Source organism: Aeromonas sp. DNRA1, from assembly GCF_963888745.1.
Classification (GTDB): Bacteria; Pseudomonadota; Gammaproteobacteria; order Enterobacterales; family Aeromonadaceae; genus Aeromonas; species Aeromonas hydrophila.
Map to the genome: position 1 here is coordinate 1250015 of NZ_CAWPKQ010000001.1, position 56892 is coordinate 1306906.

50 protein-coding genes and 1 riboswitch (2 of these 51 only partly in view) are annotated in these 56892 nt (G+C 62.3%); of the genes, 21 read left to right on the plus strand and 29 right to left on the minus strand.

Features of this window, described 5'->3' with window-relative positions:
- The 7 genes from hflX to AACQ43_RS05745 all read right to left on the minus strand — a co-directional run.
- A protein-coding gene (gene hflX / locus AACQ43_RS05715) for a ribosome rescue GTPase HflX (RefSeq protein WP_168966400.1) crosses the window boundary here: on the minus strand, positions 1-1048 show its 5' portion. It extends 239 nt beyond the left edge of the window; 1048 of the gene's 1287 nt are visible here — the first part of the coding sequence; its start codon is at positions 1046-1048; the stop codon falls past the left edge of the window.
- A gap of 63 nt (positions 1049-1111) precedes the next feature.
- Positions 1112-1375, minus strand: coding sequence for an RNA chaperone Hfq (hfq, locus tag AACQ43_RS05720; RefSeq protein WP_011704864.1), 264 nt, complete (start codon positions 1373-1375; stop codon positions 1112-1114).
- Positions 1376-1445: 70 nt separating this feature from the next.
- Positions 1446-2363 (minus strand): tRNA (adenosine(37)-N6)-dimethylallyltransferase MiaA, encoded by a 918-nt coding sequence (gene miaA, locus AACQ43_RS05725; protein ID WP_139750366.1) that lies wholly within the window; start codon positions 2361-2363, stop codon positions 1446-1448.
- A gap of 93 nt (positions 2364-2456) precedes the next feature.
- Complete coding sequence (gene mutL / locus AACQ43_RS05730) at positions 2457-4325, minus strand: DNA mismatch repair endonuclease MutL (RefSeq protein ID WP_168966402.1); 1869 nt, start codon at positions 4323-4325, stop codon at positions 2457-2459.
- Positions 4326-4555: 230 nt separating this feature from the next.
- The gene (locus AACQ43_RS05735) at positions 4556-6121 is read right to left on the minus strand and encodes an N-acetylmuramoyl-L-alanine amidase (RefSeq protein ID WP_168966404.1); all 1566 of its coding nucleotides are present in this window, start codon (positions 6119-6121) and stop codon (positions 4556-4558) included.
- Positions 6112-6585: a tRNA (adenosine(37)-N6)-threonylcarbamoyltransferase complex ATPase subunit type 1 TsaE gene (tsaE, locus tag AACQ43_RS05740; RefSeq protein ID WP_011704860.1), complete on the minus strand. Its 474-nt coding sequence runs from the start codon at positions 6583-6585 to the stop codon at positions 6112-6114. Before tsaE ends, AACQ43_RS05735 begins: the two co-directional genes overlap by 10 nt.
- An 8-nt stretch (positions 6586-6593) precedes the next feature.
- Positions 6594-8105: an NAD(P)H-hydrate dehydratase gene (locus tag AACQ43_RS05745; protein WP_168966406.1), complete on the minus strand. Its 1512-nt coding sequence runs from the start codon at positions 8103-8105 to the stop codon at positions 6594-6596.
- Between the two features lie 174 nt (positions 8106-8279).
- Between AACQ43_RS05745 and queG the strand changes: the two genes are divergently transcribed.
- Together queG and ppgK are read left to right on the plus strand one after the other, a co-directional pair.
- Entirely contained in the window at positions 8280-9407 is a 1128-nt protein-coding gene (gene queG, locus AACQ43_RS05750) for a tRNA epoxyqueuosine(34) reductase QueG (RefSeq protein WP_168966408.1), read from the plus strand.
- 83 nt (positions 9408-9490) lie between these two features.
- Positions 9491-10249, plus strand: coding sequence for a polyphosphate--glucose phosphotransferase (ppgK, locus tag AACQ43_RS05755; RefSeq protein ID WP_168966411.1), 759 nt, complete (start codon positions 9491-9493; stop codon positions 10247-10249).
- 112 nt (positions 10250-10361) lie between these two features.
- On the opposite strand, the gene AACQ43_RS05760 is transcribed toward ppgK, so the two are convergent.
- On the minus strand, positions 10362-10817 hold the full coding sequence (locus tag AACQ43_RS05760; protein ID WP_016349602.1) for a hypothetical protein: 456 nt from the start codon (positions 10815-10817) through the stop codon (positions 10362-10364).
- 471 nt (positions 10818-11288) lie between these two features.
- On the opposite strand from AACQ43_RS05760, the gene metN reads away from it, so the two are divergent.
- The 4 genes from metN to rfaH all read left to right on the plus strand — a co-directional run bounded on the left by metN (position 11289) and on the right by rfaH (position 14389).
- Complete coding sequence (gene metN, locus AACQ43_RS05765) at positions 11289-12332, plus strand: methionine ABC transporter ATP-binding protein MetN (RefSeq protein ID WP_011704855.1); 1044 nt, start codon at positions 11289-11291, stop codon at positions 12330-12332.
- Entirely contained in the window at positions 12313-12966 is a 654-nt protein-coding gene (locus tag AACQ43_RS05770; protein WP_011704854.1) for a methionine ABC transporter permease, read from the plus strand. Before metN ends, AACQ43_RS05770 begins: the two co-directional genes overlap by 20 nt.
- A 25-nt stretch (positions 12967-12991) precedes the next feature.
- Complete coding sequence (metQ, locus tag AACQ43_RS05775) at positions 12992-13792, plus strand: methionine ABC transporter substrate-binding lipoprotein MetQ (protein ID WP_168966413.1); 801 nt, start codon at positions 12992-12994, stop codon at positions 13790-13792.
- A gap of 96 nt (positions 13793-13888) precedes the next feature.
- Positions 13889-14389 carry a transcription/translation regulatory transformer protein RfaH gene (gene rfaH / locus AACQ43_RS05780; RefSeq protein ID WP_168966415.1) on the plus strand — a complete coding sequence of 167 codons (501 nt, stop codon included), beginning with the start codon at positions 13889-13891 and terminating at the stop codon, positions 14387-14389.
- A 301-nt stretch (positions 14390-14690) separates the two neighbouring features.
- Here rfaH and AACQ43_RS05790 read toward each other — a convergent pair whose 3' ends face one another.
- From AACQ43_RS05790 to arcB, 6 genes are all read right to left on the minus strand, one after another.
- Positions 14691-16667 carry a HAMP domain-containing methyl-accepting chemotaxis protein gene (locus tag AACQ43_RS05790; protein WP_168966417.1) on the minus strand — a complete coding sequence of 659 codons (1977 nt, stop codon included), beginning with the start codon at positions 16665-16667 and terminating at the stop codon, positions 14691-14693.
- A 38-nt stretch (positions 16668-16705) separates the two neighbouring features.
- A complete protein-coding gene (locus AACQ43_RS05795) occupies positions 16706-17917 on the minus strand; it encodes an EAL domain-containing response regulator (RefSeq protein ID WP_168966419.1) in 1212 nt (403 codons plus the stop codon).
- Positions 17898-22175 carry a transporter substrate-binding domain-containing protein gene (locus tag AACQ43_RS05800; protein WP_168966421.1) on the minus strand — a complete coding sequence of 1426 codons (4278 nt, stop codon included), beginning with the start codon at positions 22173-22175 and terminating at the stop codon, positions 17898-17900. Before AACQ43_RS05800 ends, AACQ43_RS05795 begins: the two co-directional genes overlap by 20 nt.
- A gap of 148 nt (positions 22176-22323) precedes the next feature.
- Positions 22324-22527 carry a hypothetical protein gene (locus tag AACQ43_RS05805; RefSeq protein WP_011704847.1) on the minus strand — a complete coding sequence of 68 codons (204 nt, stop codon included), beginning with the start codon at positions 22525-22527 and terminating at the stop codon, positions 22324-22326.
- A gap of 322 nt (positions 22528-22849) precedes the next feature.
- A complete protein-coding gene (dgt, locus tag AACQ43_RS05810; protein WP_168966423.1) occupies positions 22850-24205 on the minus strand; it encodes a dGTPase in 1356 nt (451 codons plus the stop codon).
- A gap of 28 nt (positions 24206-24233) precedes the next feature.
- Positions 24234-26546 (minus strand): aerobic respiration two-component sensor histidine kinase ArcB, encoded by a 2313-nt coding sequence (arcB, locus tag AACQ43_RS05815; protein WP_076362475.1) that lies wholly within the window; start codon positions 26544-26546, stop codon positions 24234-24236.
- 207 nt (positions 26547-26753) lie between these two features.
- On the opposite strand from arcB, the gene AACQ43_RS05820 reads away from it, so the two are divergent.
- A complete protein-coding gene (locus tag AACQ43_RS05820; RefSeq protein ID WP_024944318.1) occupies positions 26754-27752 on the plus strand; it encodes a DUF2860 family protein in 999 nt (332 codons plus the stop codon).
- Between the two features lie 70 nt (positions 27753-27822).
- Here the strand turns inward: AACQ43_RS05820 and AACQ43_RS05825 are convergent, their stop codons facing one another.
- The 4 genes from AACQ43_RS05825 to AACQ43_RS05840 all read right to left on the minus strand — a co-directional run bounded on the left by AACQ43_RS05825 (position 27823) and on the right by AACQ43_RS05840 (position 30746).
- Positions 27823-28521, minus strand: coding sequence for a DUF3334 family protein (locus AACQ43_RS05825; protein ID WP_016349593.1), 699 nt, complete (start codon positions 28519-28521; stop codon positions 27823-27825).
- A 98-nt stretch (positions 28522-28619) separates the two neighbouring features.
- Positions 28620-29057, minus strand: a complete 438-nt coding sequence (locus AACQ43_RS05830) for an HIT domain-containing protein (RefSeq protein WP_168966425.1) — start codon at positions 29055-29057, stop codon at positions 28620-28622.
- A gap of 72 nt (positions 29058-29129) precedes the next feature.
- Positions 29130-29774 (minus strand): DUF2057 domain-containing protein, encoded by a 645-nt coding sequence (locus tag AACQ43_RS05835; RefSeq protein WP_168966427.1) that lies wholly within the window; start codon positions 29772-29774, stop codon positions 29130-29132.
- Between the two features lie 72 nt (positions 29775-29846).
- Positions 29847-30746, minus strand: a complete 900-nt coding sequence (locus AACQ43_RS05840) for a LysR family transcriptional regulator (RefSeq protein ID WP_101150951.1) — start codon at positions 30744-30746, stop codon at positions 29847-29849.
- A 98-nt stretch (positions 30747-30844) separates the two neighbouring features.
- Here AACQ43_RS05840 and AACQ43_RS05845 point away from each other — a divergent pair, with 98 nt between their 5' ends.
- Positions 30845-31447, plus strand: coding sequence for a short chain dehydrogenase (locus tag AACQ43_RS05845; protein ID WP_101150950.1), 603 nt, complete (start codon positions 30845-30847; stop codon positions 31445-31447).
- A gap of 141 nt (positions 31448-31588) precedes the next feature.
- Here AACQ43_RS05845 and AACQ43_RS05850 read toward each other — a convergent pair whose 3' ends face one another.
- The 3 genes from AACQ43_RS05850 to dapA form a co-directional block, all read right to left on the minus strand.
- A complete protein-coding gene (locus tag AACQ43_RS05850) occupies positions 31589-32692 on the minus strand; it encodes a phosphoribosylaminoimidazolesuccinocarboxamide synthase (RefSeq protein WP_029303855.1) in 1104 nt (367 codons plus the stop codon).
- 65 nt (positions 32693-32757) lie between these two features.
- On the minus strand, positions 32758-33882 hold the full coding sequence (gene bamC / locus AACQ43_RS05855) for an outer membrane protein assembly factor BamC (RefSeq protein ID WP_336753270.1): 1125 nt from the start codon (positions 33880-33882) through the stop codon (positions 32758-32760).
- Positions 33875-34762 (minus strand): 4-hydroxy-tetrahydrodipicolinate synthase, encoded by an 888-nt coding sequence (gene dapA / locus AACQ43_RS05860; protein WP_168966431.1) that lies wholly within the window; start codon positions 34760-34762, stop codon positions 33875-33877. Before dapA ends, bamC begins: the two co-directional genes overlap by 8 nt.
- A gap of 283 nt (positions 34763-35045) precedes the next feature.
- Between dapA and AACQ43_RS05865 the strand changes: the two genes are divergently transcribed.
- The 3 genes from AACQ43_RS05865 to AACQ43_RS05875 all read left to right on the plus strand — a co-directional run bounded on the left by AACQ43_RS05865 (position 35046) and on the right by AACQ43_RS05875 (position 36979).
- Positions 35046-35579, plus strand: coding sequence for a glycine cleavage system protein R (locus AACQ43_RS05865; protein WP_016349586.1), 534 nt, complete (start codon positions 35046-35048; stop codon positions 35577-35579).
- Positions 35580-35600: 21 nt separating this feature from the next.
- The gene (bcp, locus tag AACQ43_RS05870) at positions 35601-36065 is read left to right on the plus strand and encodes a thioredoxin-dependent thiol peroxidase (protein ID WP_076362480.1); all 465 of its coding nucleotides are present in this window, start codon (positions 35601-35603) and stop codon (positions 36063-36065) included.
- 413 nt (positions 36066-36478) lie between these two features.
- Entirely contained in the window at positions 36479-36979 is a 501-nt protein-coding gene (locus AACQ43_RS05875; RefSeq protein ID WP_010634968.1) for a YfbU family protein, read from the plus strand.
- A 55-nt stretch (positions 36980-37034) separates the two neighbouring features.
- On the opposite strand, the gene yfbV is transcribed toward AACQ43_RS05875, so the two are convergent.
- Positions 37035-37475 carry a terminus macrodomain insulation protein YfbV gene (gene yfbV / locus AACQ43_RS05880; RefSeq protein WP_011704832.1) on the minus strand — a complete coding sequence of 147 codons (441 nt, stop codon included), beginning with the start codon at positions 37473-37475 and terminating at the stop codon, positions 37035-37037.
- A gap of 302 nt (positions 37476-37777) precedes the next feature.
- On the opposite strand from yfbV, the gene AACQ43_RS05885 reads away from it, so the two are divergent.
- Together AACQ43_RS05885 and pta are read left to right on the plus strand one after the other, a co-directional pair.
- The gene (locus AACQ43_RS05885) at positions 37778-38980 is read left to right on the plus strand and encodes an acetate kinase (RefSeq protein ID WP_011704831.1); all 1203 of its coding nucleotides are present in this window, start codon (positions 37778-37780) and stop codon (positions 38978-38980) included.
- 51 nt (positions 38981-39031) lie between these two features.
- Positions 39032-41203, plus strand: coding sequence for a phosphate acetyltransferase (pta, locus tag AACQ43_RS05890; protein WP_017410280.1), 2172 nt, complete (start codon positions 39032-39034; stop codon positions 41201-41203).
- Positions 41204-41596: 393 nt separating this feature from the next.
- Here the strand turns inward: pta and ilvN are convergent, their stop codons facing one another.
- The 6 genes from ilvN to AACQ43_RS05920 form a co-directional block, all read right to left on the minus strand.
- Positions 41597-42091 carry an acetolactate synthase small subunit gene (gene ilvN, locus AACQ43_RS05895; RefSeq protein ID WP_076362481.1) on the minus strand — a complete coding sequence of 165 codons (495 nt, stop codon included), beginning with the start codon at positions 42089-42091 and terminating at the stop codon, positions 41597-41599.
- The gene (locus AACQ43_RS05900) at positions 42091-43809 is read right to left on the minus strand and encodes an acetolactate synthase 3 large subunit (protein ID WP_168966433.1); all 1719 of its coding nucleotides are present in this window, start codon (positions 43807-43809) and stop codon (positions 42091-42093) included. The genes ilvN and AACQ43_RS05900 overlap by 1 nt, the downstream gene beginning before the upstream one ends.
- A gap of 387 nt (positions 43810-44196) precedes the next feature.
- Positions 44197-44349, minus strand: coding sequence for a hypothetical protein (locus AACQ43_RS05905; RefSeq protein WP_011704826.1), 153 nt, complete (start codon positions 44347-44349; stop codon positions 44197-44199).
- Positions 44350-44385: 36 nt separating this feature from the next.
- Positions 44386-45495 carry an MJ1255/VC2487 family glycosyltransferase gene (locus tag AACQ43_RS05910; protein ID WP_168966435.1) on the minus strand — a complete coding sequence of 370 codons (1110 nt, stop codon included), beginning with the start codon at positions 45493-45495 and terminating at the stop codon, positions 44386-44388.
- Positions 45495-45995 carry a phosphatase PAP2 family protein gene (locus tag AACQ43_RS05915; protein WP_168966437.1) on the minus strand — a complete coding sequence of 167 codons (501 nt, stop codon included), beginning with the start codon at positions 45993-45995 and terminating at the stop codon, positions 45495-45497. Before AACQ43_RS05915 ends, AACQ43_RS05910 begins: the two co-directional genes overlap by 1 nt.
- Positions 45996-46120: 125 nt before the next feature.
- Positions 46121-46744: a TetR/AcrR family transcriptional regulator gene (locus tag AACQ43_RS05920; RefSeq protein ID WP_011704823.1), complete on the minus strand. Its 624-nt coding sequence runs from the start codon at positions 46742-46744 to the stop codon at positions 46121-46123.
- Between the two features lie 407 nt (positions 46745-47151).
- Here AACQ43_RS05920 and leuA point away from each other — a divergent pair, with 407 nt between their 5' ends.
- From leuA to AACQ43_RS05945, 5 genes are all read left to right on the plus strand, one after another.
- A complete protein-coding gene (gene leuA / locus AACQ43_RS05925) occupies positions 47152-48726 on the plus strand; it encodes a 2-isopropylmalate synthase (protein WP_011704822.1) in 1575 nt (524 codons plus the stop codon).
- Between the two features lie 2 nt (positions 48727-48728).
- Complete coding sequence (gene leuB / locus AACQ43_RS05930; protein ID WP_043125041.1) at positions 48729-49814, plus strand: 3-isopropylmalate dehydrogenase; 1086 nt, start codon at positions 48729-48731, stop codon at positions 49812-49814.
- Between the two features lie 32 nt (positions 49815-49846).
- Positions 49847-51244 (plus strand): 3-isopropylmalate dehydratase large subunit, encoded by a 1398-nt coding sequence (gene leuC, locus AACQ43_RS05935; RefSeq protein WP_168966439.1) that lies wholly within the window; start codon positions 49847-49849, stop codon positions 51242-51244.
- A 12-nt stretch (positions 51245-51256) separates the two neighbouring features.
- A complete protein-coding gene (gene leuD / locus AACQ43_RS05940) occupies positions 51257-51856 on the plus strand; it encodes a 3-isopropylmalate dehydratase small subunit (protein WP_049048483.1) in 600 nt (199 codons plus the stop codon).
- A gap of 116 nt (positions 51857-51972) precedes the next feature.
- Entirely contained in the window at positions 51973-52902 is a 930-nt protein-coding gene (locus tag AACQ43_RS05945; protein ID WP_168966441.1) for a transglutaminase domain-containing protein, read from the plus strand.
- A gap of 98 nt (positions 52903-53000) precedes the next feature.
- Here the strand turns inward: AACQ43_RS05945 and AACQ43_RS05950 are convergent, their stop codons facing one another.
- Complete coding sequence (locus tag AACQ43_RS05950; RefSeq protein ID WP_017410271.1) at positions 53001-53291, minus strand: PilZ domain-containing protein; 291 nt, start codon at positions 53289-53291, stop codon at positions 53001-53003.
- Between the two features lie 91 nt (positions 53292-53382).
- Positions 53383-53473: riboswitch (TPP riboswitch) on the plus strand.
- A 51-nt stretch (positions 53474-53524) separates the two neighbouring features.
- Here AACQ43_RS05950 and thiB point away from each other — a divergent pair.
- From thiB to thiQ, 3 genes are all read left to right on the plus strand, one after another.
- Positions 53525-54505, plus strand: coding sequence for a thiamine ABC transporter substrate binding subunit (thiB, locus tag AACQ43_RS05955; protein ID WP_168966443.1), 981 nt, complete (start codon positions 53525-53527; stop codon positions 54503-54505).
- Complete coding sequence (gene thiP, locus AACQ43_RS05960) at positions 54502-56124, plus strand: thiamine/thiamine pyrophosphate ABC transporter permease (protein ID WP_168966445.1); 1623 nt, start codon at positions 54502-54504, stop codon at positions 56122-56124. Before thiB ends, thiP begins: the two co-directional genes overlap by 4 nt.
- A gap of 64 nt (positions 56125-56188) precedes the next feature.
- A protein-coding gene (gene thiQ / locus AACQ43_RS05965; protein WP_045527994.1) for a thiamine ABC transporter ATP-binding protein crosses the window boundary here: on the plus strand, positions 56189-56892 show its 5' portion. It continues 4 nt past the right edge of the window; 704 of the gene's 708 nt are visible here — the first part of the coding sequence; it begins with the start codon at positions 56189-56191; the stop codon falls past the right edge of the window.

Here is a 56892-nt window from a genome sequence, read left to right on the forward strand (position 1 = left end):
ATCCTTCCCCGGTCTGGGCTGACAGCCAGACCCGCACCGGGCGCCCCTCTTCGTCACGTTCCAGCCCGACCGGATGTTCACCCAGCTTGTCGATCTTGTTGCAGATCATCAGCTGGGGTCGGTCATCGGCTTCGATCTCGGCCAGCACCTGCTGCACCGACTCGATATTTTCCTGCATCTGCTCATCGGCACAGTCCACCACGTGCAGCAGCAGGTCCGCTTCGCGGGTCTCCTGCAGCGTCGCCTTGAAGGCCGCGACCAGATCATGGGGCAAGTGTCGAATAAATCCAACTGTATCCGCCAGAATCACATCACCCACATCCTGGATCACCAATTTGCGCAGGGTCGGATCCAAGGTTGCGAACAATTGGTCGGCAGCATACGCGCTGGCAGCTGTAAGTTGGTTGAACAAAGTGGACTTTCCGGCGTTGGTGTAACCCACCAGAGAAACGGTCGGCACCTCGTTGCGGTTGCGGGCACGACGCCCCTGCTCCCGCTGCTTGGCCACCTTGTCGAGCCGACGCAAAATCGCCTTGATGCGCTCACGCAACAGGCGACGGTCGGTTTCCAGCTGAGTTTCACCCGGGCCGCGCAGGCCGATCCCGCCCTTCTGACGTTCAAGGTGGGTCCAGCCTCGCACCAGGCGAGTAGAAAGATGGCGTAACTGGGCCAGTTCGACCTGCAACTTGCCTTCGTGGGTACGGGCGCGCTGGGCAAAGATATCGAGGATCAGGCCGGTCCTGTCCACTACCCGGCACTGGAACAGACGCTCCAGGTTGCGCTCCTGGGCAGGGGTCAGGGCATGGTTGAAGATGACGACGTCGGCATCCAGCATCTGGACCTGGGACGCTATCTCTTCAGCCTTGCCGCTGCCGACAAAAAATTTGGCACTGGGCGCACTGCGGATGGTGGTGATCACCCCCAGCGCATTGACCCCGGCCGAGCTCACCAGCATCTTGAGCTCTTCCAGATCCTCCCGCTCACCCTCATCACTGAAGTTGACATGTACCAGAACGGCCTGTTCGCCGGCTTCATAACGGTCAAACAAGCGCTTGCTCCTTGACAGGAATCATGATGAATCTGGGTTGACGAGTCGCCTCGTCCCGGGATATCACGCCTCGGCTTCACCCTGCTCTTCGCCAGCCGCGCCCGGCGCATGCTGGTGGTGGTTGACGGCACGGGCCGGTACCACGGTAGAGATGGCGTGCTTGTAGACCATCTGGCTCACGGTGTTCTTCAGCAAAATGACAAACTGGTCAAACGATTCGATCTGACCCTGCAGTTTGATGCCGTTTACCAAATAGATAGAAACAGGAATCCGCTCACGGCGCAGCGCATTCAAAAACGGGTCTTGGAGAGATTGCCCCTTAGCCATCTTCTTTTCCTTATAGTTTGTTGTTTTTAAACACCGGATATCAATATAACAACCTGATTATACAGGAGTGTCAAGCCACTCCGGCACGGGCGACGACCCTTGCCAGATTGCCAGACTCACCAGATTCCAACCAGGTCACATCAGACCAACCGCGCAACCAGGTCATTTGACGCTTGGCCAACTGGCGGGTGGCAACAATTCCGCGATAGCGCATCTCATCATACTCCACTTCCCCCGCCAGGTAGTCCCACATTTGGCGGTATCCCACGCAGCGGATGGAGGGAAGATCCGGGGTGAGATCGCCCCGTTGGTAGAGTGCCCTGACTTCCTGTTCAAAGCCCCCCTGCAGCATCTTGTCAAAGCGCAGCTCGATGCGCTGGTGCAGCACTGCGCGATCGCTTGGTGCGATGGCAAACTGCAACACCCGATAGGGCAACCCCTCCCCCTGCACCTGGGTCAGCTCGGTGAGGGTCTTGCCGCTGATGCGGTAGACCTCGAGCGCCCGGCTGAGCCGCTGTGGATCATTGGGATGGATGCGGGCACCGGCCACCGGGTCGATGCGCACCAGTTCATCGTGCAGTGCCTGCCAGCCAAGACGGGCCGCCTCTTCCTCGATGCCGGCCCGAATGACGGGGTCGGCGGAAGGCAGCGGAGAGAGCCCCTCCAGCAGCGCCTTGAAATAGAGCATGGTGCCGCCCACCAGCAGCGGAATGCGGCCGCGATCGGCAATCTCTTTCATCTCCCGCAGCGCATCCTTGCAAAAGTCGGCCGCCGAATAGCTCATGGCGGGGTCCAGGATGTCGATCAGCCGGTGCGGCGCCAGCGCCAGCTCGGCGGCACTCGGTTTGGCGGTGCCGATATCCATGCCGCGATAGATGAGCGCAGAATCCACGCTGATGATGTCGCAGGGCAGCGCCTGGCACAGTTCGATGGCGAGATCCGTCTTGCCGGAGGCCGTCGGCCCCATCAGAAAAATTGCAGTCGGCAAGTCAGCCACGTGAAAAACTCCCCTTGCATGGTCGCCACCCGTGCGGCGCACCTGCAAAAAACTGGTTTATGGGTTCAAGAGGGGCATTCCCCCTCAATGGCCATCGGCGAACTCGGCCAGCACGCTCGTCAGCGCCAGCGGGCGCACCATGCGAACGTCTGCCAGTTGGTCACTGAAATCGGCAACAAGTTCCGTCAGCAGGCGGTTGGCCGTGGCAAAATCGTATACTTTTTCGCGACTTATCCCCTGCTCCACCAGCCATTGGCATAGTACTTCAGCCTGCTGGCCGGCATCACTGTCAGATCCGCTCTCGATCAGTTGCAGCAATTCGGGTAATAAGCGCACCAGATCGGTCTGGCGCAGCAACGCCGGCACCCGAGTCAGGATCATGGTGTCGCGTCCGCCGCTTTTCAACTCCAGCCCCATCCGTTTAAGCAAACGATCCTGCTGCTCGACCAGCGCGACCAGGTTTTTCGGCAGCTTGAAGGAGACCGGCAGCAGCAGTGGCTGGGCCGCCAGCCCCTGGCCCCAGGTTTCCAGCAGCCAGTGGCGCAGCAGCAGGCGCTCGGCCCGCACCAGCGACAGCAGGGCCAGCCGATTGTCTCGCTCCAGCAGCAGATAGGCCTGTTCCACCAGGGTCAATGCCCGCCACGTCCCCGCTTTGGCGGGCACGGCAGCGGCAACAGGCGCGGTTTCAGCCTCTGGCAGCGGCGTGCCCTGCACCGCCGGCAAGGTGGTGAGCAGCGATCCCATGCCGCGCATCGCCTCCCGGCTGGGGGGCTCGGGCGGCTGGTAGTTGCTGGCTCGCCCGGCACTGCCCCCTTCCCGCACTTCCCGGGCCGGCGCCCGGTAGTTGTGCTCGGCGCCATACCACTCGGCTCTGGGGGCCTGGCCCGGATACTCGATGGGGGCACTGACCGGCAACTCGACCAGGGTCTCGGCCAGGGGCTCGTCGCTAGCCGCTCCTTGCTGGCGCAGGGCAGTAAACAGCGCCTGGAAGATGAAGTCGTGAATGAGGCGTGCCTGATGAAAGCGCACCTCGTGCTTGGCCGGATGGACGTTGACGTCCACCTGACGCGGATCCAGCTCGATGTAGAGCACGTAGGCCGCGAACCGGTCGGCCGGCAGCAGCTCGTCATAGGCCTGGCGAATGGCGTGGTTGATCAGCTTGTCGCGCATCATGCGGCCGTTGACATAGGTGTATTGCAGATCGTTCTGCGGCCTGGCGCCCTCGGGGGTCGCCAGCCAGCCCCACAGCCGCACGTCGCTGTGCTCGCTCTCCACCGCCAGCGCGTGGTGCATGAAGGGAGAGCCGCACACCGCGGCGAGCCGGCGCTCCTGCTCCGCCACCGTGTTAGCGGCCTTGTACTGGCGCACCACCTTGCCGTTGTGACGCAGGATCAGGGTGACGTCGAAGCGGGAGAGTGCGATGCGGCGCACCAGCTCGTCGATGTGGGCGAATTCGGTCTTTTCGCTGCGCATGAACTTGCGCCGCGCCGGGGTGTTGAAGAAGAGATCCACCACCTCCACCGTGGTGCCCACCGGGTGGGCTGCCGGCTTGACGGTGACGCTCATCTCGCGCCCCTCGGCCTGCGCCTGCCAAGCCTCGCTCTGCTCCGCCGTGCGGGAGGTGAAGGTGAGCCGGGAGACCGAGCTGATGGAGGCGAGCGCCTCACCGCGAAAGCCCAGGCTGTTGATCCCTTCCAGATCGTCGAGAGTCGCCACCTTGGAGGTGGCGTGGCGCGACAGTGCCAGCACCAGTTCATCTTTGGCCACACCACCGCCATTGTCGCGAATACGAATGAGCTTGGCACCGCCCTTGTCGATGTCGATTTCGACCCGGTCGGCACCCGCATCCAGGCTGTTTTCCACCAGCTCCTTGACCACGGAGGAGGGCCGCTCCACCACCTCACCGGCAGCAATCTGGTTGGCCAGAATCGGCGGCAATATACGGATTGGCATCGCTTACTCCTGCTGGTTGAACGGGGTGGCTGTGGCAATCGCCCCGGATGAGAGCCACGCCGCCCTATCACAGCCCACGCTCGTCTGGCTGGCCAGAACATGGGACAAAGAACGGATCGGCATCGCTTACTCCTGATGGTTGAAGGCGCGAGTAATTGGCGGGGGTCGATGACGGCTCGCCGGACCCGCCCCTGCCACTGGCAGGGGCGGGTCCGGCGGCTCATCAAGCGCTATTTTTGCGGAATATAGAGCACCTGCCCTATCTGGATGTCCCGCGACTTGAGCTTGTTGATCTCCACCAGCCGCGCCTGGCTGACCCCGTATTTCTCGGCGAGCCGGGAGAGGCTCTGCCCTCGGGTGACCACATGACGGAGCATGTTGGCCTTGTCGTTGCTCTGCACGCTGGCGACCGGGGCACTCGGCTCCTTGGCCGCCACCACGTAGGGCTTGATCACGCCGGCGCCGGACGAGGATCCGCCGACGCTGCTGACCGGCGCCCCGCCATCGCTGCTGCGATTCGGCTCGGTGGCCGGCATCCGGTTGGTCACCACCTGCTGCACCGGTTGCGCCGCCGGCTTGCTGACGGCGACCGGCTTGCTGGCGGGGGCGGGTCGGCTGACCGCCGCCTGCTTGTTGCTGCCCTGCCCCTTGCCGGTGAGCATGGCTCCCTTGGTCGGATGGGCCCGGTAATAGTTGCGGATCCCCTCAAAGATGGCGCGGGCCAGCTGATCCTGATAGCTGGCGGTGGCCAGCAGCTGCTCTTCGGCGTGGTTGGAGATAAAGCCCGTCTCCACCAGCACGGAGGGGATATCGGGCGCCTTCAGCACCGCCAGACTGGCGTGCTCCGGTGCCTTCTTGTGCAACCTGGCTACCCGGCCCAGCGAGCGCAGGATCTGGCGGCTGACGTCATAACCCTCGGCACGGGACTTGTCCATGGAGAGGTCGAGGAAGGTCTGCGCCAGATAGGGGTTCGGGTCCGATTCGGCCAACACCTTGCCGACGCCCCCCAGCAGCTCGCCCTGCTTCTCCTGTTTCTCCAGCCAGCTACCCATCTCGCGGTTGGCGCGGTTGGTCGACAATACCCAGACGGAGGCGCCGCGCGGGGTCGAGTTGTGGAAGCTGTCGGCGTGCACCGACACCAGCAGGTCGGCCTTGGCCTTGCGGGCAATCTCGGAGCGCTTGTTCAGATCGACGAAGTAGTCACCGCGCCGGGTCAGCACGGCACGCATGCCGGGTTCGCGGTCGATAAGGGCGGCCAGCTTCTGGGAGACCGCCAGGGTCACCCGCTTCTCGTAAGTGCGACGCGGGCCGATGGAGCCCGGGTCTTCGCCGCCGTGGCCCGGGTCAATGGCGATCACCACCCCCTTGCCCTTGCCACCCACCGGCGTGGCTTGCACCGAGGCGGAGGCCTTCTCTTCGTACGGCAGGTCGATCACCAGGCGGTGACCGTAGGGCCCCGCCGGCGCCAGCGGGAACACCACCGGCTTGATGGTGGAGCTGAGATCCAGCACCAGCCGCAGACCGCCCTTCTCCAGCGGCGAGCTCTCGCGGATCTTGCGCACCAGCTCGCTCTTGTTCTCGATGCGGGCCAGATTGGTGACGTTGCTCGCCCCTTTCAGGTCGATCACCAGCCGGTCGGGGCCGGTCAGGGTGAAATAGTTATAATTGGGGGCGCTGCTCATATCGAGCACCACCCGGGTGTTGTCCGGCGACGGCCACACCCGCACGCTCTTGAGCTGATTCGCCCAGGAGGGTAAGGCCAGCAGGGAGAGGGCAATAACAAGGATCAAGCGCACGTAGATGACAACCGTTCCAGAATGGCTTCGCCAATAGCAGTGCGAGCCTCTATCAGGACCTCGCGCTGCTCGTTTGCATAACTCAGGGTAATGTCGAGATCGGGGGCGGGCAGCCAGCCTTCCCCTTTCTCCGGCCACTCCACCAGACAGAGGGTATTGGCGCCGAAGTAGTCACGGATCCCCATGAACTCCAGCTCCTCCGGGTCGGCCAATCGATAGAGATCGAAGTGGTAGAGCTGCCAGTCGGCCAGTTCATAGGGCTCGACCAGGGTATAGGTCGGGCTCTTGACCTTGCCCTCATGCCCCAGCCCCTGTACCCAGCCCCGGGTCAGGGTGGTTTTGCCGGCCCCGAGAGAGCCGTGCAAGAACACCGTGGTTGCCTGCTGGCAGGCGTGGGCCAGTCGGCCACCCAGTGCCACTGTTGCTGCCTCGTCCGGCAGTGTCATCATCAACTGTTTTGCCATGTTCTTCTTTAGCTTGTTATGGTGTCGGGATTTACCAGTCGACGGATAAAGGGCAGCAGGTCTGATGCCAGCATGCCCCGCTCTCCGTCTGCAGCGGCCAGATCGGCCGCTTCCCCGTGGATCACGGCGCCCAGTCGGGTTGCCTCGGCGGCAGACCAGCCCTGGGCCAAAAGGGCGGCGATTATACCAGATAACAGGTCGCCCATGCCGCCACTGGCCATGCCGGGATTGCCCTCGTCGCAAAGCGCCATCCCCTTGCCATCGTGGATCAGCGTCCCCGCCCCCTTGAGCAGCACCACACCGCCGAAACGCTGCTGCAGACGCTGCACCGCGGCAAAACGATCCGCGGCAATCTCGGCAATGGTGCAGCCCAGCAGGCGGGCTGCCTCGCCCGGATGGGGCGTGAGCACCCAATTATCCTGATGACGGGGACATTGCGCCAGCCAATTCAATCCATCGGCATCCAATACCAGTGGCACCTGCTCGTTAACAAAAGACTCAAAATGGCGCCGACCCCACTCATCCTGACCCAGGCCGGGTCCCACCACCCGCACCGAGGCCCAGCTTTCCTCATACCCGCCCTGACTGCCCATCAATTCGGCCTGGTAGAGGCTGGCGGGCAGCTGGTCAGGATGCTGGCACACCCGCACCAGACCGGCACCGGCCCGCAGGCAGGCGCGAGCGGCCAGCACGATGGCCCCCTGCATCCCCGCATTGCCCCCCACCAGCAGCACCTTGCCGTGGGAGCCCTTGTGGGACGAGCGCTGACGTGGCGTCAGCCGAGTGTGCCGGGAGGGATAATCAATGCGCTCGGCGGCCGCCAACCACCCGGGCGGGACGCTGACGCCGAGGGGGTCGCAGTCGAGGTGACCGACACAGTCCACTCCGTCGGCGGTGAGCATGCCCTGCTTGATGCCGATGAAGGTGAGGGTGCGGCTGGCGTGCACCACAGCCCCCATGGCGCAGCCGGTGTCAGCATTGAGGCCAGAGGGGAGATCCACCGATAGTACGGGCACCTGCAAGCCATTGATTGTTGCGACGATCTTTGTCATAAGCGGTGACAGCCGGGTATGGACACCGGTGCCGAGCAGTGCGTCGACCACCAGGTCCGGCGCCGGCAACCGGTCGAGTTCGCCCGCCTCGGCCAACACCACTGTGCCCCCCGTCGCCAGCCACTCGTCGGCAGCCCGCCTGGCATCCCCCGTCAGCTCGGCGGGATCCCTCAGCGCGATCACCTGGGGCTCCAGCCCCAACTGCCTTGCAAGGCGAGCCAATACATAGCCGTCGCCGCCGTTGTTGCCGGGGCCGGTGAAGATCCACCAGCATCGGCTGTGCGGCCAATGGTGGGTGGCGTAGGTGCGCAGTGCCGCCCCGGCACGCTCCATCAGGGTGTAGAGTGCCAGCCCCTCGCGCTCGGCCCACTCCCGCTCCAGGGCACGGATCTGTTCAGCCCGCCACAGTGATTGTGGTAAACTGCGCACCTCTTTCCCGCTGATAGTATCCCCGATGATCTGTACCATGACGGCTCCTGACTCTCATCCATTCATCCGGGCCAGCTGGCACCGGGCACATGATGCAGTATGACGGCAACCGCCATGCCCGTCGGTCAACCTTGGCAACAAGACCCCAGAGATGCGATACAGCATGACAGTACACCTCCATCCCGGTCAGCACCCGGGCAGGCAGACGGCCCCATGACCACCACCGAACTCCATCAACTGGCCCAAGATATCAAGCTCTGGGCGAGCGAGCTAGGATTCGACCAGGCCGGTATCACCGACACGGATCTCACCCTCGAGGAGCCCAGACTGCAGGCCTGGCTCGATGCGGGCCATCACGGCAGCATGGATTACATGGCGCGCCACGGCATGATGCGGGCCCGCCCCCACGAGCTGCTGCCGGGCACCTTGCGGGTGCTGTCGGTGCGGATGAACTATCTGCCGTTCGAGGCAGGCTTTGCAGCTACCCTGCGCGACCCCACCCTCGGCTACATCAGCCGCTATGCCCTGGGTCGCGACTACCACAAGCTGCTGCGCAACCGGCTCAAGCAGCTGGGGGAGCGCATCGAGCAGCGCTGCGAGGCGCTGGGCTGGCGCCCCTTTGTCGACTCGGCCCCCATTCTGGAGCGGCCGCTGGCGGCCAAGGCTGGCCTTGGCTGGGTAGGCAAACACTCGCTGCTGCTCAACGAGTCGGCGGGCTCCTTCTTCTTTCTGGGGGAGCTGCTGCTCAGCCTGCCGCTACCGCTGGATGCGCCGGTGGAGAAAGAGCAGTGCGGCAAGTGCGTGGCCTGCATCAACATCTGCCCCACCGGCGCCATCATAGCCCCCTACGTGGTGGACGGCCGTCGCTGCATCTCCTATCTCACCATCGAGAACGACGGCCCCATCCCTGAAGAGTTCCGGCCGCTGATGGGCAACCGCATCTATGGCTGTGACGACTGCCAGCTCATCTGCCCCTGGAACCGCTATGCCAACGCCAGCCCGGAGCCCGACTTCAGCCCGCGCCCCAATCTGCATCGCCCGCCGCTGTTGACCTTGTGGGGCTGGAGCGAGAGCGAGTTTCTCAAGCACACCGAAGGCAGCCCCATCCGCCGCATCGGCTATCAGCGCTGGCGCCGCAACCTGGCGGTGGCCCTTGGCAACGGCCCGGCCAGCCCGCAGGTCATGACGGCCCTGCAGCAGGCGCTGGCAGTAGCCGACCCCATGGTGGCCGAACATATCGAATGGGCGCTGGCCACCCTGGCCAAACGCCAGCAGGATGACAACAAAAAGACGCGCTTGCTGATCCGCTGCATCGAAAAAGGTCTGCCGGATCACGCATAGACGATCTGCCCCTTGCCGGATCGAAGCCATTTTTTCATGCTCTGCCGACGGTCGATCGTCGGCACTATAAAAGGAACAAACGGATGCAGATGTTGGGAGTGGATATCGGTGGTTCGGGGATCAAGGGATGCCTGGTCGACACCGCAACGGGCGAGCTGATTGGCGAACGTCACCGACTGGTGACGCCGCAGCCGGCCACCCCGGCCGCCGTGGCTCATACCCTCAAGGCGCTGGTGGAACACTTCGACTGGAAAGGCCCGGTGGGCTGCGGCTTTCCCGCCACCATCCACAACGGCATCGCCAAGAGCGCGGCCAACATCGACAAGAGCTGGATTGAGACCGACGTCGCCCACCTGTTCGCCGACGTGACCGGCCAACCCTGCCACGTGCTGAACGACGCCGATGCGGCCGGTCTGGCCGAGATGCGCTTCGGGACCGGCAAGGATCGCAGCAAGGGGGTGATCATCCTCATCACGGTCGGCACCGGCATCGGCACCGCCGTGTTCGTCAACGGTCAACTGCTACCCAACACCGAGCTGGGTCATCTGATGCTGGAAGGGATGGTGGCCGAGCACTACTGCTCGGACGCGGTGCGCAAACGCGAGGATCTCTCCTGGGGCCGCTGGGGCAAGCGCTTCAACAAGTACCTGGCCCGCCTCGAGTTTCTATTCTCCCCCGACCTCTTCATCCTGGGCGGCGGCAGCGCCGCCAAGCTCGACAAGTTCATCGACAAGATTGAGACCCGGGCCCCGCTGGTGGCGGCCGCCAACCTCAATCAGGCCGGCATCATAGGCGCCGCCCTGCACGCTGCCGAGCTCACCGCCACCCGCCAGTCGGCATGACGCAGTCATGAACAAACAGCAGAGGCCCGGCATTGCCGGGCCTCTGCTGTTTTCAGCGCCCATTTTTCACCGTACTTGTCGCCCGGGGACATGTCACCCGGCCGGCTATTTTCTATAAGTCGTCGAGCCGATGGGCGCCGTGTACCAAGCGGGTCAGGCGGGTCTGCTCCTGCTCGGCCAGGCCGCCGAGCAGCCGCACCGTCTCTTCGGTCGGACACTCCCGGGCCAGATGGCTGAGCTCGCCGATGAGCTTCTCCTCCTGACGGCACACCAGCTGCACTATATCCTGGGTCTGGGCCGTGGCTGGCAGGCTCAGGCGCCGGATCCCGGGCAGCAGATCCTCGCTGAAGCCTCGCTCCAGCCAGGTCTCCTTCACCCCTTCGCCAAGTTCACTCAGGTAGTCATCCAGCTGGCTCTTTGCCGCCTCTTCCCGCTGCTGCAGATAGGCCAGCAGCAGCCGGCTGCGCTCGCCATCCACCTGCGCCATGAGACGCCCGTAACAGAGCCCAAGCTGGTGATGCACCTGCTCCAGATAGAGCAGCAAGTCTTTGATTTGTTGAAATCGCATCAGGTTGCCCTCCTGTATACCGTGCCCTTTAAGTATAAAAAACAGGCAATTGCAATCCAAGCCAAAGCACAGCCCTTGTTGTGCTGCATCAAGCCAGTGGCCAAGAAAGCAGCGATCGATACAAAGTGGAATGATTTGTGCCGACCCGGGGGAGATAAAAGGATGAGCAGGTGAATCCGGCTGGCTGCTAATAAAGGAGGTTGTAAGTGGATATTTACCATGTGATATTCGGCAATTATGCCATACCACCAAATACAATATTGATGTGAGCGAGATCACCGTCGGCGTTAGTCGGCAGGCGGGAATCCTTAGCACTTTTTTAGACGTCTAGATGTATAAACACGCGTTGACACGGCCATCCAGACATCTTAGCATCATCCTCCATGATGGCAGAGCAACCCAGTGAAACCTCTGCCCAATTCACCCGCCTGTAGCGCCCTGTGCTTTAAGGCTGTTAGCACGGAAGAATCCATGATTAAGTTGATCGGTCTCAACAAAGTCTACGGTAAAGGCAGTGATGCCGTGCACGCCCTGCGTGACGTGAGCCTGCATGTGCCGCAAGGCAAAATTTTCGGGGTGATCGGCGCCTCCGGTGCCGGCAAGAGCACCCTCATCCGCTGCGTCAATCTGCTGGAGCGCCCGACGGAAGGTCAAGTCATTGTCGACGGCCAGGATCTGGTCGCCCTGAGCGAACGGGATCTGACCCAGGCTCGTCGCCAGATCGGGATGATTTTCCAGCACTTCAACCTGCTCGCCTCCCGTACCGTCTCTGCCAACATCGCCTTCCCGCTGGAGCTGGCGGGCTGGAGCAAAGAGAGGATCCAGCAACGGGTCGAAGAGCTGCTGGCACTGGTCGGGCTGGAAGCCCGTGCCCACGCCTATCCGTCCGAGCTCTCCGGTGGCCAGAAACAGCGGGTCGCCATCGCCCGGGCGCTGGCGCCGGCCCCCAAGGTACTGCTGTGCGACGAGGCCACCTCGGCCCTCGACCCGCAGACCACCCGCTCGATCCTGACCCTGCTCAAGGAGATCAACGTCAAGCTGGGGCTCACCATCCTGCTCATCACCCACGAGATGGACGTGGTGAAGGGGATCTGTGACGAAGTGGCCATCATCAGCGACGGCCGGCTGATCGAACAGGGTGAAGTGGCCTGGTTCTTCAGCAATGCCAAGACCCAGCTGGCGCGGGATTTCATCCACTCCACCATCCACCTGGAAGTGCCCCAGGAGTATCAGGATCGGATGAGCGCGGAGCGGGTCCCCGGCAGCTATCCGCTGGTGAAGCTCGGCTTTACCGGCAGCACGGTCGACACGCCCCTGATTTCCGAGGCGAGCCGCCGTTTCAACATCGACATCAGCATCCTGAGCGCCGACATCGAATACGCCGGGGGCGTCAAATTCGGCTTCCTGCTGGCAGAGCTGTTCGGGGATGAAGCCCAGTGCGAGGCAACCCAGCAGTTCCTCATCGACAACCATATTCAGCTGGAGGTAATGGGTTATGTCCGAAGCCATGATTAATCTGCTGTTCACGGCCCTGGGCGACACCCTCATCATGGTGTTTGCCTCCGCCCTGTTCGGCTGCCTGCTCGGCCTGCCGCTCGGTGTGGCACTGCACGTGACCAAGGCTGGCCAGATCCTGGCCAACCCGCTGCTCAACCGTACCCTGGGCATGGTGGTCAACGTGGGTCGCTCGGTGCCCTTCATCATCCTGTTGGTCGCCATCATCCCGCTGACCCGGCTGATCGTCGGCACCAGCATCGGCACCATTGCCGCCATCGTGCCGCTGACCGTCGGTTGCATTCCCTTCATCGCTCGCCTGGTGGAAGGGGCCCTGATGGAGGTGCCGGACGGATTGCTGGAAGCGGCCAAGGCCATGGGTGCCAAGCCCCTGCAAATCATCACCAAGGTGCTGCTGCCCGAGGCCCTGCCCGGCATCCTCAACAGCGTCACCATCACCCTCGTCACGCTGGTGAACTACTCCGCCATGGCCGGTGCCATCGGGGGCGGTGGTCTGGGCGATGTGGGTATTCGTTACGGCTATCAGCGCTTCGACCCGACCGTCATGCTGGTAACCGTGGTTATTCTGGTCGTACTGGTTCAACTCATCCAGAGCGCGGGTGAGCGCCTGGTCAACAAATGTGATCATCGTTAATCGTCGATTTCTGACAGGAGGTTTTATGAAATTTGGCATCAAATCCGTTGCGGCAGCCCTGCTGGCCACTCTGGTACTGGCCGGTTGCGGTCAAAAGGAAGAGAACAAGACCCTGAAAGTAGGCGCTATTGCCGGCCCCGAGACCGAGCTGGTTGAAGTGGCCGCCAAAGTGGCCAAGGAGAAATACGGACTGACCGTCGAGGTGGTCAACTTCTCCGACTACGTCACCCCGAACGTGGCACTGAACGATGGCAGCATCGACGTCAACGCCTTCCAGCACAAGCCCTATCTGGATGCCCAGATCCGTGATCGTGGCTTCAAGCTGGTGCCGGTCGGCAACACCTTCGTCTACCCGATCGCCGGTTACTCCAAGAAGATCAAGGCGCTGAGCGAGCTGAAAGATGGCGCCCAGATCGCGGTGCCGAACGATCCGACCAACCTGGGCCGCTCCCTGATCCTGCTGGAGAAGCAAGGTCTGCTGAAGCTCAAAGAGGGCGCCGGTCTGGAAGCGACCGTACTGGACATCGCCAGTAACCCGCGCAACTTCAAGATCGTCGAGCTGGAAGCTGCCCAGCTGCCGCGCTCGCTGGAAGACGTGGACTTGGCCATCATCAACAACACCTTCGCCGGTCAGATTGGCCTGACCCCGACCGAGAACGGTCTGTTTGTTGAGGATAAAGAATCCCCCTACGTCAACCTGATCGTTGCCCGCGACAACAACAAGGATGACGAGAAGGTCAAACAGTTCGTACAGTCTTTCCAGACCGACGACGTCTACAAGAAAGGGCTGGAACTGTTCAAGGGCGGCCTGGTGAAAGGTTGGTAATCACTCACTCGGCAAAAAAGGCCACGCAATGCGTGGCCTTTTTTTTTGCTGCCGTTATCATATCGGCGAGCACGGCAACACGAACATACTCAGCACATGAAAAAATGGTATCTGGCCTACTGCAAGCCAAAAGAAGAGGCCCGCGCCCGCGCCCATCTCGAAGCCCAGGGGATCGAGTCCTACTACCCCATGGTGGAAATTGAAAAACTGCGGCGGGGCAAGCGTGTCCCGGTGCGGGAGCCCATGTTCCCCAACTATCTGTTCATCTACGTGGATCTGGAAGAGGTCACCCCGGTCACCCTGAAGTCGACCCGCGGAATCAGCCGGATCATCCACTTCGGTCGGGAGTGGACCTCCATCAGCAGCCAGCTGGTCTATCAGCTGATGAGCCGGGACGACAGCGACGAGGCCCGCGCCAGCTACGCCAGCCTGCCGACTCAGGGCGACAAGGTGCTAATAGAATCCGGTCCGCTGGCCGGCTTCGAAGCCATCTATCTGGAGCCGGATGGCGAGAAACGGGCGATCCTGCTGGTGAGCCTGCTCAATCAGGAGACCAGCAGCAGCTTCGACAACCAATCCTTCCGTCGGCTGGACTGACGGACGAGAAACACCTGATTCCTGCTGGTAAACCTGCTCAATCAGGAGACCAGCAGCAGCTTCGACAACCAATCCTTCCGTCGGCTGGACTGACGGGCGAGAAACACCTGATTCCTGCTGGTGAGCCCGCTCAACCAGGAGACCAGCAGCGCCGACAACCAGTCCTTCCGTCGGCTGAACTGTCCCGGCAACCAACACCGAACTCCCGCTGACTGGCCAGAACAACCACCTCTTGCGCCAGTCAGGCTAAAAAACGGGGCAGGCCCAGTGGCCTGCCCCGTTTTCATACCCCTTGTCCACCTCAGGCATCCAGCTCGAAGCGGCTGATCACCGCCGTCAAGCGACCGGTATCCTGCGCCAGCCTGGCCACTATCTCCTCCCCCTGCTGGCTACGCTGGCTCGACTGCCGGCTGAGGCTGGCGATCTCCTCCACCGTTCCCGCCACCTCCTGGGCCACCCGTGACTGCTGCTCGGTCGCGGTGGCGATGGCCCCCAGCTGGCCCGACAGATCCTGCACCAGCTGCAGCATGGCATTCAGGGTGCCGGTCACCGAGTCGACGGCGCCGCGCCCCTCTTCCACCAAGCGGGTGCCGCTGCCGACCGTGTTGACGGTCTGGCGGGTCTGCTGCTGGATGCTGGCGATAGTCTGGCTGATCTCCTCGGTGGACTGGCTGGTGCGGCTCGCCAGCAGCCGCACCTCGTCGGCCACCACGGCAAACCCGCGCCCCTGCTCGCCGGCCCGCGCCGCCTCGATGGCGGCATTGAGCGCCAGCAGATTGGTCTGCTCGGCGATGGTGGCGATCACCTCGGTGATGCGTCCTACTTGCTCGCTCTGGCTGCTGAGCAGACCCATCGCCTTGTTCGCCTCGGCAATCATGGCGGCGATCTGCTGCATGGTGGCGGTCATGCGGGCCAGCTCGTGGCCGCCCTGGCGAGTCTGCTGTTCGGCCTGCTGAGCAGCCCGCGCCGCTTCGGCGATATTGCCCGCCACATCCCGGGTACTGACCGACATCTGTTCGATGGCCGCCGCCACCGTATCGACCCGCTGATTCTGACTCGCCAGATCGGTGACGATGGCGCGGGTGGTGCTGCCCACCTCGCCACAGGCCCCGTCCACCTGCCCCACCGCCCCCTGGATCTCCCCCACCAGCTGACGTAGCTGGCCGGACATCTGGTTGATGGAGCCCGTCAGCCCACCCAGCTCATCCTGGCTCTGCACCGGCAGTGGGCGGGCGGGCAGCCGGCCGTTGGCAACCAGATCGGCCCGCAACACCAGGCTGGCGATGTCCCGGGTCAGACGGCGACTGAACAACAGCGCCACCAGGGTACCCAGCACGATCACGGTCAGGGTGGCCAGCAGCAGGGTGCGATTGATGGCCTGACCGGCGCTGGTCATCTTCTGGCCCATGCTTTCGACCTCGGTGCGGGTCTGGGTCACCTGGCCGGCCAGCTGGGTCGCCAGCTGACCGAGAGCCGGCTCAATCTCCGTCGCCATCAGATGGTTGGCCTGATCCCAGTCGGGCGCCTGCCGCTTGCTGATCACCTGCCCCACCAGCTCGGCGAAGGGGGCCGACATCTCCTCGAACAGCGACCAGATCCCCTTCTGCGCCTCGGTAAAGTTGGCCTCCTGCTGCTTCAGCTCGGCCACCCGCTGCTGGTGGAACTGGTAATAATCCTGGTATTTGGTGCGATAGTCCGGATCCCCGGAGATGAGAAAGTCGCGCAGGGCGGAGAGCGCATTGGAGAGGCCGTTGTAGGCATCCCCCACCTGCTTGAGCAGCAGGCGGCGATCGCCGGGCAGCTGATCCTGCGGGGTGGCCACCTCTTCGTTGGCAAAGGACTGCAGCTGATCGAGGGCCGACTCCGCCAGCGGCCCCGCCTCCTGCAGCATCAGGGTATGGGCTGGCAGGTTCTCGTCGGTATGGGCGATGTCCCACACCTTCTGCTGGCTGGTCTTGAAGGCCTTGAGCGAGCGGGTCAGCTCGGCGGTGAACTGCTGATGCTCGATCACCTGCCAGGCCTCCTCCCACTCCTGTTTGAGGCGGGCGGCCTGCGCCGGATCCTTGCCCAGAATGAGATAGGCCCGCAGGGAGGAGATGGTCGCCACCAGCGCCTTCTGGCTGGCCTCATCCCGTTGCAGAGCGGGTAGAGCCTGCTCCAGCAGGGCGCTGCCGGCTTGTCCGATGCGGCCGAGCTGGTGGTAGACGAGGCTGGAAGAGAGGATCACCAGCAGATTGATAAAACAGAAGCTGAGCAGCAACTTGCTTGAAATTTTCATGAACATCCTTGTTTCGTTGCGGGCATCCTGCCCGACATTCACGCTCCGAGCAGCGCCGGTAGCCGTTCACGCCAGGAGTCATGCCATCCCATCAACTCCTCACGCGGCATGGGCCGGGCCGAGAAGAAGCCCTGGCACACGTCGCACCCCAGCCGCGCCAGCAGCCGCCAGGTGAGTTCATCCTCCACCCCTTCGGCGACGGACTTGAGCCCCAGTTTGCGAGCCAGCTCGATGCTTGACTCTATTATGGCCAAGCGGGAGGGGTCCTCAAAGCAGCGATCGACGAAAGAGCGATCCAGCTTGAGCTCGGTGAAGGGTAACAGGGCCAGCTGCTGCATGGAGGAGTAGCCGGTACCGAAGTCGTCGATGGAGAGGCCGAAGCCGTGCATGCGCAGGCGGGTCAGCACCTCCAGCGACTTGCCCAGATCCTTCACGAACGAGCTCTCGGTCACCTCCAGGGTGATGAGCTCGGGGTTGATGCTCCAGCGCTGGCACTGGTTGATCAGGGTATTACACAGATCCCCCTCGATGAGGGAGGTGGTGGAAAGGTTCATCGACAGGTTGAGGGAGAGCCCGGTCTGCTCCCACAGATGGCCATCGCGCAGCGACTTGCTGATGATCACCTCGGTCAGCTGATCGATGAGGCCGTTGTGTTCCGCCAGCGGAATGAAGCGGGCCGGCGAGATGAGGCCGTACTCCGGGTGCTGCCAGCGCGCCAGCGCCTCCATGCCGACCCACTGGCCGGAGCCGAAGCTCACCTTGGGCTGATACCAGGGCAGCAGCTGATCCTGCTCCAGCGCCAGGCTCAACTCGTCCAGGGTCAGGCGGTGGCCGTCCTCCTCCTGGGCTCGCTCCTGCTGCGGGCGCCAGGCGCCGATGAGCTGGCTGATCTGCTGCTGGCTGGAGGGCTTCTCGATGCGCCCCAGCACTTGCAGACCATAGGCGGCACTCATGCGCAGCACGGCCTCGACCACGTCATCTTCCAGCGCGCTGGAGAGGATGATGCCGCCGCGAAAACCACCCAGCGAGAGGCGACGCAGCAGCGCCATGCCATCCATGCCCGGCATGCGCAGATCGCAAAACAGGATGTCGACCTGATGACGCTGACACATGGCCAGCGCCTCCACCCCGTCCTGCGCCTCCAGCAGGGAGCCGTAACCGAGTCCGCGGATCTGGTGCATCAACGCCTTGCGCTGGAACGCGTGGTCTTCCACCACCATGATCACCAACTCATGCTGTGTCTTGTTCATCGAGCCATAATCCAATTTCGCATGTAATTGAGTTCATCAGCGCCAGTACCGTCTGACTCAACTCGGTAAGTTCGTCCAGCTGCTTGAGGCGGGCCGCCGCTTCGAGTCGGGCCGCCTCCTCCGCCAGAGCCTGCTGCCCCACCATGCGGGCAGCCCCCTTGATGCGGTGTGCCGTCTCCACCAGGGCATAGGTGTCCTGCCTGGCCAGTGCCTGCATCATGTCATCACCATCCTGGCGATTGGAATCCAGATACTCCCGCGCCATGCTGCGCGCCACCGCCTCATCGCCAAACAGCGAGATCCAGCACTCCCCCTGCTCACTGGCCGACGGAGCGGGCTGGCCCAGCTCTTGGGTCTGAGGGCTCACCGGCAACCAGCGCATCAACATCTGATGCAGCGTCTCCAGGGTATAGGGTTTGAACAGCATGTCGTTCATGCCGGCTTCCTGCATCTGCAGGCTGGCCTCTTCGGACGTATCGGCCGTCACCCCGATGACGGGAGCCGACACCCCCTGTGCCCGCAGAGCCCGGGTCAGGCTGTAGCCATCCATCACCGGCATGTGGCAGTCGGTCAGCAACAGGGCGAATGCCTGCCCCTGCCAGGTGCGCAGGGCCTTGTCACCATCGTCCACCACCTCGGCATCCACCCCGAGGATCGCCAGCTGGCGAGCCAGCAGCGCACGGTTGATGGGGTGATCGTCGGCCACCAGCACCCGTCCCTGCAATTTGGGGGCATTGGCTTCGACCGGGCTGGTCGCCGCCTCTCCCAGCAACTGGTGACAGGTCTCCAGCAGCAAGTCAGGATAGAGCGGCGACTGCCCCAGCCGCCACCAGGCCCCCGACCCCATGCGGCCGCGCAGGGCCTCCTGCGGGGAAAGCACTATGCCCTTGAGGGCCGAGCGCTGCAAATGTGTCAACCACTCGCTGCCCAGGGCCTGCTCGAGCCAGCTCTCCTCTGCTAATAACAAACCACTCACCGGCTGCTGCCACTGCTGTGGATCCAGACGATGCAGCCTGGCCCCCAGCCGCTGCATTGCGCTCTGCAGGGCCGCATCCTCGCCAAACAGCCACCAATCGTGGCCTGCCAGCGGCGGGGCATCCCACTGACACTCCGCCAACGGGAAGTCGAAGGTGAGCCGGGTACCATGCCCCGGCTTGCTCTCGAGCACCAGCGACCCCCCCATTTTCTGGGCCAGCTGGTGACAGATGGCAAGGCCGAGCCCGGTACCACCGAAGCGTCGGGTTATGTCGGATTCCACCTGCTCGAACGGGGTAAACAGGCGATCCTGCTTCTCCTCGGCAATGCCGATGCCGGTGTCGCTGACCGCGATGGCGAGCCGCTCCTTCTCAAAGCTGACCTGGATACGGATCTCGCCCCGCTCGGTAAACTTGACCGCATTGTTGAGCAGGTTGGAAAGCACCTGCCCCACTCGCACCGCATCGATGCGGGCCTGATCCGGCACCTCCGGCGCCCAATCCAGCGTCACCTTGAGCCCCTTGCCGTGGGCCAGGGTGGCGTGACCGCGGATCACGTCGCAGATGACGGAGGCAAGGCGGCAATCCTGATAGTGCAACTGCAGCTGACCCGCCTCTATCTTGGAGAAATCGAGCACGTCGTTGACCAGATAGAGCAGGTTGTTGGTGGAGGTCACCACGTTGCGCAGCAAATAGCGCTGGTCGTCGTTCAGCTCGCTCATCTGCAGCAGCTCCAGCATGCCGTGCATGCCGGAGATGGGGGTCCTCAGCTCGTGGCTCATGGTGGCCAGGAAGCGGCTGCGCACCTGCATCGCCTGCTCGGCATAGGCGCGCGCCTCCCTCAGATCGTGCTCCTGGTGCTTGAGGGCCGTGATGTCTTGGATCACCCCGTTGAGGATCAGGTGCCCCTCCTCCTGCGGTACGAAACTGCCGCGCACCTGCAGATAGCGGGCCCCCTCCGGCCGCTCCACCCGCACTTCCAGATCGAGCGGGGCCAGGGTCTCGGCATGATTGGCCACCTTGCTGACGAAATCCTGCAGTGCCTCTTCGGTAAATCCGAACACCTCGCCGCCCGACTCGGCCGACAATATCTCCTGCCGGCTGGCTCCCAGGATCTCGCTCGCCCCCTGTGAGGCATAGAGGAAACGCCCCTTGCCGGGCCCGAGCCAGAGGTACTGATAGACGATGCCCGGCATGCTGTCGGTGATCTGGGTGAGCCGGGTCTCCGCCTTGCGGGCCCGCGCCTCGGCCTCCTTGATCCGGGTTACGTCGGTCAGCACCGTCAGTACCCCCAGCATGTCGCCCTTTGGCGAGCGATAGGGACGCTTGGTGTAGATGACGTGGAACATGGCACCATCCTGACGGCGGCTGTTGCCCGCCCCTTCCAGCTGCTCGCCGCTCTGCCATACCCCCGACTCTTCGCGCAGCACCCGCTCCCGCTCTCTGGCCGGCAGGCGGTCCAGATCGTCACCATCGTCCTGGGCCAGATCACCGATAAAGGCATCCCGATACGCCTGGTTGCAGAGGGTGATGCGCTGCTCGCGATCCCGCAGCACCACCATGTTGGGCAGGGAGTTGAGCAGGGTCTGTACGAAGGTCAGCTGCTCGCTTAACTTGTGCTCGGCCAGCTGGCGCTGCACTATCTGGCGGCGCAGGGTCCGGTTCCAGCCCATGAACAGCAACACGCAGAGCAGGAAAGCACCGAGCCCGAAGGAGGCCCAGAGCACGACGGTGGCAGGACTGATGCCGGTCTGGATGGTCAGGGCCAGCCATTTGTGCTCCAGCTTGGTCATCTCTTCCGGCCGGATGGAGAGCAGCACCTTGGTCAGGATCTGCTGCAGCATGGGATCCTGCTGGTGCACCGCCATGGCGACCGGCACCCGCAGCTCGTTGCCGGAGAACACCACCTGATAACGGTTGTTGAACCCCTTTTGCAGCGCCCGTTCGAGGGTGGTCATGCTCATCAGCACGTAGTCGACCTGATGCCCATCCAGCAGCGGCAGCAACTGGGTGTCGCTGCTTACCGTCAGTGGATGAGCTCCAACCTCGCTGAGCACCAGCTCCTCCACCGAGCCACCGACGATCCCCACCCGCCGCCCCTTGAGATCGTTGAGGTTGTCCAGCTCCTCGCTCCCCTGTCTGGCGGCGATCACCCGATGGATGAAGGCGTAGTCAGGAGTAAACAAGGAGTATTGACGCCGCTCGGCGGTTGGTGTGATCGCCGGGATAAAGTCCAGCTTGCGCGCCTGGAACAGCGCCTGGGTCTCGGTCCAGCTGCTGGTAGGCACCAGGGTAAACTTCAGGCCGGAGCGCAGGCTCACCAGCTTGAGCATGTCGGCGATGAACCCCTTGAGTTGGCCATTGCCGTCGATCTCGCTCACCGCCGGCCAGTCCGGCGCCACCCCGAAACGCAAGCTCGGATGCTGCGCCAACCAGTCGAGCTCGCTCTGGTTGAACACGATCTGACGGGGGCCGTTGGCCAGTTCGTAATCGACGATTCCGCCGGTTTCCAGAATGCGGCGCCGCTCATCGAGAGGTATGTCGTTGAGGGCCAGCTCAAGCAGGCCGAGCAGCCCCTGGTTGCTGGGCCCAACCGCCATGGCCAGCGAGGTGTCCGTCACCCACTCCGGGGTGATCACCTTGAGCCCGGCCTGCTGCTGCAGGCGTTGCAGACGAACCAGAGCAGGCAGATCGGAGAGATAGGCATCCGCCAGCCCCTTCTTTACCATGAAAACCGCTTCGTCACTGCTGTCGGCCTCAGCCAGCTGCTCCATACCCAACAGCTTCAACTCTTCGCAGGAGCTGAAGCCATGCTCGCACACCCAGCGCAGTTTGCGGGCGTTCGGCAGATCCAGGCTGCCGTTGTCACGGGCCAGCAGGATGCCGCGCGGCAGAGTCATCAGATCCGAAGTAAAAAGCATTTTTTTCTGGCGCGAGTTGCTCGGCGTCACCCCGATCAGCATGTCCACCTCGCCATCGAGCAGGGCCTGCTGAGCCCCCGCATAGTAGGGATAGGTCTTGTAGCGGACGGCAAGCCCCAGCCGGCCGGCAATCAGGGTGGCAAAATCGTCGAGCGGGCCGCTGAAACCACCCCGGCTATTGGCGTAGATATAGGGCGGCCAGGCCACCGACGGCATGCCGACCACCAGGTCGCTGCGCGAGGCGAGCCACAACCGCTCCGCCAGCCCCAGCTGATCCTTGTCCAGGCGGGTTTCTGCCGCGGTGGCAAGGCTCCAGCCGGCAAGCCAGCACAGCAAGATGGCGCGATAGCAGAGACGCAACATGGGTGACTCCTGAACAGATCGGAGAGCGATCATAGGGATTTTGGCAAAATGTGCGAATAGAAATTCGTAGTAGAACTCGTCCGGATACGAAAGACGGCAGGCTCACGCCTGCCGTCTTCTAGCAAGAAGGGGGCCAGGCCCCACATCATCAGGTTATTCGGTTCCCGAGCCGGAAGCCGGTTTGATATTCTCGCTCACGGATGTGGGCGATCTGCACATTTTGCCCTTCCAGACCGATGTCCTTGAGCAGAGCAGGTGACAGATGCAGGTAGCTGACACGACGCTCCAACCGGGTAATCCGTTTCTGGACCAGGGTTTCGACAGTGCGCAGCAGGGTCAGTTCGATAGACATAGTGTTCTCCAGTTGAACGTGCGGTTCCCCCGGAGAGAAGAGATCACCCTGCGGGACAACCGCGGGTGATGAAAAAGCAGGTGTTACCTGTTTCCTCCACGCGGCAGAAAAAGAGCACGAGTTTTCGCGCTGCTGATGCAGCGGTCGAACGCAACGTTTAGCATTGAATGTTGCATATCCGTCTCCTTACCGAGTGAAAGTTGAACAAGTTGCCACAGTCTAAAAAAAGACCGAATTTTATACAAGAACCTCACCCCCCATATGGGGAGGTGAGTCATCTATCAATACTCATCTGGCACAGGCAACCCCATGCTGCTTCGGCTCAGATCCCGGACAACAGCCGGAACTCCTCCAGCGCATAGGTATCCGTCATACCGCTCACGTAGTCGAGCAGCAGCCGCACCCGGTAGTACCACTCCTGCTCGCTCTCCTTTTCGAAACGGGGATCCCGGCTCGCCACCGCCAGCCGGTATGCCTTGAGATGACGGGCTGACAGTCGATGAAACAGCCGGCGGGCGAAGAACAGCTCGCTGCCCCCCTGCCCGGTCAGCAGCCGCTCGAACTGCACGGCCGGCAGCGCCAGCAGGCAGGCATAGGTGGAGAGCACGCCGCGCAGGGCGGCATAACCCTCCAGCTCCAGCGCCTCCACCTCTCGGCGCATGAATACCAGCTCGCGAGCCACCTGTTTGAGGGTATCGAGCACCCGCGCCGCCGGTGCCTGGCCGTGCAGCAGGGCCTGGGGATAGGCGCCGCTCAAGATCTGCGGGTGTTCACTCACATAGGTGTGAGCGGCCAGTTCCACCAGATCCCGGGTCAGCTGCTGGCGAAAGTGGGGGAAAAAGCCCCTGCCCGAAGCGGCAGCCTCCGCCAGCAAGCCGGCCATGTAGGCACCGTCATCGGCCAGCCGCAGCGCCTGCTGCAGCTCGCTCAGGCTGAGGATGCGCCGATCCACCGCATCTTCGAGGTCGGCGATACAGTAGGAGATGTCGTCGGCCGCTTCCATGATGTAGACCAGCGGATGGCGGCAGCCGGGCGCCAATCCCAGGCTCTGGCCGAGGGCACGATAGAGGGGTTGTTCGCTGAAGAAGATGCCGCGCTTGCTGGCCCAGCCGTGATGTTGACCGCCGTGCAGGGGTTGCTGCGGGTACTTGCACAGTGCCGCCAGCTGTCCCAGGGTCAGGTTCAGCTCGTGCAGGCTGTGCACCAGCCGCAGACTCTGGGCATTGCCGTCAAACACCAGCAGATCCTGGCGAAGCGTTGCCCACTGCGGGCTGGGGTTGCTGCCAAGGGCCTCGGCAAACAACCCATCCAGCGCCTGCGCCAGCCACTGGCTCATCACCTGCTCGCCAAAGTGACCGAACGGCGGGTTGCCGACGTCGTGCAACAGGCAGGACATCTCCACCAGATTGATGAAGGCCCCCTCGCACACCGACCCCGCCGGCAGGGCCGCCAGAATGCGGCGGCTGATCTGGCGGCCGGTCTCCTGCACCTCCAGCGAATGGGTGAGACGGCTGCGCACCGAGGCCTTCACGTCGAGCGGAAAGACCTGGGTCTTCTGCTGCAGCCGGCGCACCGGCGCCGCCTGCACGATGCGGGCGCGGTCCTGTTCGGTCGCTTCCAGCAGATCTTCGTCACCCCAGCGATGGATGCGCTCAGGGGTAATCAAACGGCTATACATGTTGCGGCTCCTTGCCTGCGGCTCGCGTCTACGAGAGCAGCCAGCGCTTCAAGCGGGCGATGTCACCCGGGCATTCACGGCGCAGCGACTCTATCCAGTCCTCCACGTTCTCCCACCAGGCGGGATGATCCGGACTCTGGATAAGCTGAGCCAGCTGCTGCAGCCGGCGCAGACCGATGGAGCCGGCTGCCCCTTTTATCTTGTGCGCCTCCTCCACCACGCCGGCCTGATCCCGGGCAATCATGTTGGAGTCGAGCACCGCCATGTAGTCGGGCATCATCTTCTCGAACAGCTCGACGCTGGAGATCAGCACCTGCTTGCCCACGGTATCGGCATAATCGGTGAGGAAGGGCAAGTCCAGCAGCGCATCCTGACCGTCCGCATCCGCCTGTTCGTCCGCCTCATCCTCGGCCAGATCGGCAAACAGGTGGCCAATCACCTCTCGTACCGCCTTCGAACCAAGCGGCTTGTTGATCACATCCTGCATGCCGTGATCCCGGTAGTACTGGCGATCGCCGGTGGCGTTGGCGGTGAGTGCCACCATGGGCGGCAGGCTGTCGCCGTAGCGGGCGAGCAGTTGCTCCGCCACATCGAAGCCGGTCATGTCCGGCAGCTGGATATCCAGCAGGATCAGATCAAAATCGTCGGGATTGGCCATGGCCAGCGCCTGGGCACCGTCCCGCGCAACCTTGACCTCATGACCCAGCTTGTTGAGCAGGGCGCAGGCCACGGTCACGTTGAGCTCGACGTCCTCCACCAGCAGGATATCGAGGCAGGGCATCTCGGGCTCGGCCGCGGGCGTCTGAGCGGCGACGCAGTCCACCTCCAGCTCAGCGGTGAAGCAGGCGCCCTCGCCCGGGTCGCTGTCCACGTAGAGCTGGCCGCCCATCGCCTGCACCAGCTGACGGGAGACCGCCAGCCCGATGCCGGTGCCGGTGGCGTGCTTCTTGCCCTGCACCTGATAGTACATGGCGAAGATCTTCTCCTGCTGGGCACGGGGAATGCCGACCCCGGTATCTTCCACCTCGAAGTGCAGCGCCAGCTTGCCCGGCGTGTCGGCCGGGTGGGTGAGGCAGCGCACCGTCACCCCCCCCTCGTCGGTAAACTTGACCGCATTGCCCACCAGATTCCACAACACCTGGCGCAACCGGGTCCCGTCCGCCATCACGAACTGCGGCACGTCGCCATCCCGGTCGAAATGCAGATAGAGCCCCTTCTGCTCCGCCTGGATGCGCGACAGCGTCTCCAGCTCGTCGAGGAAGGCAGGCAGGTCGATGGGGGTCGGGGCGATTTCCAGCCGGCGCCGGTCCAGCTTGTCGAGATCGATGATGTCATTGAAGATGTTGCCGAGCGTCACCGCGCTCAGGTGAATGGTCTTGAGCTGCTGGTGCTGCTTGGGATCGAGCGGCGTATCCATCAGCATCCGGCTCAAGCCTACAATGCCGTTGAGCGGGGTGCGCAGCTCGTGGCTGATAGTGGAGATGAAGGTGGTCTTGTCGCGGCTCGCCTTCTCCAGCTTGTCCTGATACTGCTTGCGCTCGGTGATGTCGCGACCAAAACCGAGCAGGCCGAGCCGCTTGCCGAAACGATCGAAGAAAGGCACCTTGCGCAGCTCGAAGTAGGCCTTGCGACCGTCGGGGTACTCCAGCCACTGCTCATAGGTGAGCGGCTCGTTCTGGGCGAAGACCTGCTTGTCGGTCTCCACCACCTTGCTGGCGATGTCGTGCTTGTAGACATCGAACGGGGTCAAGCCGATGAGCTCCGCCTCCACCTTGCCGGTGAGCTCTTCCATGGCGCGATTGCAGCCGGAGAACTGCTCGTCTTCGTTGCGGTAATAGACCAGATCGGGGGAGCAGTCGATGAAGGAGCGCAGCAGGGCGGTGCGCTCCCCCAGATGCAGTTGGGCCTTCTCGCGCTGGAATACCTCGTTCTCCAGATCCTCGATGGCCTGCTGACGCAGGGTCTCGGCCCGGTTGGTCTCGGCGATCTGGGCGTTGAGGCGGCTGATGTTCTCCTGCAGCTGGCTGTTGAGCTCGAGATCCCGCTCGCGCATGTCCTGCAGTTTACGCACCATGCGGGTCAGCCGCTGGCGGGAATCCTCCAGCTGATCCACCACGATGGAGAGAAAATAGACGGCCCAGGGGGTCACCAGCAGGCCGAAGAAGACCGAGCGCACCAGGTCGACGATGTCCACGGTGCCGCGCAGGAACAGGGTGACCCCCATCTGGATCGAAACGGCCAGCACTATGATGCCGGTGGCCAGGAACATGCTGAAGCGCACCAGTCCCAGCTTGGTCATCAGGTCGACGTAATATTGCGCCCAGGATTTGATTTGTTTCATCTTATTGTTTTCTCCCCGATATTCGCCGAACAGAATACCAGCACGGCGCGCCGAACTCTTGTGCCGTCGCACGATAAATTATCGGTTAACCTCATCCTTCTGCTGGGGTAGCATGCCGGAGTCAATTCGGTCAGCCCGGGTTAAGCCTGGCTGGCTATAATATTCGGCCGTTCAATTCAACCAACTGATATTTCAGGAGTCTCATCGATGCGTAATCTCACCCTGCTGAGTCTTGGCCTGCTGGCAGCCAATGCCGCCCACGCCGATCTGGGCGAGATCCCCAAGCAGTCCGGCTGGTCCGGCTTCCTGCTGGGCGGGGTCAACGCCGTCAGCTACAAGTCCAACTTCTATGCCGGCGATGACAACCACAGTCGCATCAATGACCTCGGCTCACCCGACAGCGAGAGCGGCCTGACGCCGCTGCTCAACGCCGATATCCGCTACACCTTTGCCGATACCCGTACCCAGATCTTCCTCGGCAACCTGATCCAGGACGCGGTGCGCTTCGACTTCACCCAGCAGCTCGGCCTGCGCCAGGAGATGGGTGACAAGGGCATAGTCGCCACCTCGCTGGTGTTCAACGTCATGCCGGTCGAGCTGTGGAGCGATCCTTTCGCCACCGGGGTGGATCGCAGCTCCACCGATGTGAAATCAAAAGGGGCGCGTTTTGCCTGGGACAAGATCTGGGGCAGCAACTTCTACGGCAACCTGACCACCCGGGAGGTGGACATGGATGAGGAGCGCAGCGGCCAGCAGTATGACCAGAGCCACGGCACCCACTACGCCGACATGCTGGATCGCAACGGCAAGATGCACGACATGGAACTCTCCTACCAGTGGCACTTTGGCGGCAACCAGCTGCTGGAGCCGGCCATCGTCTACAAGCAGGCTCGCCTTGACGGCAGCGCCGAGAGTTTCAAGAACACTGGCCTTAAGCTGACCTATGCCAAGCGCGGCCCCCAGTGGTCCTTCGTCAGCAACCTCTATACCGGCAAGCGCAAGTATGACGAGGCAAACCCCATCTTCGGCCAGCGTGCCGATGCCGACGAATTCGCCATCAACGGCACCTTCTTCTGGCACAACCTGTTTGGCGTCAACGCCCTCGCCGCCACCTTCACCGCCGCCTATGCCAGCGCCGACTCGGACATCAACTTCTACGACAGCCAGTCCACCCGTTTCAGCACGGGTCTGCTCTACAACTTCTAAACCTGACCCGCATCAACAAACGAGGCCACCCCATGGGTGGCCTCGTTATTTGCAACGGCCTATGCGGTCATCAGATCCCGAGCGAGTCGAGCAGATCGTCGTGATCGTTGGCCACCGGGGCGGCAGCCGGAGCAGGCTGGGCAGCCTCGCGCTTGGTCTGGGCGATCAGGGCATCCGGATCCAGCTCCTCCTGATCCATGCCATCGTTGTGGATGCGGATGAACTCGGTCTTGTCCATCGCCAGCTCCAGATAGAAGATGTTGTTGCGGGCGGTGAAGAAGGTGACCCGGCGCGACTCCGGGCTGTCGAGGTTGGTATCGACGCTCAGCATTACCTGCTTGTTGAGGGCCAGCATCTTCGGCTGGTTCTGGGTGATGTGGGTCTGCAGATCCCGGCCGACCTTCACGGTGAAGCTGCCGACGATCTGGTTCATCAGCTCGCCCATGACGTTGCTCACCTCGTCTGAGGTGTGGGAGATGGCGAGATCTTCCTTGGAGAGCCCCATGCTGAGCATGTAGCTCTCGTACAGCTCCATGGCGGCGGAGGCGGAGAAGTTGATCACCACCAGGCCGGAGAAGCCGCCGTCAAACAGCACGAAGCAGCCGATATCCGGCTTGAGGCAGGTCTTGCTGATCCGCTGCACCATGCCGGAGAAACGCACCTGACTCTGGGTTGCCGCACTCAATACATCCGTGACCGAATGGCACAGGCTCAGCAGCACGTCCTCTGTGGTCAATACGGTATCGTTGTCGGCTCTTGTCACTATCATGGGACCTTCCTGAACATCGAAAATGGGCTTATCTATACCATAACTCTAACAGATAGCGCGGCTTGGGCTTCGAAATAGCGAGCCGCCTCTCAGTTGATTCAATTGTCAGTGCCAAGCGGGCTGAATCCGGTCAGATTGGCCAGCTTGAGGCGCCAGCTGGCCGCCTCTGCCAATAATGCTGCTTCCTCATAGGGCACGGAGGGGTGAGCCCCCCAGATGGGACCGGGCCAGGCCTTGTCGGTACTGAAACGGGCGACATGATGCAGATGCAGCTGGGGCACCAGATTGCCGAGCGCCGCCACGTTGATCTTGTCCGGCCGCAGCGCCTGCTCCATCAGGGTGGCGACCGCGCAGGACTCCTCCATCAGCTGCTGCTGCTGCGCCGGTGCCAGGTGGTGAATTTCCCGCAGATTGGCCACTCTCGGCACCAAGATGAGCCAGGGGTACTGGCTGTCCTTGGCCAGCAGGACGCGGCAAAGGGGCAGATCGCCGAGCAGACGGGTATCTGCCTGCAGACGGCTGTGCAGTTCAAACATGAAGACCTCGTTGACGTAAGGTGGGCGCGATGCACGATGAGAGCACCCACGTTACTGCAACGGGCCGCAAACTTAAAGTCGCGGCACGGCCCAGCTGACAAAGCGCTTGCGAAGCGCGGGGTCGGCCTTGAGGAAGAGTTGCTGCAACTGCCCCTCCAGCGCGCTGGCCGCCGCCACCGGTTCAACCGCAGCAGCGGTTGCCGTGACGGGCACGACCGTGCTCAATGCCGCCTTGCCGCCGCTCTGGTTGTATTCGGCGAGTTTGGCCCGCCAATCCATGCCAATCAGCATGCCGCTGGTGACCAGCACATCCTGCTGGCTGGCAATGCTCTGGCCACCGGCCTGCAAGCCCATGACGGGAGACTCGGCATACTGCGCCATGCCCCGCTCATCGGTCGGCAAGTTGGCTACCAGCCGTACCTGCTGCTGACTGGCTTGATAACGTAACACCTGCGGCGCGGAGCGCAGCTGGCGGTCATTCTCGCTGCTGCTGCGACTCGGGATCACCCCTTCATAACGCACCAGCAACTGCTGCTCCCCATCCGGCAGGGTGGCGTGCTGCTCGTCGTGCAGCGTGCCCGCACTCACCGCCAGGATCTGGAAATCCGCCGGCACCGTCACCTCGACGGCCGCCCAAGCCGCACTGCCCAGCACCATCTTCATGCCCAGCGCTGCCCACAGCAGCGATACCCCACGCCCGTACCGATAACCCATCATATTTGCTCATCTTCCTGTTCGCGTTGATGGGCGCAGGCTAGCAGCCGAAGATGACAGAAAAATAACGAGGGCTCAGAGCAGGTAGTGAGGGCGCTCGGCAAACCACTGGGCCAACACCTGCTTGAACAGCCGGATCTTGCGCGGTACCCGCCGCTGCTGGGCGTGCAGGACGTGCAGCGGGTGCAACCCGGTCTGCCACTCCGCCAGCACGGTGACCAGCTCCCCCTGCGCCAGCCAGGGCTCCACCAGCATCAGCGGACACTTGGCGTAACCCATGCCGGCCCGCGCCAGCTGCAGCACGGTACTGTAGTGGTTGGCCCGCACCTTGCCCTGTACCAGGATATGCGCCTCCTCCTCCCCCTTGCGAAAGTGCCACTGTTCCCAGGCCGGGTTGTGGCCCTGCAGCAGACAGGGCCGTCCGCCCAGCTCATAAGGGGTAGCGGGGATCCCCTCCCGCGCCAGCAGGGCGGGGCTTGCCACCACCACGTCCTTGAGCCTGCCGAGCGGCAGGGCCACCAGGTTGTCGGGAATGCTGCTCATGGCGCGCAGGGCGATGTCGTGCTCCCCCTGGCTCATGTCGATCATGGCGTTGGTGAAGTTCAATTCGACCTGGACGCCGGGACAGAGCTCGGCAAAGCGGGCCAGTAGATCGTTCACCATGCGATCACCGGTACTGACCGGGCAGGTGAAGCGCAGCCGGCCGCCATCCTCCTCGGTCAGGGCCTGGATATCCTGCTCCGCCTGGCGCGCCAGCGCGAAGATCTCGCCGGCCTGCTGATAGAGGGTCCGGCCCGCTTCGGTGAGGCTGAGTCGGCGAGTGGTACGCTGCAACAGCTGGGCATTGAGGGTCGATTCCAGCGAGCTGACGTGACGACTCAGCATCCCCTTGCTCACCCCCAGGCTGTCGGCTGCGGCCGAGAAACTGCCCTTTTGCACCACCTCATAAAAACTGGCCAGGTGGGAGATGTCCATTCATTAGCTCCAATATGGAAACAATGCGTTTATTTTACGCGCTTTTTCTCCCTTTTCATCGCGCTAGAATCAACACATCCCAACCAGGAGTGAAACAGATGAAGATTGTGATTGTGGGTGCCTCCGGCACCGTCGGCTCCGCCGTCAGTGAGTTGCTTGCCAAAGACCACCAGGTGATCCGGGTCGGTCACAGCCAGGGGGACGCCACGGTCGACATGCGCGATCCCGCCTCCATCAAGGCGCTGTTCGCCAAGCTGGGCCAGTTCGATGCGCTGGTGGTGGCCAGCGGCAGCGTGGCCTTCAACGCTCTCGCCGAGATGACCGACGAGCAGTGGCAGGTGGGACTTCAGAGCAAGCTGATGGGCCAGATCAACCTGACCCGGGCCGCCATCCCCCACCTAAACGACAAGGGCTCCATCACCCTGATCAGCGGCATCCTGAGCGAGGAGCCCATCAACTGGGGGGCGAGCGCGACCACCATCAACGGCGCCATCGATCACTTCGTCAAAGCGGCGGCCTGCGAGCTGCCGCGGGGTCTGCGCATCAACGTGGTGAGCCCGACCGTGCTGACGGAGTCGATGGATAAATACGCCAGCTTCTTCCCAGGCTTCGTCCCCGTGCCCGCCGCCAGGGTGGCGCAGGCCTACCAGAAGTCGGTACTGGGGGTGCAGACCGGCCAGGTGTTCAGGGTCAACGGCTGATCGCCGCCCTTCTGCCACCCAGCCGGCACGGCAACAAAAACGGCCCCATGATGGGGCCCGTTCCATTGCTGCCAGCATGCCGGCTTGAAGTTGGCTGATGGCAAACGTTTGTTTTTGCGGCAACAAAAAAGGCGGTGTGCCTCAGTCGATCAGCCCGTACTGCGCGCGCAGCACTTCGATGATCTCCTGCTTCGGATTGGCGCTGCGTACCAGCGGCTGACCGATGATCTTCTCGGCAATCCCCACATAGGTGTTGGAGATGTCCATCATCACCTCGGTCGGCAACTTGTTGTCGCGGGCCAGGGCAAAGCGCTCGGGCATGCGGTGCTTGTTGAGCAGGATGTCCGGATCCGGGAAGTGGTTGAGCAGCCACTGGCGAAAACCCTCTTTCGACTTCTCGACGATCTGGCCGTCGCGCAGGGCGGCGCCATCCCAGATGCGGGAGCTGTCGGGGGTACCCACTTCATCCATGTAAATCAGCTTCTCGTTGCCGGCGGCGTCATTGACGTAGCCAAACTCGAACTTGGTGTCGACGAAGATCTGATCCAGCTCGGCCAGCGCGTCACTAATGACGTTGAAGCCTTCCTTGAGCAGCACTTCGTAGCGGTCGATGTCGGCTGGCTTGCTGAAGTTGAAGCCCTGGTAGTGGCGTTCGATGTCGGCACGGGAGACGTTGACGTCGTCGGCTTCCGGCACGCCGTCCAGCCCGGTCAGCACGCCCTTGGTGGAGGGGGTGATGAGGATCTCGGGCAGCTTCTGATCCTTCTTCAGTCCTTCCGGCAGGGTGATGCCGCAGAACTCGCGCTCGCCATCCTTGTAGGCACGCCACATGGAGCCGGTGATGTACTGGCGGGCAATCGCCTCGATCATCACGGGGCGGGCTTTTTGCACGATCCAGACGAAGGGATGAGGAATGTCCAGGATGTGGCTGTCGGCCAGCCCCTTCTCCTTGAACAGCTTGAACCAGTGGCTGGAGATGGCGTTGAGCGCAGCCCCTTTGCCCGGCACGCCGTTGAGCCCGTCCACGCCCTGCCAGATGCAGTCGAAGGCCGAGATCCGGTCACTGATCACCATGATGGCGAGCGGCGCATCTGCCGGCACGTCGTAACCCTTCTCGCGGATGAGGCGGGCACTGTCTGCGGCGGTCAGCCAGTAGACGCTGCGCACCTTGCCGGAATGGACGGGTTTATCGGTACGGATCGGCAAATCGTCGTTCACCGCCAATACTTGATCTGCAAGACTCATGGTAAGTAACACTTCCTGTTTGTGGGGGGTTTACATAACAAAACAGGGGCACAAGGCCCCTGTTTCTATTCTGTTTTTGCAGCTTGGTCAGCCAGACCCTTGGCGAATGCCTCGGACAGACTGATGTACATCTGGGAGATGACACCGGACGACACGGGCTTCTTGTCCTTGTCGAACAGGGTGATGGAGGTCTTGCCCCCCGCCATCTCGCCAAGCTGGAAGCGATACTTGTCTTCGTCCAGCTTGAACGGCTCGCTGCCCTTGGCCTTCCAGAATTCGCTGCCCGGCTCGTCGTACTCCACGTCGATCCAGCCCAGCGACTGCTGGGTATCCTTGATGGTGAAACCGTAGGCCGGCAGCACCTGATTGAGACGACGCCACACCTGGTCAAACGAGCCATCGGCGACCCAGGCGCTCAGCTCGTTGTTGTCCAGACCCAGTTCCAGCCCCATGCCATCGTTGGCCTTGTGCTGTTCGCGGGACTTGAGCTGCTTGTCGTAGTAGAGCGAGAACTGGTTGAGGGCCCGGGTCGCGTAACGCTGGGCATCCGCCGGGGTCAGCTCCTTGCTGGTCTCGCCATCGACGGTCTCTTCATGATCCAGCACCCGTACCGACATGTTGACGGCGTGGCGCTGAGGATCGTTGCGCAGGGTGAACTGGTAGCGCTGGCGAATGACGAAGTCATCGTCCTCTTCACTCCAGCCGTCGAGCGCCTTGGTGTTGTCAAACCAGCCGGTCTGCAGCACGCCGGCCTGCTGGTCCAGCTTCTCGGTGGTGACCTTGTACTGGGCGAGGAAGTTCATCAGGAAGGCCCAAGTATCGCGCTCCACGCTCTGGGAGGTGCTGAGGGCGTAGAAGGCCATGGTGGGTTCGCCAGCATTGGCCACCACCTGGCTGCCCGGTACTACGGTCAGCAGCTGGGCGGGTGGGCGCACGTCAACCTTGGCACCCAGCGCACCGTCACGGCTGCTCTCAGGCAGGGCCGGAATGTCGAAACTGCTGTTAAAGGCGGGGGTATTCAACCCGGCCGGCACCAGAAACGCACGGCCTTCAAGGCGGGCATCCTCGTACTCGAAACCACGGTTGGCCATCTTGCGTTCCTGGGGTGAGCTACAGGCTGCCAGCACGGCAACGGTCGCCACACTCAGCACCAGGCGCACTGCATTTCCCTTTCCATTTGCTTTAAACACTCGCCATCAACTCCGCAGTCGTCAGTGCTTGCGCCATCGCCTGTTCGCCCTCGGGGGTGAGGTCGGTGAGCGGCAGACGCAAGGTGGCCGTCGCAATCAATCCCAGCTGGGCACAGGCCCACTTCACCGGGATAGGACTCGGTTCGCAGAACAAAGTCTGATGCAACGGCATCAATCGATTGTTGATGTCGTGCGCTCGTCCGGCATCACCGGCCAGCGCAGCACGACACATGTCGGCCATCTGGGCCGCTGCAATATTGGTGGTGACCGAAATGACTCCGTCCCCGCCTTGCAGCATGAAATCACATCCACTGGCATCATCGCCACTATAAAGCGCGAATTGTGCGCCGCACAGCTCGCGCAGCAGCGGCGTACGGCTCAGATCCCCGGTCGCCTCTTTCAGGCCTATGATGCCGGGCACCTTGGCCAGTCTGGCTACCGTCTCAGGTTTGAGATCGCAACCGGTACGACCGGGCACATTATAAAGAATTTGGGGCAGACCACTAGCCTCGGCGATCGCACAATAGTGACGATAGAGGCCTTCCTGGGTGGGTTTGTTGTAATAGGGGGTGACCGAGAGACCCGCCACCACGCCGGTTTCGGCGAAGCGCTTGGCCAGGGCGATGGCATGGGCGGTATTGTTGGAGCCGCAGCCGGCGATGACCGGAATGCGTCCGGCGGCCAGCGCCACGGTTTTCTCCACGACGGCGATGTGCTCCTGCTCGCTCAGGGTCACCGACTCCCCCGTGGTCCCGACCGCCACGATGGCGCTGGTCCCGGCGCTGACATGATAGTCGACCAGAGTGGCCAGACTGACCCAATCGACTTCGCCTGAAGCCAGCATGGGGGTAACGAGGGCAACAATACTACCGCGCAACATGGATATTTCTCCCGATTTTCAGGGGCGTTATGGTAAAGCTGCCCCCTTGGAAAAACAAGGGAGGCCAGGGGCAAGCCGTGTTACCATCCGGCAAAAACCGCACTGCGCGAGCCGCGGTGGAACACGCCAGACGCTGGTCGTGACACCCCGATACCGTGCTCGTTGCAACGAGATTCTCAACAAGGTTGCCATGCAGGATCGCTGGCAGTGGCCCATGGCCAGCCCGTTCGGGCTATGCCACTGCATCCACATTCGCAACCCGCTAATGGACGAGAGAAGATTTATGACTCATTACCTGGTCGTAACGGCCATCGGCACGGACAGGCCTGGCATCGTCAATGAGGTCACCCGCCACGTCAGTGGGTGTGGCTGCAACATTGTCGACAGCCGTCTTGGCATCTTCGGCAATGAATTCACCTTCATCATGCTGCTGTCCGGTGACTGGAACAGCCTGATGCAGCTCGAGATAAGCCTGCCCCTGCGCAGCCAGGAGTGGGACCTCATCACCATGATGAAGCGCACCGAACGCCACCAGTCGCTGCAATACGACATCAGCGCCAATGCCGAGATCCTGATCCGGGACCAGCCGGGCATCGTAAGCCAGTGCACCCAGTTCTTCAGCGATCACGGCTGGGACATCCAGGCCATGCAGACCATCACCCTGGAACAGCAGCCGTTCAACCTGCTCAAGGCCAGCTTTCAGCTCAATCTGGCCAAACAGGGAGAGGCGGCCGGCTCGCAGACGGCCTTCGCCGGATTCTGTCGTGAACTGGGCGCAGAATCGTTCGAATTCATCGTCAATCACAAACACGCCTGACGGCTCATCCAAGGAGATCCCATGCAACCTTTATCCGCTGGCAGCCTGGCCCCCGATTTTTCCCTGTCCGATCAGGACGGCAACCAGGTACGCCTTGCCGACCTGCGCGGCAAAAAAGTGCTCATCTACTTCTATCCCAAGGCGATGACCCCTGGCTGCACCACCCAGGCCTGCGGCCTGCGCGACGTCAACGCCGAGCTGGCCGCCCTCAATGTGGTGGTGCTCGGCATCAGCCCGGATCCGGCCAAGCGGCTGAAAAAATTCGAGGAGCGCGACAACCTGAACTTCCGCCTGCTGGCCGATGAAGATCATGCGGTGGCCGATGCGTTTGGCGTCTGGGGCCCGAAGAAGTTCATGGGCAAGGAGTATGACGGTATCCACCGGCTGAGCTTCCTCATCGACGAAGAGGGCAAAATTGCCCACCGTTTCGACAAGTTCAAGACCAGCGATCACCATCAGGTGGTGCTCGACCTGCTCAAGGGCTGACCCCCAGATACCGGTACTGCCTATATGGAAAGGGCCTGCAAGCGCAGGCCCTTTTTCTATTCGCATGTCGTTGCCTGCCTCGCGTTGCGGGCTGGAGGCTCGATGCCCGGTCCTTCGGCTCGCCTGCCAGGAAAATGACTGGCGGCGACGTTCTCGTTTGTCATGAAGGCGCCGGCTTGCATCCACGATGGGATGCCTTGGTGACGGGTCTTTCGGCACAGGCCAAATGACGCCCTTATTGTTGCGCCAGCGAGCCAGAAAGCAAGCCGCCTGCCGTTACATTTAATTAACCAGCCGGGGCCGACGTTGATTTCCCGCCCCGCTATCTCGCCAACCTCCCCTGCCAGATCAAAAAATTCATCTTATATATGGGTTAACGTGGCCCCAGTTTCATTTTCCAGTGAGAAAAGCCCATGAACATGAGCCACACCGAACGTCTGATCCTGAGCAACCAGTACGAGATCCTGGCCAAACTCAATCCGGAGAAGGCGGCGTTTTACCAACGGGCCAGCACCATCATCGAGCGCGGCTACTGCCTGCAGATCCTCGAACTGGAGAAGAGCTTCGGCCATCTGGATCTGGCCACCTGCCAAGAGGTGATCGACACCCTGGAACTGCACCATGCACTGGCCATCTCCTGGGGCAACCTGGAAGCGGCCGATCAGGGCGAAATCAATGCCAGCCGGCTGGAGTTCAACGGCTATAGCCGCAGCCAGGAGCGGGAGCTGGCCGATTACGTCTGCTTCCTGCTGGAGGTGGACAAGCGCTTCCCCGAGCTCAAGTGCCCGTGTGACGAGCTCTCCAGCGATATCGCCATGCGCGACAAGTACCAGCGCATGCTGGCGGTCTGGCGCCAGTGCCCGCGTCAGTACAAGCTCTCCATTCAGGAGATCCGCAAGGTTCTGGCAGCCTGATAGACATGAAAAAGGCGCCGCGAGGCGCCTTGGTCCGAGTCATGGGCCACAGGCCTCACTCGTAGAGGAAGGATTTGTCCAGCTGCTTGAAGGCGGCGTTGAGGGTATCGGCCAGCTCTTCGTATCGGGGCTGGGCCACCAGCTGGCGACGACCGCCCTGCTCGTTCATCTTGCCGTTGATCTCGCGATACCAGCTGGCAAGGGAGGGTGGCAGCCGGGTATCGGCACGCTGACCGAGCCAGTAGTAACCCTGCAGCGGCAGGCTGAGCAGAAACAGCACCGAGGTCATGACCGAAGGCCAGTAATGCAGCTCGCCGAACTGGAACTGCAGCATGACGCTGAGCACCGCCAGCGCCGGAATGACCTTGAGGGCGAACTCGGTGGCCTTGATCACCCGATTCTCCGGGAACATGGAATTAAGCTCGGGACGGCGGGGCCAAAGGGTCATATAATGACGGCCTTGCTGTAACTTAGTTCCAAAAATGTTCATGCTCATGCTACCTCCGAGCTCTTTTTGAACGTATTAACGGCAAAACCACGACAATATTTGATGCGCAATAACAAAGGTTGAGGATGACTTTGTTATTTTTCAACAATCGGGTTATCCTTTGTACGCCCAATTTTTGCGCCAACGGCCTGCCGTTGCGCTGTCAGGGACGTCTGGATTTCGGGTCTTGTATCACTATACAAGGGGCAAGCAACAGATTGCCAACCCTCATAAGGATAAGTTGAAAGTTTTTGGACACGGCTCGTCCAACGCATCCTCCTACACAACCCAATCTGCGATAGGATTTATTCATGAGTAAGCTGGTTCTTGTTCTTAACTGTGGCAGCTCGTCCCTGAAGTTTGCTGTCATTGACGCAACCACCGGTGATGACCTGCTGTCCGGCCTGGCCGAGTGCTTCAACCTCGACGACGCCCGCATCAAGTGGAAACTGAACGGTGAGAAAGGCAGTGCCGATCTGGGCGCCGGTGCCGCTCACCAGGAAGCGCTGGACTACATCGTCAACAAGATCCTGCCGCTCAACCCGGAGCTGTCCAAGAACCTGATCGCCATCGGCCACCGTGTGGTACACGGCGGTGAGCGCTTCACCTCCTCCGTGCGCATCTGCGACGACGTCATCGCCGGCATCGAAGCCGCCGTACCGTACGCGCCGCTGCACAACCCGGCTCACCTGATCGGTATCCGTGAAGCCCGTCGCGTGTTCCCGGCGCTGGCCGAGAAGAACGTTGCCGTGTTCGACACCGCGTTCCACCAGAGCATGCCGGAAGAAGCCTTCCTGTACGCCCTGCCGTACAAGCTCTACAAAGAGAACGGCATCCGTCGCTACGGCGCCCACGGCACCAGCCACTACTACATCAGCCTGGAAGCCGCCAAGCAGCTAAACAAGCCGGTGGAAGAGCTGAACATCATCAACTGCCACCTGGGCAACGGCGGTTCCGTCTGCGCCATCAAGAACGGCAAATCCGTCGACACCTCCATGGGCCTGACCCCGCTGGAAGGCCTGGTGATGGGTACCCGTTCCGGTGACATCGATCCGGCCATCATCTTCTTCCTGCACGACAAACTGGGCATGAGCGTGGCCGACATCAACACCATGCTGACCAAAGAGTCCGGCCTGCAGGGTCTGACCGAAGTCACTTCCGACTGCCGTTTCGTTGAAGACAACTACGACAGCAAAGAAGAAGCCAAGCGTGCCATGGACGTTTACTGCTATCGCCTGGCCAAGTACATCGGCGCCTACGCCGCCGCCATGGACGGTCGTCTGGACGCCGTGGTCTTCACCGGTGGTATCGGTGAAAACTCCGCCCCGATCCGTGAAATCACCCTGAACAAGCTGGGTCTGCTGGGCTTCGACGTCGATCACGACGCCAACCTGAAGGCTCGTTTCGGCAAGGGTGGCGAGATCACCAAGGCTGGTTCCACCAAAGCCCTGGTTATCCCGACCAACGAAGAGTGGGTCATCGCCCACGACGCGCTGGAACTGGTTGGCGCATAATTTCGCTGTAGAGCAAGGCCGCCCAAGGGCGGCCTTTTCCTGATCCCAAAAATGAACAAGGGGTATAAAGTGGCACGCACTATTATGCTTATCCCGGTCGGCACTGGTGTCGGCGTAACTTCCGTGAGTCTTGGCGTTGTTCGCGCCATGGAGCGTCACGGTGTCAATGTCAGCTTCTTCAAACCGGTCGCTCAGCCGCGTCCGGGTGAAACCGGTACCGAGCGCTCCACCGCCGTGATCCGCGCCGCTGCCAACATCAACCCGCCCGAGCCGTTCGCCCTCTCCTACGCCGAGAACATGATCACCTCCAGCAACACCGACATTCTGCTGGAAGAGATCGTGGCTCGCTTCGAAGAGCACGTGAAGGCCAGCGGTGCCGAAGTGCTGGTCATCGAAGGTATGGTACCGACCGACAAGCAGCCGTTTGCCAACAAGCTGAACTACGACGTCGCCAAGGCGCTGGACGCCGACATGGTGTTCGTGACCCATCCGGGCAACGACTCCAGCCAGAAGCTGAAAGAGCGTATCGAGCTGGCCTGCTCCAACTTCGGTGGCGTCAACAACCCCCGTATCGTTGGTTGCGTCATCAACAAGGTGGGTGCACCGGTTGACGAGCATGGCGTGACCCGCCCCGACCTGACCGAGATGTTCGAGGCCCACCACCACACCTCCGACGCCGCCCATAACCTGGAAGTGCTGCAGGTATTTGGCAAGAGCCCGCTGCGCATCCTCGGCTGCATCCCCTGGAATACCCAGCTGATCGCCCCGCGCGCCAAGGATCTCGCCAAGCACCTGGCCGCCAAGATCCTGCACAAGGGTGAGCTGGACAGCCGTCGCCTGCAGACCGTGACCTTCTGTGCCCGCTCCATCCACAACATGATCGAGCACTTCCGCCCGGGCAGCCTGCTGGTCACTTCCGGCGACCGTTCCGACGTCATCGTCTCCGCCTGCCTGTCCGCCATGAACGGCGTCAAGCTGGGTGCCCTGCTGCTGACCGGCAACTACCATCCGGAACCGCAGGTGATGGCACTGTGCCAACAGGCCATGGCCACCGGCCTGCCGATCATGATCACCGGCACCAACACCTGGCAGACCGCCGTCAGCCTGCAAAACTTCAACGTCGACATTCCGGAAGATGACCGCGAGCGGATCGAGCTGGTGCAGGACTATGTGGCCGGCCACATCGACAAGCACTGGATCGAGTCTCTCTCCGCCAAGTCCACCCGTTCCCGTCGCCTGAGCCCGCCGGCTTTCCGCTACCAGCTGACCGAACTGGCCCGTCAGGCCAACAAGCGCGTCGTGCTGCCGGAAGGGGAAGAGCCGCGGACCATCAAGGCTGCCGCCATCTGTGCCGAGCGTGGCATCGCCCGTCCGGTCCTGCTGGGCAACCCGGAAGAGATCCGTCGCGTTGCCGAACAGCAGGGCGTGGTACTGACCGACCGCGTCGAGATCATCGATCCGGTTGCCGTGCGCGAGCGCTATGTGGCTCGTCTGGTCGAACTGCGCAAGAACAAGGGCATGACCGAAGTGGTTGCCCGCGAGCAGCTGGAAGACAACGTGGTACTGGGTACCATGATGCTGGAGCGCAATGAAGTTGACGGCCTGGTATCCGGCGCAGTGCATACCACTGCCAACACCATCCGTCCGCCGATGCAGATCATCAAGACCGCTCCGGGCTCTTCCCTGATCTCCTCCATCTTCTTCATGCTGCTGCCGGACCAGGTACTGGTCTACGGTGACTGCGCGATCAACCCGGATCCCACTGCCGAGCAGCTGGCCGAGATCGCCATCCAGTCCGCCGACTCCGCTGCCGCCTTCGGCATCGAGCCGCGCGTCGCCATGATCTCCTACTCCACCGGCACCTCCGGCGCCGGCGCCGATGTAGAGAAAGTGCGTGAAGCCACCGAGCTGGCCAAGGCCAAGCGTCCCGACCTCATCATCGATGGCCCGCTGCAGTACGATGCGGCCATCATGGAGAACGTGGCCAAGTCCAAGGCACCGAACTCACCGGTTGCCGGTAAAGCCACCGTGTTCGTGTTCCCGGACCTGAACACCGGCAACACCACCTACAAGGCGGTACAGCGCTCTGCGGATCTGGTCTCCATCGGCCCGATGCTGCAAGGCATGCGCAAGCCGGTCAACGACCTGTCCCGTGGCGCCCTGGTGGACGACATCGTCTACACCATCGCCCTGACCGGTATCCAGGCAGCCCAGGCCGAGTAATCGACCGAGCTTATCCCTGTTGAAAAACCCGCCGCAAGGCGGGTTTTTTTATGGCTGACGGGCAGATGTTGATCCGCGAGATCAAATCAGGATCCAGCACGGATCCCGTCTTCTCGTTCAGAGGCCAGCCCGGCAAGGGCGGCGAGATAAGCAAACGCTCACACCCGCCAGAGGCGATTGCACAATTGCGCCCCAGCCGAGATCAGATCCAAATACTTCTTTAAGATCAGCACACTAACGTCAGACACACCGCTAATCTACAGACTTTTCCACAGCTTTTGTGGATAGTTTACCGATCATTTGAAAGAAAATGACAGACTCGGCCGCGCTTTGCGCCCATGAAAAAGGGGCTCCGAGGAGCCCCTTTGGACAACAAACCCGCCAGCCACCGGCTCAGGGACGCAGGGATTTGTCGGCACGGGAGATACCGCAGACGCCGGAACGCACCACTTCGATGATCTCGTTGGTCTGAGCCGCCGTCTTGATGAAGGCATCCAGCTTGTCGCTGGTGCCTACCAGCTGCACCGTGTAGAGCTCGGGAGTGACGTCGACGATCTGGCCGCGGAAGATATCCGCCAGCCGTTTCAGCTCGTCACGACCACCACCGGCGGCGCGCGCCTTGACCAGCGCGATCTCCCGCTCGATGTGCTCACCCTCGCTCAAGTCGCATACCTTGAGCACGTCCACCAGCTTGTGCAACTGCTTCTGGATCTGCTCCAGCACCCGCTCGTCACCCATGGTGACGATGGTCATTCGCGACAGGGTGGGATCCTCGGTGGGGGCAACCGTCAGGGTCTCGATGTTGTAGCCGCGCTGGGAGAAGAGGCCCACCACCCGGCTCAGGGCGCCGGATTCGTTTTCCAGCAGTACTGAAATGATGTGTCTCATCAGGTTCTCTCCGTCTTGCTCAACCACATCTCGTCCATGGCGCCGAACTTTATCTGCATCGGATAAACGTGCTCATCCGGGTCCACCGAGATATCCATGAACACCAGCCGATCCTTCATGGCAAAGGCCTTCTCCATGGCGCTCTCCAGCTCGGCCGGATCGCTCACCGCGATGCCGACATGGCCATAGGCTTCCGCCAGTTTGACGAAGTCCGGCAGCGACTCCATGTAGGAGTGGCTGTGGCGACCACCGTAAAACATCTTCTGCCACTGCTTGACCATGCCCAGCGCCCGGTTGTTGATGGAGATGATCTTGATGGGCACCCCGTACTGCATGCAGGTGGAGAGCTCCTGAATGTTCATCTGCACCGAACCGTCGCCGGTGACGCAGCAGACCACCGCATCCGGGTTGGCAAACTGGGCGCCCATGGCGGCCGGAATGCCGAACCCCATGGTGCCGAGGCCGCCGGAGTTGATCCACTGGCGCGGCTTGGCAAACGGGTAGTAGAGGGCGGCAAACATCTGGTGCTGGCCCACGTCGGAAGCCACGAACGCCTCCCCCTTGGTCACCTTGTAGAGGGTCTCGATCACCTGCTGCGGCTTGATCAGGGTGGGGTGGGTCTCGTAGGCCAGGCAGTTGCGTGAGCGCCACTGGCCGATCTGGCTCCACCAGTCCGCCAGTACCTGCTTGTCGTTGTCGAAACCACACTCGCGGATCACTTCCAGCATCTGCTCCAGCACGGTTTCCACCGAGCCGACGATGGGCACATGGGCCTGCACCGTCTTGGAGATGGAGGTGGGATCGATGTCGATGTGGACTATGGTGGCATTGGGGCAGAACTTGGCCACGTTGTTGGTGACGCGATCATCGAAGCGGGCACCCACGGCGAAGATCAGATCCGCGTTGTGCATGGTCTTGTTCGCTTCGAAGGTGCCGTGCATCCCCAGCATGCCGATGAATTGCGGATGGGTGCCGGAGAAGGCCCCCAGCCCCATCAGGGTGGTAGTCACCGGCAGGTTCAACAGCTCCGCCAGCTTGGTCACCAGGTGATCCGCATTGGCATTGATGGCGCCGCCACCGACGTACATCACCGGGCGCTCGGCCTCCACCAGCAGCTTGGCGGCGCGCTTGATCTGCCCCTTGTGGCCCGACTTGGTCGGATTGTAGGAACGCAGGGACACCATCTCGGGATACTGATAGGGAAACTTCTCTTTCGGGTTCTGCACGTCTTTGGGCAGATCCACCACCACCGGCCCCGGGCGGCCGCTGGCAGCAATGTAGTAGGCCTTCTTGATGGCGTCGGGAATGTCGCTGGCCTTCTTGCACAGGAAGCTGTGCTTCACCACCGGGCGGGAGATGCCGATCATGTCGGTCTCCTGGAATGCATCCTCCCCGATCATGCTGGTCGGCACCTGGCCGGACAGGATCACCAGGGGGATGGAGTCCATGTAGGCAGTCGCGATCCCCGTAATGCAGTTGGTGGCGCCAGGACCCGAGGTCACCAGCACAGTGCCCACCTTGCCGGTGGAGCGGGCGTAACCGTCCGCCATGTGCACCGCGGCCTGCTCGTGCCGCACCAGGACATGCTCCATCTTGCCGTTTTCAAAGAGAGCGTCATAGATGTCGAGCACTGAGCCACCAGGGTAGCCGAAAACGTGCTCAACTCCCTGATCTTCCAGCGCTCTAACCACCATCTGGGCGCCTGATAACATCTCCATGATAAAGCCCTCCAGGCTTTGCTCCGTTAAGCGAAAGCTATCGGCAGTCCGCTGCTTCCCGGCACCGCCGGTCCGTGCATTGTTGTTGTCTGAATACGGACCCGGCGAGTTCGGCGCTGTCGATAGTAGAAAAATAGGTTTTTTCCATCATTCACCCGAAAAGCGGGTGAAAAACCAACTTAACCCGCTTGTGAACGCTTGTCCACGGCTTTGTCTGACCAGAACAGTCATAAATTTCAAACAGCTATTAACATTCAGTGACTTGAGAAAAAGGGTGGGGACAATGCGGGGAAGTTGGGGGAATGACCAGCGGATCATGCTGCCACGGCCGCCCTGGATGGAAAAAATAAGCCCACCGCATAGGTGGGCTCGCAGCCTGGCAGGGGATCAATGATCCTCTTCCGGCTCCGCCAGCCAGATCTGCTGATCCGGATCCGTCTCCTCGCAGACCGAGATACTGACCCCCATGTCCAGCAGCTCGTGCAGGGTGAGATTGTCCGCCAGATTCATGGTGTCGCCGTTTTCATTGGTAAAGCGCATGGTGTCCGTCCTCTCCTTGGTGGGATCCCTCTCAGTCTAGTCAAAGGCGCTCACTTGCGATAACCAACTGCTGTTTAGCGGGCTGCCCCCCTCCAGCTCGCTCAGCCGATCACACACCTCTTCCGGGAACAAGGTGCGAGCCCACAGCCGGCGAGAGAGCGCCGGCACGCTCTCCTGCGCTCCGTCCGCCAGCCAACCCGCCAGCTCATTGGCAACATCTGGGTAGATAATCTGGCCAGGGGCGGCGGCATCCAGCCAGGCCCGCACCGCGTTGGCATCGAGCGCATCCATCAGACGGGCCAGCCCCATCAGCTCCAGGGTCTTGCTGTTGGTCAACTGCTCGAACTGGCCCCCCAGCGGCTTGACCAGCAGCTTCTTGCCTAGGGAGAGCGCCTCCGAGGCGAGCTCGAAGCCACCGTTGGTGATGACCCCGCGACAGCCGGCCAGCATCTGCTTGAACCCCTCCCTGGCCTGCGGTTCGAACGCTATGTTGCGCCACTGGCTGGCGCTGCGAATGGCCGGATGAAAGCAGACGAAGCGTTGCTGGTTGAAGCGCGACAGCAGGGCAGCGATCGCCTCGGTCTGCTCAAACGGCAGGTAGACCAGGATCTGCTGATTGTCGGGTGCAGGCGGGATGGCGTCTATGATGGGCGGCAGCAAGGGCTGACCGAAGTGGAACCAGTGCAACCCGAGCGCCTGGCGTACCGGCGCGAAGTGACGCATCAGCTGACGGTTGAAGCCGCTCTCCCCCCAGCGCGGAATGGGCCAGTCGAAGCTCGCCTGGTGGCTGATGGTGAGACTCGGCTTGCCCCAGCGGCGGGCGGCGTGGGCACTGATCGGCTCGAAATCGCTGATGACGAGATCGTAGTCGCGGCAGTCGAGTGCCCGCATGTCGCGCCAGAAGCGCAGCGGCGAGAGCCCCTTGAGGGTTCGCCAGCCCGAAATGGCCCCCTCGTGGCTGACGAAGGTGATGCCGGGAAAGGCACGATAATCGCCGAATTCAGCCATTTCGAAGTAACCGTCCGCAGGGCGACCGCTGAACAGATAGTCCACCTCCAGACCACGGGCTCGCAGCGCCCGCGCCAGGGTACGACTGCGGCTGATGTGACCGTTGCCGGTGCCCTGTACCCCGAACAGGATCCTCATCATTGGCCCCAACTGAGCGCCAGCAGGGCGCAGCCACCGCCGAGCAGGGCGCCGGCCACCAGATCGCTCAGATAGTGCACCCCGAGCAGCAGACGGGACGCCCCCACCAGCGCGGCCCAGACAAACAGCAAGGGGGCCCACAGCGGGAAGCTGGCGGCCAGCACGGTTGCCATCAGAAAGGCGGCGGCGGTATGACCGGAGGGCAGGCTGTAGCGATCGGAAGGGGTAATGAAGACCGGCAACCCCGCCGGGCGCTGGCGCTTGAGCAGGTTTTTCAGCAGCAGGTAGAGCGGCAGCTCGAAGGCGAAGGCGAGCAGCGCCAGCTTCACCAGCTCGCGCTCGGCCTCCCCCTGCCACCAGAGCAGGGCCGCCAGCACGGCGTAAAGGGGGCCATCACCGGTCCGGGAGATGAGCCGGCTGATCCTGGCTTGTGGCCGGTTGTAGGCGTGCAGCAGGCAGATACGGCACACCTGCAGGTCCCATTGCTGGATCTTGTTCATAACCCCTCCTTCCCTGAAGTCTTGAAGCAGACTAGGGCGACGGGGTGACACTTGGTTGAACGTGGGATAACAGATTTATGAAAAAAGGGCCGAATGGCCCTTTTTGCTGTCCAGGTGGCAAATGATCAGTTCAGAGTGCCGCGCAGACCGTTTTCCATCAGACGGCAGTTGTGATCCGCCAAGCGGGCCATGAAGTGTTCATCCACGGTCAGGCCGAACACCTGCTCGTAGAGATCCTTCATCACGAACGGCTGCCACATCATGCTGAGGAAGGAGATCTTCAGCATCTCGGGATCCAGGTTGTCACCCAGTTCGCCGTTGTTCTTCATGGACTCCAGCAAGGCATCAAACTGGGGCAGCTGGCGTTCCAGCAGGCGGTTCAGCACAAAATCCCGACCTGGGCTCTTCTCGGTCGATAATGCGCTGGAGATGGCGGAGGTCAGCTCGCTGTTGGGCGCCATCACCTGATAGTAGGTGTTGAGCAGATCGTTGAGGCTGCGGTTGCCGGCCTCATCGTGCCAGGCTTGATCCAGCGGCTCGGCCACATCGCCCAGCACCGCCTTGTAGAGACCCTCTTTGCTGCCGAAGTAGTAGTGGATCATCGCCAGATTGGAGCCGGCCAGCTCGGCGATCTCACGGGTCGTCACCTTGCTGTAGGGGGTGTTGAGAAAACGCTCACGGGCGGCAGAGAGCAACTTGTCACGAATGTCAGAACGTCCGACCGGACGACCAGGTCTACGTTTTTCCATTTAATACCTCAGATAATTCAGCAAAAACTGACAAGTCGATCTGATTGCACAGATGATCGAGTACAGCAGGAATGACCAGATAATCGTGCAAGGGCCGAATATGGGACAAGTAAATTTGCACTCCTTTACAATCCGATTAAATAAACCAGCGAAATGAACCGGGTCTGCGCGGTTGACACAGCATAAAAATCTCGATATTGGTAAAAGCGTTATCGACTGGAAGGATTGATTCATCATGCGTATTGCCGCTCGGCTACTACTAATCTCCCTAATCGCGACCAGTCGCGCGGGATCCTTGTAGCCGGGCTCAGGCATAGCCGGAATTTACAAAAACCCGTGCACCCTGCACGGGTTTTTTTATGCCAACGCAGGATGCACGTCACCGAACTTAGGAAGAGGGAAGTCACATGTCAGATCGGGTCATCATATTCGACACCACCCTGCGCGATGGTGAGCAGGCTCTGGCGGCCAGCTTGACGGTCAAGGAGAAGCTGCAGATCGCCCAGGCGCTGGAGCGGCTCGGTGTCGACGTCATGGAGGTGGGGTTCCCGGTCTCCTCCCCCGGCGACTTTCAATCGGTGCAGACCATCGCCCGCCACATCAAGCAGAGCCGGGTCTGTGCCCTCGCCCGCGCCCTGCCCAAGGACATCGACGCCGCCGGCGAAGCCCTGCGGGTCGCCGAAGCCTTTCGCATCCACACCTTCATCTCCACCTCCTCCATCCACGTCGAGAGCAAGCTGAAGAAGAGCTTCGAAGACGTGCTGGAGATGGGGGTCAGCGCCATCAAGCATGCCCGCCGCTACACCGACGACGTGGAGTTCTCCTGCGAGGATGCGGGCCGCACCCCGATAGACAACCTGTGCCGCATGGTGGAGGCCGCCATCAAGGCCGGTGCCCGCACCATCAATATTCCCGATACCGTCGGCTACACGGTACCGACCGAGTTCTCCGGCATCATCCAGACCCTGTTCAACCGGGTACCCAACATCGATCAGGCCATCATCTCGGTGCACTGCCACGACGATCTGGGCCTCTCGGTGGCCAACTCCATCGGCGCCGTGCAGATGGGGGCCCGCCAGATCGAGTGCACCATCAACGGTATCGGCGAGCGGGCCGGCAACTGCTCGCTGGAAGAGGTGGCGATGATCCTGAAAACCCGCGCCGACCTGCTCGGGGTACACACCAACATCCGCCACAGCGAAATTCATCGCACCAGCGCCCTGGTCAGCCAGCTCTGCAACATGCCGGTGCAGCCCAACAAGGCCATCGTCGGGGCCAACGCCTTCTCCCACAGCTCCGGCATCCATCAGGACGGCGTGCTCAAGGCGAAAAACACCTACGAAATCATCACCCCGGAGAGCATCGGCCTCACCCAGAACAACCTCAACATGACCTCCCGCTCCGGCCGCCACGTCATCAAGCACCGGATGGAGTCCATGGGCTACGCCGAGAGCAGTTACGACCTCGACGATCTCTACGGCAAGTTCCTCACCCTGGCCGACAAGAAGGGGCAGGTGTTCGATTACGATCTGGAGGCCCTCGCCTTCTTCAGCCAGATCCACGAAGAGCCGGAGCACTTCAAGCTGGAGTACCTCGGCGTGCAGAGCGGCAGCTCGGTGATGGCCACCGCCTCGGTGAAATTGAAGGTGGGCCAGGAGATCGTCAGCGAAGCCGCCACCGGCAACGGCCCGGTGGACGCGGTCTACCAGTGCATCAACCGCATCACAGGCTACGAGATCAGCATCGACAAGTACGAACTCAAGGGCAAGGGGGAAGGCAAGAACGCCCTCGGCCAGGTCGACATAGTCGCACAGTACAAGGGCCGCAAATTCCATGGCATGGGCCTGGCCACCGACATCATAGAGTCTTCCGCTCAGGCGTTGATCCACGTGATCAACAGCATTTGGCGCGCTGATCAGGTGGCCGAACAGATGGAACGCAACGTCGCAAAAACAGACAAGATCAATACGGAGAGCGTGTGAGTATGAGCAGTTATCGGATCGCAGTATTGCCGGGTGACGGCATTGGCCCGGAAGTGATGGCCGAAGCCGTCAAGGTGCTGGAAAAGGTGCAGGCCAAATTCGGCTTCGCCCTCGACTACGAGCGCCATGACGTGGGCGGTATCGCCATCGACAACCATGGCACCCCGCTGCCCCAGAGCACCATTGCAGGCTGTGAAGCGGCCGATGCGGTGCTGTTCGGCTCGGTGGGCGGCCCCAAGTGGGAGCACCTGCCCCCCAACGATCAGCCGGAACGCGGCGCCCTGCTGCCCCTGCGCGCCCACTTCAAGCTGTTCTGCAACCTGCGTCCGGCCCGCATCTACACCGGTCTGGAGCAGTTCTCACCGCTGCGGGCCGACATCTCGGATCGCGGTTTTGACATTGCCTGCGTGCGCGAGCTGACCGGTGGCATCTACTTCGGTCAGCCCAAGGGGCGTGAAGGGGAAGGCCCCACCGAGAAGGCGTTCGACACCGAGGTGTACCATCGCTTCGAGATCGAGCGCATCGCCAAGATCGCCTTCGAGTCGGCCCGGGTGCGCAAGGCCAAGGTCACCTCCATCGACAAGGCCAACGTGCTCGCCTCCTCCATTTTGTGGCGCGAAGTGGTGACCGAAGTCGCCAAGTCCTATCCGGACGTGGCGCTGAATCACATGTACATCGACAACGCCACCATGCAGCTCATCAAGGATCCGTCCCAGTTCGACGTGCTGCTCTGCTCCAATCTGTTCGGTGACATCCTCTCAGACGAGTGCGCCATGATCACCGGCTCCATGGGGCTGCTCCCCTCCGCCAGCCTCAACGAATCGGGCTTCGGTCTGTTCGAGCCGGCCGGTGGCTCGGCGCCGGACATCGCCGGCAAGGGCATTGCCAACCCCATCGCCCAGATCCTCTCCGCCGCCCTGATGCTGCGCTATAGCCTGGGCCAGGAAGCCGCCGCCCAGGCCATCGAGCAGGCCGTGGCCCAGACCCTGGCCGAGGGTTACTTCACCGCCGACCTGCATCAGGCCAGCGCCCGTCACCCGGTGCAGAGCACGGCCGAGATGGGCAGCCAGATCGCCGCGCGCATCTGACCCCACGGCATTGATAACAAGGAAACCGAGCAATGGCCAAGACCCTCTATCAGAAAGTATTCGACGCCCACGTGGTCCGGGAAGTGGAGGGGGAAACCCCCCTCATCTACATCGACCGCCATCTGGTGCATGAAGTGACCAGCCCGCAGGCATTCGACGGCCTGCGCGCCATGAACCGCCAGTTGCGCCGCCCGGATCTGACCTGGGCCACCATGGATCACAACGTCTCCACCACCACCAAGGACATCGCCGCCTCCGGTGAGATGGCCCGCATCCAGATGGAAACGCTGGCCACCAACTGCAAGGAGTTCGGGGTTCGTCTTTATGACCTGAACCACCAATACCAGGGCATAGTCCACGTGATGGGCCCCGAGCTCGGCATCACCTTGCCCGGTACAACCATCGTCTGCGGCGACTCCCACACTGCCACCCACGGCGCCTTCGGCTCGCTGGCCTTCGGCATCGGCACCTCCGAGGTGGAGCATGTGATGGCCACCCAGACCCTGAAACAGGGCCGCGCCAAGACCATGCGCATTTCGGTCAACGGCAAGCTGGCCGAGGGCATCAGCGCCAAAGACGTGGTGCTGGCCATTATCGGCAAGGTCGGCCATGCCGGCGGTACCGGCTATGTGGTGGAGTTCGCTGGCGAGGCCATCGCGAGCCTCACCATGGAAGGGCGCATGACGGTGTGCAACATGGCCATCGAGCTTGGCGCCAAAGCCGGCATGATCGCCCCCGACCAGACCACCATCGACTACATCCGTGGCAAGGAGTTCGCACCCAAGGGAGAGGCGCTGGAGCAAGCCATCGCCTACTGGCAGAGCCTCAAGAGCGACGCCGATGCCAGTTTTGATGCCGAGGTAGTGCTCGACGCTGCCGACATCGCCCCGCAGGTCACCTGGGGCACCAACCCGGGTCAGGTGATCGCCGTCAATGAACCCATTCCGGCGCCGGAATCCTTCAGCGATCTGATGGAGCAACAGTCAGCCCGCAAGGCGCTCGCCTACATGGACCTGCAGCCGGGTCAGAAGCTCTCCGATGTCGCCATCGACAAGGTGTTCATCGGATCCTGCACCAACAGCCGTATCGAGGATCTGCGCGCCGCCGCCGCCATCGCCCGCGGTCGCAAGGTCGCGGCCGGGGTGCAGGCGCTGGTAGTGCCGGGCTCCGAACAGGTGAAGGCGCAGGCCGAGGCCGAGGGGCTGGACAAGATCTTCATCGAGGCTGGCTTTGAGTGGCGCCTGCCCGGCTGCTCCATGTGTCTGGCCATGAACAACGACCGGCTGCAACCGGGGGAGCGCTGCGCCTCCACCAGCAACCGCAACTTCGAAGGGCGTCAGGGCCGTGCCGGCCGCACCCATCTAGTGAGCCCGGCCATGGCCGCCGCCGCCGCCGTCACCGGCCGCTTCGCCGACATTCGTGCACTGTAAGAGGGAACGTACATGACAGGTTTCAAACAGCATAAAGGGATCGTCGTCCCCCTCGACAGCGCCAACGTCGACACCGACGCCATCATTCCCAAGCAGTTTCTGCAGAAGGTCAACCGCATCGGTTTTGGCAAGCACCTGTTCCACGACTGGCGCTTCCTGGACGATGCCGGTCAGCAGCCCAACCCCGAGTTTGTGCTCAATCAGCCGCAGTTCGCCGGTGCCAGCATCCTGCTGGCCCGCGAGAACTTCGGTTGTGGCTCAAGTCGCGAGCATGCCCCCTGGGCGCTGGCGGATTACGGCTTCAAGACCATCATTGCCCCGAGCTTCGCCGACATCTTCTACGGCAACGCCATCAACAACGGCATGGTGCCGGTGCGACTGAGGGAGGAGGAGGTTGACGCCCTGTTCCAACTGGTTGCCGCCCAGCCGGGCATCGAGATCGAAGTGGATCTGGAGGCCAATCAGGTGCGCGCAGGTAGCCTCTGCTTCGGTTTCGAGATCGACGAGTTCCGCCGTTACTGCCTGCTCAACGGGCTGGACGCCATCGGCCTGACCCTGCAGCACGAAGCCGCCATCAGCGCCTTCGAGGCGAAGCAGCCGAGCTGGATTTGACCCATCAGTTGCCATAAAACGAGTAGAATCAACAGGGAGCCTCGGCTCCCTGTTTTATTGTCAGGCCAGGCTACACGCATGGCCGGCCACTTCTGCATGCCCGACGGGACACTCGAATGAAGATGACGATCGCCCTCCCCCTGCTCTGCAGCCTCTGGCTGGCGCTGCCGGTCTGCGCCGGGCAGACCTATTTCAACAGCAGCGGCGGTCAGCTCAACGTCGGCTGGCAGGATAAGGATGGCAAGGCACAGCAGCTCACCTATCGGCTGGAAGCGGGCAAGCTGCCGCCGCTCATCGCCTATCGGCCGGCCCGCATGCAGGAGGACGTGCTGCAGAGCCTGCTACAACAGGGGATGGCCGAGTTCCCTACCGTGCAGTTTTCCCTCTCTCGCCCCCAGATGGAGCTCAAGATCAAGGGACGCCAGCCTGAGCAGGTCAACAAGGCCATGGGCTGGCTTACCCAGCAACGGGACAAGCTGGAAGCCGAGTGGCTCAAGCAGCACTATTTCCAGCCCTTCACCGCCCCCGACGGCGCCGCCGCCATCAAGCAGGACCATGTGCGCATCGCGCTGGAGAGTCGCAGCGAACTGGCGCCGCTGGCCGAGCAGCTCAAGCAGCAGGGCGGCACCGAGACCGAAGCCCGCCAGAAGACGGTGGCCCATATGCTCGACTTCGTACAATCCATCCCCTATCAGCTGCTCGACAGCCAGTCGGGGCGCCAGGGGAAGGGCTTTTTAACCCCACGCCAGGTGCTGGAGCAGAACCAGGGCGACTGCGACAGCAAGGTGACCCTGATGGCCGCCATGCTGGCCCAGCTCTTTCCCGAATTGAAACAGGCCATGGTGTTCGTACCAGGCCATGCTCTGCTGGGAGTGGCGCTGCCAGCCAAGCCGGGTGAGGCCACCCTGAACCGGGAAGGGGAAACCTATCTGCTGATGGAGCCCACCGGCCCGGCCCAGCTGGCGATGGGCCAGCTGGCACCCACCAGCAAGACCCTCATCGACAGCAAGCAGCTGAGCGTGCAGCCGGTTCGCGCGGATAAATAGCGCCGCGTCGGGGTAGTCGTGAAAACAAGGGGAAATACGCCAGAATGAAATCGACCAGCCTGGGGCTGGTCGATGCATGACGAAGGGGTGACGGCCGCTCAGGCGAGGGCCTGGAACTCGATAGCCAGCAGCAGTCCATCCTCTTCTTCCAGCACCCGGATGATGCGGGCCTGCGCCTCGAAGGGAGGCAGCAGGTTGTTGTTGGTGGCCAGGCTCACCCGAATGGGTTGGCTCACATCGAGCTGATGCTCGGCGACGGCGATCCCCATGCCGTTGGCGCTGAGATCCCGGCAGACCCCTTCCAGTACCTGCTGTTGCTGAAAGATGGTGACGGGGGCATTGATTATCATGCGCTGGAAGGCGCGCCTTTCCTTGGTGCTGGTGATCACGCGAACATCCTCTGTTGTCTGACGCCGTCTCGCTGGCCCGCAGGAACAATTGTGCTGGCCTCCCCCCAAGAACGTTAATACAATGCGGTTCGTTTCTCAAACGGGGTGCGGTTTACCGCTGAGATTATACCCGTGAACCTGATCCAGATAATGCTGGCGGAGGAATTTGAGGCATGGCGCTCATTTTTTGCGCCCTCATCCGCTGGCACCTCATTGCTAAGGGAGTGCCACTCATGAAAACCCTGCTGCTGGTCGCCACCAGCCTGCTCAGTGCCCAGGCCTTCGCGGCCGAGACCCTCACCGTCTACACCTACAACTCCTTCACCGCCGAATGGGGACCCGGTCCCAAGATCAAGCAGGCCTTCGAGAAGGAGTGCGGCTGCACCCTCAAACTGGTGCCGCTTGAAGATGGCGTGGCGATCCTCAACCGGCTGCGGCTGGAAGGCAAACACAGCAAGGCAGATCTGGTGCTGGGGCTGGACGATGCACTCGTCAGCGAAGCCAAACAGAGCGGCCTGTTTGCCCCCCACGGCAGCAAGCTGGACGGAGTCAAAGTGCCGGGCGGCTGGCAGGACGATACTTTCGTCCCCTACGACTACGGCTACTTCGCCTTCGTCTACGACCAGAGCAAGCTCAAGAACCCGCCCAAGAGCCTCAAAGAGCTGGTAGCGCGCCCGGACCTCAAGGTGATCTATCAGGATCCGCGCACCTCCACCCCGGGTCAGGGGCTGATGCTGTGGATGAAGTCGGTCTACGGGGATGAGGCACCAGCCGCTTGGGCACAGCTGGCCAAGAAGACGGTCACCGTCACCAAGGGCTGGTCCGAGGCCTACGGCATGTTCCTCGACGGCGAGGCGGACATGGTGCTCTCCTACACCAGCTCCCCGGCCTATCACCTGATTGCCGAAAACAAGCCGCAGTATCAGGCTGCGGCGTTTGAGGAGGGTCATTACCGCCAGGTGGAAGTCGCCGCCAAGCTCAGCAGCGCCACCCAGGGCAAGCTGGCAGATAAGTTCCTGCAGTTCATGACAAGCCCCGCCTTCCAGAACGAGATAGCCACCGGCAACTGGATGTATCCGGTGATCGACACGCCGCTGCCCAAGGGCTTCGAGCAGATGATCACCGTAGCCAAGCCGCTTGCCTTCAGCAGCGACGAGGTGGCCGCCAATCGCAAGAACTGGATCCGCGAGTGGCTGCAAGCCGTCACCCAGTGAGCAGTATCTTCGCCAGAGCGCAGGCTCGTCCCCTCTGGTGGCTGCCGGGCAGTGCTGCCACCCTGATCATCCTGCTGCTCTCCTTGGGGCCGCTGGCGGCCCTGTTGTGGCAGGCCGGGGCGCTGGCGCCCCGTACCCTGCTGGCCGACCCCTACCTGCGCCACGTGCTGGGCTTCAGCCTCTGGCAGGCGCTGCTCTCCACCCTGCTGAGCCTGGGGCTGGCCATTCCGGTGGCCCGCGCCCTGGCGCGGCGCCGCTTTCCGGGTCGCACCCTGCTCATCAAGCTGTTCGGCCTTTCGCTGGTATTGCCGGTCATCATCGCCATCTTCGGCATCGTCGCGGTACACGGCAAACAGGGTTGGTTGCCACAGCTGCTGCACGGGCTGGGGCTTGCCCCTGGCAATTATCTTTATGGTCTGTTCGGTATCCTGCTGGCCCACATCTTCTTCAACATGCCGCTGGCGGCGCGCTTGTTGCTGCAGAGCCTAGAGGGCATCCCCGAGTCCTCCTGGCGCCTCGCCAGCCAGCTCGGCATGCGCTCCTCCCACATCTTCCGGCTGCTGGAGTGGCCGCTGATCCGGGCCCAGTTGCCAGGCTTGGCCAGCCTCATCTTCATGCTCTGCTTCACCAGCTTCGCCACCGTGCTGGCGCTCGGGGGCGGCCCCAAATCCACCACACTGGAGGTAGCCGTCTATCAGGCGCTGCGCTTTGACTTCGATCTCGCCACTGCCGGCGGACTGGCACTGGTGCAGCTCATCCTGACCGCCGCCCTGCTGATGCTGCAGCACAAGCTGCAGAGCAGCCCGGCCAGCCGGATCACTTCTCATCGCCCCTGTCTGCGCCCGGACCGCCATCAGCCGGGAACCAGTCTGGTGGACGCCCTCGCCCTCAGTATCGGGCTGGCGGTATTCCTGCCCCCCTTGCTGGCGATCGTGGTAGCCGGCCTCAACCCCGGCCTGCCAGATGCACTGACCTCAAGCAAGTTGTGGCTGGCCAGCGGCCAGTCGCTGCTAATCGCGCTGGCGGCGGGCAGCCTGGCCACCCTGCTCGGCAGTGCGCTGCTGCTCACCAGCCGTCACCTGCGCGTGCGGGCCCACAAGCGGCGGGCCGCCGCCCTGTGGGAGACCAGCGGCTCGGTGATCCTGATGATCCCGGCGGTAGTGCTCTCCACCGGCCTGTTCATCCTGTTCATGCCGTTCGCCGACGTTTTCGCCCTCGGTCCCTGGCTGGTGGTGCTGGTCAATGCCCTGATGGCGCTGCCCTATGTGCTGCGTACCCTCTCCGCTCCCATGCAATTGGTGGTGCGCCAATACGACCGGCTGGCCGACAGCCTGGGAGTACGCGGCCTGCATCGCCTGCGGCTGGTGGAGTGGCCCCTGCTGCGCCGTCCGCTGGGCCAGGCGGCGGCGCTGGCCATGATATTGTCGCTCGGGGATCTCGGCGCCATCGCCATGTTCGGCAGCCAGGAGCTCACCACCCTGCCCTGGCTACTCTATCAACAGCTTGGCAGCTACCGATTGACCGAAGCGGCTGCTACCGCCCTGCTGCTGCTGCTGCTCTGTTTCTCCCTGTTCTGGCTGATTGAACGTGGCCTGGGAGGCAAGCATGCAGAGCATTGAAGCGCACGCCCCAACCGTTTATTCGACCGTCCGGCCGGTCGAGCGGCCCCTTGGAGAAGAGAACATGCTGAATATTGATCAGCTGGTCACCAGCTACCCGGACTGGCGCGTCAGCTTCAGCGCCACCCTGCCCAAGGGGGAGATCACCGCGCTGATTGGCCCGAGCGGTGCTGGCAAGTCGACCCTGCTCGGCATGATCGCCGGTTTCGTGCCGGTAGAGTCCGGCACCCTCGACTTCGATGGCGAGGATCTATTGCCGCTTGGCCCGGCCGCGCGGCCGGTCACCACCCTGTTTCAGGATCACAACCTGTTCCTGCATCTGTCGGTGTTCGACAACATCGCCATCGGCCTGCACCCCGGCCTGCGCCTGAACGCAGCCCAACGGGCTCAGGTGAAAGATGCCGCGAGCCGGGTCGGCCTTGGCGAGATGCTCACCCGGCTGCCGGAACAGCTCTCCGGCGGCCAGCAACAGCGGGTCGGGCTGGCCCGCGCCCTGGTGCGGGGCAAGCCACTGCTGCTGCTGGATGAACCCTTCTCGGCGCTCGATCCGGCCCTACGCCGGGAGATGCTGGCGGAAGTGGCGAGGCTTGCCTGCGAGCAGGGCATTACCGTGCTGATGGTGTCTCACAACCCGGAGGATGCCCAGCTCATTGCCGATCAAGTCCTGTTCGTCGACGAGGGGCGCATCGCCCTGCAGGGCACCCCGGACATCCTGCACAACAGCGACCACCCCGGTCTGCTGCGCTACCTTGGCCGCGCGCTAGCACC

What these genes read in the sequence shown, in the direction of transcription:
- hfq (WP_011704864.1), bottom strand. Translation starts at nt 1,375, where the DNA reads ATGGCTAAGGGGCAATCTCTCCAAGACCCGTTTTTGAATGCGCTGCGC.
- AACQ43_RS05850 (WP_029303855.1), bottom strand. Translation starts at nt 32,692, where the DNA reads ATGAGTCTTGCAGATCAAGTATTGGCGGTGAACGACGATTTGCCGATC.
- AACQ43_RS05830 (WP_168966425.1), bottom strand. Translation starts at nt 29,057, where the DNA reads ATGTTTGAACTGCACAGCCGTCTGCAGGCAGATACCCGTCTGCTCGGC.
- yfbV (WP_011704832.1), bottom strand. Translation starts at nt 37,475, where the DNA reads ATGAGCATGAACATTTTTGGAACTAAGTTACAGCAAGGCCGTCATTAT.
- metQ (WP_168966413.1), top strand. Translation starts at nt 12,992, where the DNA reads ATGAAATTTGGCATCAAATCCGTTGCGGCAGCCCTGCTGGCCACTCTG.
- mutL (WP_168966402.1), bottom strand. Translation starts at nt 4,325, where the DNA reads ATGCCAATCCGTATATTGCCGCCGATTCTGGCCAACCAGATTGCTGCC.
- leuB (WP_043125041.1), top strand. Translation starts at nt 48,729, where the DNA reads ATGAGCAGTTATCGGATCGCAGTATTGCCGGGTGACGGCATTGGCCCG.
- AACQ43_RS05920 (WP_011704823.1), bottom strand. Translation starts at nt 46,744, where the DNA reads ATGGAAAAACGTAGACCTGGTCGTCCGGTCGGACGTTCTGACATTCGT.
- leuA (WP_011704822.1), top strand. Translation starts at nt 47,152, where the DNA reads ATGTCAGATCGGGTCATCATATTCGACACCACCCTGCGCGATGGTGAG.
- AACQ43_RS05790 (WP_168966417.1), bottom strand. Translation starts at nt 16,667, where the DNA reads ATGAAAATTTCAAGCAAGTTGCTGCTCAGCTTCTGTTTTATCAATCTG.
- AACQ43_RS05945 (WP_168966441.1), top strand. Translation starts at nt 51,973, where the DNA reads ATGAAGATGACGATCGCCCTCCCCCTGCTCTGCAGCCTCTGGCTGGCG.
- AACQ43_RS05795 (WP_168966419.1), bottom strand. Translation starts at nt 17,917, where the DNA reads ATGAACAAGACACAGCATGAGTTGGTGATCATGGTGGTGGAAGACCAC.
- AACQ43_RS05910 (WP_168966435.1), bottom strand. Translation starts at nt 45,495, where the DNA reads ATGAGGATCCTGTTCGGGGTACAGGGCACCGGCAACGGTCACATCAGC.
- AACQ43_RS05875 (WP_010634968.1), top strand. Translation starts at nt 36,479, where the DNA reads ATGAACATGAGCCACACCGAACGTCTGATCCTGAGCAACCAGTACGAG.
- AACQ43_RS05800 (WP_168966421.1), bottom strand. Translation starts at nt 22,175, where the DNA reads ATGTTGCGTCTCTGCTATCGCGCCATCTTGCTGTGCTGGCTTGCCGGC.
- arcB (WP_076362475.1), bottom strand. Translation starts at nt 26,546, where the DNA reads ATGAAACAAATCAAATCCTGGGCGCAATATTACGTCGACCTGATGACC.
- AACQ43_RS05840 (WP_101150951.1), bottom strand. Translation starts at nt 30,746, where the DNA reads ATGGACATCTCCCACCTGGCCAGTTTTTATGAGGTGGTGCAAAAGGGC.
- dgt (WP_168966423.1), bottom strand. Translation starts at nt 24,205, where the DNA reads ATGTATAGCCGTTTGATTACCCCTGAGCGCATCCATCGCTGGGGTGAC.
- AACQ43_RS05845 (WP_101150950.1), top strand. Translation starts at nt 30,845, where the DNA reads ATGAAGATTGTGATTGTGGGTGCCTCCGGCACCGTCGGCTCCGCCGTC.
- AACQ43_RS05835 (WP_168966427.1), bottom strand. Translation starts at nt 29,774, where the DNA reads ATGATGGGTTATCGGTACGGGCGTGGGGTATCGCTGCTGTGGGCAGCG.
- rfaH (WP_168966415.1), top strand. Translation starts at nt 13,889, where the DNA reads ATGAAAAAATGGTATCTGGCCTACTGCAAGCCAAAAGAAGAGGCCCGC.
- dapA (WP_168966431.1), bottom strand. Translation starts at nt 34,762, where the DNA reads ATGTTGCGCGGTAGTATTGTTGCCCTCGTTACCCCCATGCTGGCTTCA.
- tsaE (WP_011704860.1), bottom strand. Translation starts at nt 6,585, where the DNA reads ATGGCAAAACAGTTGATGATGACACTGCCGGACGAGGCAGCAACAGTG.
- AACQ43_RS05805 (WP_011704847.1), bottom strand. Translation starts at nt 22,527, where the DNA reads ATGTCTATCGAACTGACCCTGCTGCGCACTGTCGAAACCCTGGTCCAG.
- AACQ43_RS05900 (WP_168966433.1), bottom strand. Translation starts at nt 43,809, where the DNA reads ATGGAGATGTTATCAGGCGCCCAGATGGTGGTTAGAGCGCTGGAAGAT.
- AACQ43_RS05770 (WP_011704854.1), top strand. Translation starts at nt 12,313, where the DNA reads ATGTCCGAAGCCATGATTAATCTGCTGTTCACGGCCCTGGGCGACACC.
- AACQ43_RS05825 (WP_016349593.1), bottom strand. Translation starts at nt 28,521, where the DNA reads ATGATAGTGACAAGAGCCGACAACGATACCGTATTGACCACAGAGGAC.
- ppgK (WP_168966411.1), top strand. Translation starts at nt 9,491, where the DNA reads ATGCAGATGTTGGGAGTGGATATCGGTGGTTCGGGGATCAAGGGATGC.
- AACQ43_RS05885 (WP_011704831.1), top strand. Translation starts at nt 37,778, where the DNA reads ATGAGTAAGCTGGTTCTTGTTCTTAACTGTGGCAGCTCGTCCCTGAAG.
- leuC (WP_168966439.1), top strand. Translation starts at nt 49,847, where the DNA reads ATGGCCAAGACCCTCTATCAGAAAGTATTCGACGCCCACGTGGTCCGG.
- leuD (WP_049048483.1), top strand. Translation starts at nt 51,257, where the DNA reads ATGACAGGTTTCAAACAGCATAAAGGGATCGTCGTCCCCCTCGACAGC.
- AACQ43_RS05760 (WP_016349602.1), bottom strand. Translation starts at nt 10,817, where the DNA reads ATGCGATTTCAACAAATCAAAGACTTGCTGCTCTATCTGGAGCAGGTG.
- AACQ43_RS05745 (WP_168966406.1), bottom strand. Translation starts at nt 8,105, where the DNA reads ATGGTACAGATCATCGGGGATACTATCAGCGGGAAAGAGGTGCGCAGT.
- queG (WP_168966408.1), top strand. Translation starts at nt 8,280, where the DNA reads ATGACCACCACCGAACTCCATCAACTGGCCCAAGATATCAAGCTCTGG.
- AACQ43_RS05915 (WP_168966437.1), bottom strand. Translation starts at nt 45,995, where the DNA reads ATGAACAAGATCCAGCAATGGGACCTGCAGGTGTGCCGTATCTGCCTG.
- bcp (WP_076362480.1), top strand. Translation starts at nt 35,601, where the DNA reads ATGCAACCTTTATCCGCTGGCAGCCTGGCCCCCGATTTTTCCCTGTCC.
- metN (WP_011704855.1), top strand. Translation starts at nt 11,289, where the DNA reads ATGATTAAGTTGATCGGTCTCAACAAAGTCTACGGTAAAGGCAGTGAT.
- AACQ43_RS05865 (WP_016349586.1), top strand. Translation starts at nt 35,046, where the DNA reads ATGACTCATTACCTGGTCGTAACGGCCATCGGCACGGACAGGCCTGGC.
- thiB (WP_168966443.1), top strand. Translation starts at nt 53,525, where the DNA reads ATGAAAACCCTGCTGCTGGTCGCCACCAGCCTGCTCAGTGCCCAGGCC.
- ilvN (WP_076362481.1), bottom strand. Translation starts at nt 42,091, where the DNA reads ATGAGACACATCATTTCAGTACTGCTGGAAAACGAATCCGGCGCCCTG.
- AACQ43_RS05905 (WP_011704826.1), bottom strand. Translation starts at nt 44,349, where the DNA reads ATGCGCTTTACCAATGAAAACGGCGACACCATGAATCTGGCGGACAAT.
- pta (WP_017410280.1), top strand. Translation starts at nt 39,032, where the DNA reads ATGAACAAGGGGTATAAAGTGGCACGCACTATTATGCTTATCCCGGTC.
- AACQ43_RS05820 (WP_024944318.1), top strand. Translation starts at nt 26,754, where the DNA reads ATGCGTAATCTCACCCTGCTGAGTCTTGGCCTGCTGGCAGCCAATGCC.